Annotated in this window: 47 protein-coding genes, 1 tRNA gene and 1 pseudogene (1 of these 49 running past the window's edge); 27 read left to right on the top strand and 22 right to left on the bottom strand. The window is 64.4% G+C overall.

The features are described from left to right. Both BUA26_RS09820 and BUA26_RS09815 read left to right on the top strand, forming a co-directional pair. Window positions 1-1,161 carry the final stretch of a WD40/YVTN/BNR-like repeat-containing protein gene (locus BUA26_RS09820; protein WP_072760345.1) on the top strand. The gene continues 2,067 nt to the left of window position 1, outside the view, so 1,161 of the gene's 3,228 nt are visible here — the last part of the coding sequence; its start codon lies off the left edge, out of view; the stop codon is at window positions 1,159-1,161. Between the two features lie 155 nt (window positions 1,162-1,316). Further along, window positions 1,317-4,445 (top strand): WD40/YVTN/BNR-like repeat-containing protein, encoded by a 3,129-nt coding sequence (locus BUA26_RS09815; RefSeq protein WP_072760343.1) that lies wholly within the window; start codon window positions 1,317-1,319, stop codon window positions 4,443-4,445. Between the two features lie 68 nt (window positions 4,446-4,513). Here the strand turns inward: BUA26_RS09815 and BUA26_RS09810 are convergent, their stop codons facing one another. Further along, window positions 4,514-5,866 (bottom strand): sensor histidine kinase, encoded by a 1,353-nt coding sequence (locus tag BUA26_RS09810; protein WP_255368253.1) that lies wholly within the window; start codon window positions 5,864-5,866, stop codon window positions 4,514-4,516. A gap of 35 nt (window positions 5,867-5,901) precedes the next feature. Beyond that, the gene (locus tag BUA26_RS09805; protein WP_072760339.1) at window positions 5,902-6,561 is read right to left on the bottom strand and encodes a response regulator transcription factor; all 660 of its coding nucleotides are present in this window, start codon (window positions 6,559-6,561) and stop codon (window positions 5,902-5,904) included. Between the two features lie 351 nt (window positions 6,562-6,912). On the opposite strand from BUA26_RS09805, the gene BUA26_RS19700 reads away from it, so the two are divergent. The 3 genes from BUA26_RS19700 (at window position 6,913) to BUA26_RS09790 (ending at window position 13,366) form a co-directional block, all read left to right on the top strand. Then, window positions 6,913-8,754 (top strand): YncE family protein, encoded by a 1,842-nt coding sequence (locus BUA26_RS19700; protein ID WP_083572968.1) that lies wholly within the window; start codon window positions 6,913-6,915, stop codon window positions 8,752-8,754. Window positions 8,755-8,863: 109 nt separating this feature from the next. Beyond that, window positions 8,864-11,869: a TonB-dependent receptor plug domain-containing protein gene (locus BUA26_RS09795; RefSeq protein WP_072760337.1), complete on the top strand. Its 3,006-nt coding sequence runs from the start codon at window positions 8,864-8,866 to the stop codon at window positions 11,867-11,869. A 96-nt stretch (window positions 11,870-11,965) separates the two neighbouring features. Continuing rightward, complete coding sequence (locus BUA26_RS09790) at window positions 11,966-13,366, top strand: MFS transporter (protein WP_072760335.1); 1,401 nt, start codon at window positions 11,966-11,968, stop codon at window positions 13,364-13,366. 101 nt (window positions 13,367-13,467) lie between these two features. On the opposite strand, the gene BUA26_RS09785 is transcribed toward BUA26_RS09790, so the two are convergent. Further along, window positions 13,468-16,389, bottom strand: a complete 2,922-nt coding sequence (locus tag BUA26_RS09785; RefSeq protein ID WP_083572967.1) for a TonB-dependent receptor domain-containing protein — start codon at window positions 16,387-16,389, stop codon at window positions 13,468-13,470. 339 nt (window positions 16,390-16,728) lie between these two features. Between BUA26_RS09785 and BUA26_RS09780 the strand changes: the two genes are divergently transcribed. Beyond that, window positions 16,729-18,186, top strand: a complete 1,458-nt coding sequence (locus BUA26_RS09780; protein ID WP_072760333.1) for a DUF4139 domain-containing protein — start codon at window positions 16,729-16,731, stop codon at window positions 18,184-18,186. A 22-nt stretch (window positions 18,187-18,208) separates the two neighbouring features. Further along, window positions 18,209-18,967, top strand: coding sequence for an enoyl-CoA hydratase/isomerase family protein (locus BUA26_RS09775; RefSeq protein WP_072760331.1), 759 nt, complete (start codon window positions 18,209-18,211; stop codon window positions 18,965-18,967). A gap of 46 nt (window positions 18,968-19,013) precedes the next feature. On the opposite strand, the gene BUA26_RS09770 is transcribed toward BUA26_RS09775, so the two are convergent. From BUA26_RS09770 to BUA26_RS09760, 3 genes and pseudogenes are all read right to left on the bottom strand, one after another. Next, window positions 19,014-19,865, bottom strand: coding sequence for a sulfurtransferase (locus BUA26_RS09770; protein WP_072760329.1), 852 nt, complete (start codon window positions 19,863-19,865; stop codon window positions 19,014-19,016). After that, window positions 19,862-20,643, bottom strand: a pseudogene (locus tag BUA26_RS09765) (DUF1289 domain-containing protein). The gene BUA26_RS09770 and the pseudogene BUA26_RS09765 overlap by 4 nt, the downstream one beginning before the upstream one ends. A 27-nt stretch (window positions 20,644-20,670) precedes the next feature. Continuing rightward, on the bottom strand, window positions 20,671-21,426 hold the full coding sequence (locus BUA26_RS09760) for a BamJ family beta-barrel-assembly machinery protein (RefSeq protein ID WP_072761518.1): 756 nt from the start codon (window positions 21,424-21,426) through the stop codon (window positions 20,671-20,673). 170 nt (window positions 21,427-21,596) lie between these two features. Here BUA26_RS09760 and BUA26_RS09755 point away from each other — a divergent pair, with 170 nt between their 5' ends. Further along, window positions 21,597-22,379 (top strand): enoyl-CoA hydratase-related protein, encoded by a 783-nt coding sequence (locus tag BUA26_RS09755; RefSeq protein ID WP_072760327.1) that lies wholly within the window; start codon window positions 21,597-21,599, stop codon window positions 22,377-22,379. 38 nt (window positions 22,380-22,417) lie between these two features. Here the strand turns inward: BUA26_RS09755 and BUA26_RS09750 are convergent, their stop codons facing one another. From BUA26_RS09750 to BUA26_RS09730, 5 genes are all read right to left on the bottom strand, one after another. Beyond that, window positions 22,418-23,323, bottom strand: a complete 906-nt coding sequence (locus BUA26_RS09750) for a DUF1684 domain-containing protein (protein ID WP_072760325.1) — start codon at window positions 23,321-23,323, stop codon at window positions 22,418-22,420. A gap of 37 nt (window positions 23,324-23,360) precedes the next feature. Then, on the bottom strand, window positions 23,361-25,172 hold the full coding sequence (mutL, locus tag BUA26_RS09745) for a DNA mismatch repair endonuclease MutL (RefSeq protein WP_072760323.1): 1,812 nt from the start codon (window positions 25,170-25,172) through the stop codon (window positions 23,361-23,363). A gap of 88 nt (window positions 25,173-25,260) precedes the next feature. Next, window positions 25,261-26,844 (bottom strand): N-acetylmuramoyl-L-alanine amidase, encoded by a 1,584-nt coding sequence (locus BUA26_RS09740; RefSeq protein WP_072760321.1) that lies wholly within the window; start codon window positions 26,842-26,844, stop codon window positions 25,261-25,263. Window positions 26,845-27,026: 182 nt separating this feature from the next. Continuing rightward, the gene (gene tsaE / locus BUA26_RS09735) at window positions 27,027-27,500 is read right to left on the bottom strand and encodes a tRNA (adenosine(37)-N6)-threonylcarbamoyltransferase complex ATPase subunit type 1 TsaE (protein ID WP_072760319.1); all 474 of its coding nucleotides are present in this window, start codon (window positions 27,498-27,500) and stop codon (window positions 27,027-27,029) included. Further along, the gene (locus BUA26_RS09730) at window positions 27,497-28,993 is read right to left on the bottom strand and encodes a bifunctional ADP-dependent NAD(P)H-hydrate dehydratase/NAD(P)H-hydrate epimerase (RefSeq protein ID WP_072760317.1); all 1,497 of its coding nucleotides are present in this window, start codon (window positions 28,991-28,993) and stop codon (window positions 27,497-27,499) included. Before BUA26_RS09730 ends, tsaE begins: the two co-directional genes overlap by 4 nt. A gap of 15 nt (window positions 28,994-29,008) precedes the next feature. Here BUA26_RS09730 and queG point away from each other — a divergent pair, with 15 nt between their 5' ends. Beyond that, the gene (gene queG, locus BUA26_RS09725) at window positions 29,009-30,106 is read left to right on the top strand and encodes a tRNA epoxyqueuosine(34) reductase QueG (RefSeq protein ID WP_072760315.1); all 1,098 of its coding nucleotides are present in this window, start codon (window positions 29,009-29,011) and stop codon (window positions 30,104-30,106) included. Window positions 30,107-30,119: 13 nt separating this feature from the next. On the opposite strand, the gene panD is transcribed toward queG, so the two are convergent. The 5 genes from panD to pcnB all read right to left on the bottom strand — a co-directional run bounded on the left by panD (window position 30,120) and on the right by pcnB (window position 34,169). Beyond that, the gene (gene panD, locus BUA26_RS09720; RefSeq protein WP_072760313.1) at window positions 30,120-30,506 is read right to left on the bottom strand and encodes an aspartate 1-decarboxylase; all 387 of its coding nucleotides are present in this window, start codon (window positions 30,504-30,506) and stop codon (window positions 30,120-30,122) included. Between the two features lie 97 nt (window positions 30,507-30,603). Beyond that, window positions 30,604-31,449 carry a pantoate--beta-alanine ligase gene (gene panC / locus BUA26_RS09715; RefSeq protein ID WP_072760311.1) on the bottom strand — a complete coding sequence of 282 codons (846 nt, stop codon included), beginning with the start codon at window positions 31,447-31,449 and terminating at the stop codon, window positions 30,604-30,606. An 18-nt stretch (window positions 31,450-31,467) separates the two neighbouring features. After that, a complete protein-coding gene (gene panB / locus BUA26_RS09710; protein WP_072760302.1) occupies window positions 31,468-32,298 on the bottom strand; it encodes a 3-methyl-2-oxobutanoate hydroxymethyltransferase in 831 nt (276 codons plus the stop codon). 30 nt (window positions 32,299-32,328) lie between these two features. After that, complete coding sequence (gene folK / locus BUA26_RS09705; RefSeq protein ID WP_072760300.1) at window positions 32,329-32,814, bottom strand: 2-amino-4-hydroxy-6-hydroxymethyldihydropteridine diphosphokinase; 486 nt, start codon at window positions 32,812-32,814, stop codon at window positions 32,329-32,331. Continuing rightward, window positions 32,811-34,169 carry a polynucleotide adenylyltransferase PcnB gene (pcnB, locus tag BUA26_RS09700; RefSeq protein WP_072760298.1) on the bottom strand — a complete coding sequence of 453 codons (1,359 nt, stop codon included), beginning with the start codon at window positions 34,167-34,169 and terminating at the stop codon, window positions 32,811-32,813. Before pcnB ends, folK begins: the two co-directional genes overlap by 4 nt. 178 nt (window positions 34,170-34,347) lie before the next feature. Here pcnB and BUA26_RS09695 point away from each other — a divergent pair. Both BUA26_RS09695 and fdxA read left to right on the top strand, forming a co-directional pair. Next, window positions 34,348-34,423, top strand: a tRNA-Glu gene (locus tag BUA26_RS09695). 151 nt (window positions 34,424-34,574) lie between these two features. Beyond that, complete coding sequence (gene fdxA, locus BUA26_RS09690; protein WP_072760296.1) at window positions 34,575-34,898, top strand: ferredoxin FdxA; 324 nt, start codon at window positions 34,575-34,577, stop codon at window positions 34,896-34,898. A gap of 68 nt (window positions 34,899-34,966) precedes the next feature. On the opposite strand, the gene BUA26_RS09685 is transcribed toward fdxA, so the two are convergent. Both BUA26_RS09685 and dapA read right to left on the bottom strand, forming a co-directional pair. Further along, window positions 34,967-35,560 carry a hypothetical protein gene (locus BUA26_RS09685; RefSeq protein WP_072760294.1) on the bottom strand — a complete coding sequence of 198 codons (594 nt, stop codon included), beginning with the start codon at window positions 35,558-35,560 and terminating at the stop codon, window positions 34,967-34,969. A 33-nt stretch (window positions 35,561-35,593) separates the two neighbouring features. Further along, window positions 35,594-36,490 (bottom strand): 4-hydroxy-tetrahydrodipicolinate synthase, encoded by an 897-nt coding sequence (gene dapA, locus BUA26_RS09680; protein WP_072760292.1) that lies wholly within the window; start codon window positions 36,488-36,490, stop codon window positions 35,594-35,596. A gap of 188 nt (window positions 36,491-36,678) precedes the next feature. Here dapA and BUA26_RS09675 point away from each other — a divergent pair, with 188 nt between their 5' ends. The 9 genes from BUA26_RS09675 (at window position 36,679) to BUA26_RS09635 (ending at window position 44,952) form a co-directional block, all read left to right on the top strand. Further along, a complete protein-coding gene (locus BUA26_RS09675; protein WP_072761517.1) occupies window positions 36,679-37,197 on the top strand; it encodes an ACT domain-containing protein in 519 nt (172 codons plus the stop codon). Between the two features lie 219 nt (window positions 37,198-37,416). Further along, entirely contained in the window at window positions 37,417-37,878 is a 462-nt protein-coding gene (locus BUA26_RS09670; RefSeq protein ID WP_072760290.1) for a peroxiredoxin, read from the top strand. A 133-nt stretch (window positions 37,879-38,011) separates the two neighbouring features. Beyond that, window positions 38,012-39,394, top strand: coding sequence for a PhoH family protein (locus tag BUA26_RS09665; RefSeq protein ID WP_072760288.1), 1,383 nt, complete (start codon window positions 38,012-38,014; stop codon window positions 39,392-39,394). A 117-nt stretch (window positions 39,395-39,511) separates the two neighbouring features. Next, entirely contained in the window at window positions 39,512-40,609 is a 1,098-nt protein-coding gene (locus tag BUA26_RS09660; protein ID WP_072760286.1) for a class I SAM-dependent methyltransferase, read from the top strand. Between the two features lie 62 nt (window positions 40,610-40,671). Next, entirely contained in the window at window positions 40,672-41,628 is a 957-nt protein-coding gene (locus tag BUA26_RS09655) for an aspartyl/asparaginyl beta-hydroxylase domain-containing protein (protein WP_072760284.1), read from the top strand. A gap of 72 nt (window positions 41,629-41,700) precedes the next feature. Next, entirely contained in the window at window positions 41,701-42,600 is a 900-nt protein-coding gene (gene sigJ / locus BUA26_RS09650; protein WP_072761516.1) for an RNA polymerase sigma factor SigJ, read from the top strand. Between the two features lie 43 nt (window positions 42,601-42,643). Beyond that, complete coding sequence (locus tag BUA26_RS09645; protein ID WP_072760282.1) at window positions 42,644-43,105, top strand: carboxymuconolactone decarboxylase family protein; 462 nt, start codon at window positions 42,644-42,646, stop codon at window positions 43,103-43,105. 9 nt (window positions 43,106-43,114) lie between these two features. Then, window positions 43,115-43,435, top strand: a complete 321-nt coding sequence (locus tag BUA26_RS20110; RefSeq protein ID WP_143154245.1) for a thiol-disulfide oxidoreductase DCC family protein — start codon at window positions 43,115-43,117, stop codon at window positions 43,433-43,435. 125 nt (window positions 43,436-43,560) lie between these two features. After that, window positions 43,561-44,952 (top strand): serine hydrolase domain-containing protein, encoded by a 1,392-nt coding sequence (locus BUA26_RS09635; RefSeq protein ID WP_072760278.1) that lies wholly within the window; start codon window positions 43,561-43,563, stop codon window positions 44,950-44,952. Here BUA26_RS09635 and BUA26_RS09630 read toward each other — a convergent pair. The 4 genes from BUA26_RS09630 to grxC all read right to left on the bottom strand — a co-directional run bounded on the left by BUA26_RS09630 (window position 44,915) and on the right by grxC (window position 48,118). Further along, the gene (locus BUA26_RS09630; RefSeq protein WP_072760276.1) at window positions 44,915-46,093 is read right to left on the bottom strand and encodes a helix-turn-helix domain-containing protein; all 1,179 of its coding nucleotides are present in this window, start codon (window positions 46,091-46,093) and stop codon (window positions 44,915-44,917) included. The genes BUA26_RS09635 and BUA26_RS09630 overlap by 38 nt on opposite strands. Before the next feature lie 126 nt (window positions 46,094-46,219). Beyond that, window positions 46,220-47,233 (bottom strand): isocitrate dehydrogenase, encoded by a 1,014-nt coding sequence (locus BUA26_RS09625; RefSeq protein WP_072760274.1) that lies wholly within the window; start codon window positions 47,231-47,233, stop codon window positions 46,220-46,222. A 229-nt stretch (window positions 47,234-47,462) separates the two neighbouring features. After that, on the bottom strand, window positions 47,463-47,858 hold the full coding sequence (locus tag BUA26_RS09620) for a carboxymuconolactone decarboxylase family protein (protein WP_072760272.1): 396 nt from the start codon (window positions 47,856-47,858) through the stop codon (window positions 47,463-47,465). Further along, window positions 47,855-48,118: a glutaredoxin 3 gene (gene grxC, locus BUA26_RS09615; RefSeq protein ID WP_072760270.1), complete on the bottom strand. Its 264-nt coding sequence runs from the start codon at window positions 48,116-48,118 to the stop codon at window positions 47,855-47,857. Before grxC ends, BUA26_RS09620 begins: the two co-directional genes overlap by 4 nt. Window positions 48,119-48,244: 126 nt before the next feature. Here grxC and BUA26_RS09610 point away from each other — a divergent pair, with 126 nt between their 5' ends. The 7 genes from BUA26_RS09610 (at window position 48,245) to BUA26_RS09580 (ending at window position 57,371) form a co-directional block, all read left to right on the top strand. Then, window positions 48,245-49,969 (top strand): M48 family metalloprotease, encoded by a 1,725-nt coding sequence (locus tag BUA26_RS09610; protein ID WP_083572966.1) that lies wholly within the window; start codon window positions 48,245-48,247, stop codon window positions 49,967-49,969. A 90-nt stretch (window positions 49,970-50,059) separates the two neighbouring features. Further along, window positions 50,060-50,749 (top strand): phosphate regulon transcriptional regulator PhoB, encoded by a 690-nt coding sequence (gene phoB / locus BUA26_RS09605; RefSeq protein ID WP_072761515.1) that lies wholly within the window; start codon window positions 50,060-50,062, stop codon window positions 50,747-50,749. A gap of 255 nt (window positions 50,750-51,004) precedes the next feature. Continuing rightward, window positions 51,005-52,099: a phosphate regulon sensor histidine kinase PhoR gene (phoR, locus tag BUA26_RS09600; protein WP_255368371.1), complete on the top strand. Its 1,095-nt coding sequence runs from the start codon at window positions 51,005-51,007 to the stop codon at window positions 52,097-52,099. Between the two features lie 48 nt (window positions 52,100-52,147). After that, window positions 52,148-54,241: a polyphosphate kinase 1 gene (gene ppk1, locus BUA26_RS09595; protein WP_072760266.1), complete on the top strand. Its 2,094-nt coding sequence runs from the start codon at window positions 52,148-52,150 to the stop codon at window positions 54,239-54,241. 67 nt (window positions 54,242-54,308) lie between these two features. Then, complete coding sequence (locus tag BUA26_RS09590; protein ID WP_072760265.1) at window positions 54,309-55,826, top strand: Ppx/GppA phosphatase family protein; 1,518 nt, start codon at window positions 54,309-54,311, stop codon at window positions 55,824-55,826. Between the two features lie 85 nt (window positions 55,827-55,911). Further along, window positions 55,912-56,634 carry a peptidylprolyl isomerase gene (locus BUA26_RS09585; RefSeq protein WP_072760263.1) on the top strand — a complete coding sequence of 241 codons (723 nt, stop codon included), beginning with the start codon at window positions 55,912-55,914 and terminating at the stop codon, window positions 56,632-56,634. An 8-nt stretch (window positions 56,635-56,642) separates the two neighbouring features. Next, entirely contained in the window at window positions 56,643-57,371 is a 729-nt protein-coding gene (locus tag BUA26_RS09580) for a UDP-2,3-diacylglucosamine diphosphatase (RefSeq protein ID WP_072760261.1), read from the top strand. Window positions 57,372-57,671 lie beyond the last annotated feature (300 nt).

The raw sequence follows: 57,671 nt of genomic DNA, 5'->3' as shown, positions 1-57,671 counted from the left end.
GTCAAGCCGGACCTGCTGTTCGCCGGCACCGAATTCGGCCTGTGGATCTCGATCGACGGCGGCGCGAACTGGGCCCAGTTCAAGGGCGGCGACTTCCCCGCCGTGGCGGTGCGCGATATCGCGTTCCAGCCGCGCGATGCGGATCTGGTGCTGGCCACCCACGGCCGCGGCATCTGGATCATCGATGACATCACTCCGTTGCGCTCGCTCGATCCTGCGGTATTGAACAGCGAGGCGGGCTTCCTGCCGTCACGTCCGATCCAGCAGCGTATCGACGGGTTTGGCGGCTGGCCCGGTGGCGATGCCGAGTTCGTGGGCCAGAATCCGTCGGACGGTGCGGTCATCACTTATTACCAGCGCAGCCGCCATCTGTTCGGCAAGCTCAAGATCGACGTGCTGGACAGCAAGGGCGAGCTGGTCGACACGATTCCGGCCAGCGTGCGCCGTGGCATCAATCGGGTGGAATGGTCGATGCGGACCAAGGCGCCGCACGTGCCGCCGGCTGCGCAGATCGCGGGCAACTCGATCCAGGGGCCGCGCGTCGTGCCGGGCACCTACACGGTGCGCATGACCAAGGGCAAAGACGTGTTCGAGACCAAGCTCGCGGTCGGCCTGGATCGCCGCGACAAATTCAGCGTGGCCGATCGCGAGGCGCAATTCGATGCCGCGAAGCGGGTCAAGCAGCTGTTCGGCGACATGAGCGACCTGGTCGCCCGTATCAATGCCGTGCGTACCGCGGCCGACGCCGAAGCCGCAGCGCTTCCGGCGCAGGACGCCACGCGCAAGCAACTCGCCGACCTCGGCGACAAGGCCAACGACATCCGCAAGAAGATCGTGGCGACCACCGAGGGCGGCGCCATCACCGGCGAGCTGCGCCTGCGCGAGCACACCGATGAACTCTACGGCGCGATCATGTCGTACGAAGGCCGCCCGTCGGATTATCAGATGACTTATATCGACACGCTTGCCCGCGAGCTTGGCGACGTGCAGAAATCCTTCGCGGATTTCCAGGCCGGCGACCTGGCCAGGACCAACGCCGCATTGAAGGCGAAGAACCTCAAGGAGATCACCATCCCCGCGTCGATGCCCGAGCAGGATGGCGATGCGGGCGGCAGCAAGGAAGGATTGGAAGCCGCCATGCAGGGACTGGAGCGTGATTGAATATCGGCTGTTCGCTGCCGGCTGATGACGCAGGATGGCAGGGTGAGTCGGGGGCACCACGGCGCCTCCGATTCGTATGCGGTATTTTTCATACATGATCTCGGCACCACTTGTAGCGCACTACTTTCAACCCTGACTGCCCCCGGGAATCACCTATGCGTCCATCTTGCTGCCTCGCCGTGCTTGCTCTCGGAATTTCCACGGCACTGACGGCGCATGCCGCGGTCGATCCATCGCTGTATCAAGGCCTGCATTGGCGCCTGATCGGGCCATTCCGCGGCGGTCGCGTGCTGACCGTGACGGGCATCGCCGGCGACAGCCGGCATTTCTACTTCGGTGCGGTGAACGGCGGCGTCTGGGCCACACAGGATGCCGGACGTACCTGGCAACCGATCTTCGACGATCAGCCGATGGGCTCGATCGGTGCGCTGGCACTGGCGCCGTCCGATCCGAAGACGATCTATGTGGGCACGGGCGAGGCCGACATGCGTTCGGACATCGCCCATGGCGACGGCATGTACAAGTCGATCGACGCCGGCAAGCACTGGACCCATATCGGCCTCGAGGACACCCGGCAGATCGCCGGCGTGCTGGTGGATCCGCGCAATCCCGACGTGGTGTTCACCGCGGCGCTCGGCCATGCGTATGGCGCCAACGCGGAGCGTGGCGTGTTCCGTTCCACCGACGGCGGCAAGCACTGGAGCAAGGTGCTGTTCAAGGACGCCGACACCGGCGCGATCGACCTCGCCTTCAAGCCCGGCGATCCGGACACGATCTACGCGGCGCTATGGCAGACCCGACGTCCACCATGGAGCGTGTATCCGCCATCGAACGGACCGGGCAGCGGCTTGTACGTATCGCATGACGGCGGCAGCCACTGGAGTCAGCTGCAGGGCAACGGCTTCCCTGTGCATCCCGGCCGCATCGGTATTGCGCTGGCGCCGAACCAGCCGAATCGCGTGTATGCGCTGGTGGATGCAGCCGGCGGTGAAGGCGGTCTGTATCGCTCCGACGACGGCGGCACGCACTGGAAGCACGTTACCGGCGACCAGCGTATCTGGCAGCGCGGCTGGTATTTCAATCGGCTCACCGTGGATCCGAAGAATGCCGACCGCGTATACGTGATGAACACCATCGTGTTGCGCTCGGACGACGGCGGCAAGCAGTTCATCGCGCTGAAGGGCGACCCCACCGGCGACGACTTCCACCAGATGTGGATCGACCCGACCGACTCCGATCGGCAGATCCTCGGTGTCGATCAGGGCACGCTGATCACGCTCAACGGCGGCCGCACGTGGAGCAGCTGGCTCAACCAGCCGACGGCGCAGATCTACCACGTCAGCACCGACAACCGCTTCCCGTACTGGGTCTACGGCGCGCAGCAGGATTCCGGCGCGGTCGCACTGCCCAGCCGTAGCGGCAGCGGCGATGGCATCACGATGGAGCAGTTCCACGAAATTACCCCGGGCGGCGAAAGCGGCATGATCGCTCCCGATCCCGATGACCACGACATCGTTTATGGCGGCACCGTCGACAAGCTCGATGCGCGCACCGGACAGGTTCGCGATATCGATCCCACCCTCGCCTACCCGACCGCTCACTATCGCGCCGCGTGGACGTTGCCGCTGACCTTCTCCAAACGCGACACGAAGGTGCTGTACTTCGCCAACCAGCGGCTGTTCCGCACCGCCGACGGCGGCGATCACTGGACGCCGATCAGTCCCGACCTCACCCGCGAGGATGCGGGTACGCCGTCGAGTCTCGACGCCACTACGGCCGCCGACGACAATCACGCGGACAAGCAGCGCGGTGTGATCTACACCATCGCGCCATCGCCGCTCTCCGCGCAGGCGCTATGGGTGGGCACCGACGACGGCCTGGTGTGGCGCAGCAACGACGACGGCACGCACTGGCAACAGGTGACGCCGAAGGCGCTCACGCCGTGGTCGAAGGTGACCGGCATCGAGTCCTCGCACTTCGACGCGAACATCGCGTATCTCGCGGTGGATCGCCATCGCCTCGACGACGACACGCCGTACCTCTATCGCACCTCCGATGGCGGCATCAATTGGACGCGCATCGACAACGGCATTCCGCGCGACAGCTTCGTCAATGTGGTGCGCGAGGATCCGCTGCGCCGCGGCCTGCTCTACGCCGGCACCGAGAAAGGCGTGTATGCGTCATTTGACGACGGCGCGCACTGGCAGCCGCTGCAGCAGAATTTGCCGATGACGTCGGTGCGCGACATCGACGTGCACGGCGACGACCTCGTGATCGCCACCCACGGCCGCGGGTTCTGGATCATGGACAACGTCAGCGCACTGCGGCAACTGGGCGGCATGCGCGCGGACATGGTCACCTTGTTCAAACCCGCCGATGCGATCCGCGTGCGCCCTGCGGGCTTCACCGGCACACCGTTCCCGAAAGACGAGCCGATGGCGGCGAACCCGCCCGACGGCGCGGTCATCGACTACGCGCTGCCGAAAGCGGTGAAGGCTGCGGTAACGCTGACGGTATTCGACGCGCAGGACCACAAGGTACGCAGCTTCAGCAGTGCCGACCCGATCACGGCAACGGACCCGACCAAGCTGGAAATAGCGCCCGAATGGGTACCCACACCGATGCGACTCTCGACGGCACCTGGCATGCATCGATTTGTCTGGGATCTGCGCTATCCGAAACCGGCCGCGGCCGCATCTTCCCGCGAAGCATCGGAACGTGGAGGCATATGGTCACCGCCGGGTCAATACACCGTCGAGCTCAACGTCGATGGCCACAGCTACAGGCAACCCTTGCTGGTGAAGCCCGACCCGCGCGTGCACGTTTCACAGGACGCTTTCCAGCGCGAGTTCGAGTTGGCGCGCAAGGTGGAAGAGGCTTCGACGCGCACCTCCGCAGCGAGTGCCGAAGCCGGCAAGCTGCTCAAGACGCTGGACGCGCGGGAGGCTCATGCCGATAGCAGCCTGCGAGCATCGATGGCTGCGCTGATGGACAAGATATCGGATCTGTCCGGCGTCGAGGCGCATCCCCATGCGGGCAATTCGATGCCCTCGCCACCGCACCGCATCGACAGCTTGCGCGCCTTGTCGATGAACCTGGCAAAACTCGAACAGGCGGTCGATGGCGCCGATGCCGACCCCAGCACCGATGCCCAGGCGTCGTATGCCGCGCTTTCGCAGACACTGGGCGGCACGCTCGACGCATGGCAGCAACTGAAACGCGTCGACGTGGCTGCACTCAATGCACAACTGAAGGCTGCCGGAGAGAGACCTGTCGACTTGTGACGACGGCACGCCACGCAGGCATCGCGTCTTGGTGCGGTGCCTGCGCCGTGCACGAATCCAGCAGGTAATCAGAAGGCTGTATGTACCTTGTCGACAGCATCGCGCCGGCTTGCCGGAATCTCGAACACCACCCGCAAACCGACACCGCCGGTACCGCATTCGGCGTGAATTCGCCCGTCGTGAAGCTGGATGATGCTGCGGCATATGGCGAGACCCAGGCCACTGCCGCGGTCTTCGGTGTTCACCTGGTTGAAGCGGACAAAACGCTCAAAGGCACGTTCGTATTGATCGTCCGAGAGTCCCGGCCCCTCGTCCTCGATGCTCACCCGCCAGATATTGCCCTCAAGTTCCGAGCGCAGCATGATCAGGCCTCCGGAGGGCGACATCCTTAGCGCATTGGTAAGGATATTCAGGACGACTTGACGCAACCAGCGCTCTTCGAAAGCGACCAGTCCCTCGCCGTGATGGGTGCAGTCGAAACGGCAGCCCTGGTGCTCGGTCAATGCCTGAACGTCCTGCTCGAAATTCCGCAAGAACCGGTGGGGATCCTGTATCACGAGATCCATGCGGATCCCCCGCGCTTCGGCACGCGAGAGGAACAGCAGCTCATCGACCATCTGGTTCACGCGAGCCAGTTCGTCCAGCTGGACGAGGACCGCCTCCTCGTGCGCCTGGCTCAGATTCCCTTCGACCAGCAATTTCTCGGCATGCAGCCTCACCAGCGAAAGCGGTGTCTTCAGCTCGTGCGATACCTCGGCCGTGAACTGGCGCACCTGGTTGAATGACGATTCCAGGCGATCGAACATCTGATTGAGCAAGGTAGCCAGATCCGAGATCTCGTCTTCGACACCGGTGACGGCGATGCGCTCGGTCAGGTTGTCGGAGCGGATGCGGTTGGCCGTTTCGCCGATCAGGCGAACCGGGCGCAGCATCACGCGGGACAATCCCAATCCGATCGCAATGCTGGCCAGCAGCATGCCGATGAGCAGGGCAAGGCACACCTCGGCGTAGGCGACCATGGTTCGCCGCACCTGGCCCATGGGCGTGCCGATGCTGACGTCGAACGGAGGCAATACGAACTCCGCGATTCGCAGCTCGCCGACACCCGGCATGGTCCCCTCGAAAACATGTTTTTTCGGTACATCCGGCAAGGGATTGCCGGTCAGGTTCTTCGAGCGAAACAGATTCCCGCGACTAGGTGAATCGATGCTTATGTAGAACAGTACCGACGCATATTCCGTGGTCTGGCGTATGCGCTCTTCGATAATTTCGCGATTAAGCGATGGATAGTCCGAGCCAAGACGTGCCCTGATCTGCTGGAACTCGGTGGCGTTCAGAAGATCCAGGTCGTGGACGATGTAGTTCTGCAGAAGCAGGTAGCCGGCGATGAACAGGCCGGCGACCGTCAGCGTGGCGCTCAATGCATACCAGAACGTGATGCGCGCACCGATCGACTTCATACCAGCTGATAACCGATCCCACGCAGTGTCTTGAACAGCGGCTCGGCCGGATTGGAGTCGAGTTTCATGCGCAGCCGGCTCATATAGACGTCCAGAAGGTTGTTGTCCGCCAGCCCTGGCCAGATCCTTTCGGAGATATACGAGCGGGTAAGCGTGCGTCCCACGTTCTGCATGAAGATTTCGAGCAGCGCGAATTCCCGGCTGGTGAGATCGACGTTTTGTTCCTTCAGCTTGACCGTGTGGCCGAGCAGATCCAGTCGCACGCAGCGATGCGTGATCACCGTTTGCTTGATCGCCGACTGGCGGCGCAGCAGCGAACGGACGTGAGCACGCAGCTCCTCGAAGCTGAAGGGTTTCGGCAGATAATCATCGGCACCGAGATCGAGCCCCTTGATGCGGTCCTCCACGCTGTCGCGTGCACTGAGGATCAGCACGGGTTCGTTGAAACCGGCCCGGCGCCATTCGGAAAGCAGATGCAGCCCGTCACCGTCCGGCAGGCTCAGATCGAGAATGATGACGTCGTAGTTGGTTTCCGCGAGTGCATCGCGCGCCTCACGGCAAGTGCCCACCCAGGTCACGGTGTAAGCACATTCGCTCAGTCCCTGTTTGAGAAACGCCCCCAGACGCCGTTGGTCTTCAACTATCAATACTTTCATGCTGCCCCCAGCCTCTTGGACACTGGCGCAACGAGTCTAGGATAGCGGCGCGAGGAACCGGTGACGCGCTGCACAATCCTCTTTTGCCATCGAGTCATCACACATGGTGGCCGCACAGATCGGCTGCGCATGGCGTTGTGCTGGCGTCAACGACACGAACCGAACCCTGAATTTTTTTTAAGAATGGCTACAGGTACCCGCAAGGTGACAAGTCTAGGGTGCAGCCATGCTTCAGATCGTCGAGGCGCGTTTCGATCAACCGGCTTTCTGCTTCATCCACGGGTGACGCCGATCGCCAGCAGCTGCGGCATAACCTCTCTACCCACCATCCAACCGTTGAGGAAAGCTTCCATGGTCCGTTCCGCATTGTTTCTGGCGACTGCCTTGCTGACCCCGTCGCTGTTTGCACAGGTTGCACCGAAGAGCTACGCACAGGAACTGGTGGACAGCACGCTCGCGGCACATCCCGACATCGCCATCATGGCCTTGCACGTAACGCCGCCGAAGCAGTCGGACAACATCATCATCGCTTCCAACATCGGCCGCATCGGCAAGAAAGCCGATGACGACGACATGAATGTCGTCAACAACGGCAAGACGAATCTTGAGGTCAACAAGGCTGGCGACCACTTCGAGGTCGAGCTGCCGCTGAAGGACGTCACCGGCGACCGCGTCGGCGCGCTCAGCATCGTGTATCCGTACAAGACAGGCGACGACAAGGCGGCACTGGAGAAGCGCGCCGAAGAAGTGCGTGACCAGCTGGGCCGGAAAATTTCCAACGTCGCCAATCTGACCCAGCCCTATCAATTCAATCCGGCCGTACCGACCAACACCTATGCACAGCAGTTGGTCGAACAGACCATGGCCGCGCATCCCAGGCTGCTGATCCTGATGCTGCATATCGTGCCGCCTGGCATGTCGACCAACGTGGTGGTGGGATCGAGCATCGGACGCTTCGGCAAGGCGGCCGACGAAGACGACATGCGTGCGATCAACACCGGCATTCCCAATCTCGAGGTCAACGGCAATCGCTTCGAGGTCGAGACGCGCCTGCTCGACGCCAAGGGCCAGACGCTCGGTGCGGCGGGCATCGTACTGCCGTACAAGCCGGGAGACGACAAAGCGGCGCTGCAGCGCGAGGGGTTTGCGATTCGCGACGAGCTGCGCGCGAAGATTCCCTCGCTGGCGAAACTGATGGAGTCCGCTCCGCCGGCACCGGCCGTTGCCGACGCCAATGCACCGGCAACGCTGATCGGGCGCAGCATCAGCTGGAAGCCTGAATACTCCGGTGACTTCGATCACTTCGGTGTCGACCTCAAGGGCAATCGCCTGTTTCTGGCGGCGGAAGATCATGGCACGCTCGAACTCTTCGACCTGCACACCGGCCAGCATGAGCGCACGCTCACCGGTTTCCAGACGCCGCACGCGATCATCTACCTGCCCGGGCACAACCGCCTGATCGTCACCGACAGCGGCAAGGGCATGACCAAGGTGCTCGATGCCACCACCTACAAGATCGTGGGCCACATCGCGCTGGAACCCGGCGCCGACACGGCCGAATACGACACCTCGACCGGTCATCTGTACATCGTTACCGGCGGCAAGGACGTGGACATGAAGGACTGCTTCCTCAACGAAGTGGATCCGCTTACCGGCCACCTGTACGCCAAGCTGCGGTTCGACTCGGACCACACCGAGGCAGTCAAGGACGAGCAGCATGGCGGCCGTCTGTTCGTGAACGTGGCCGACCACAACTACGTAGCCGTCGTCGACAAGAAGACGCTCAGGGTGATCGCCCGCTGGCCGCTCAGCGGCGCCCAGACCAATCTGACCATGGCGCTGGACGAAACCAACCATCGCCTGTTCGTCGGCACCCGCAACCCCGGCAAACTGCTCGTGCTCAACACCGACACCGGCGCCACCGTCGCCACTCTCGATACGCCGGCGACTTCGGACGGGCTTTTCTTCGATAGCGCCAGGAGGCGCGTGTATGTGCCCGGCGGCGACGGCTACCTGGGCGTATTCCAGCAGGTCACCCCCGATCTCTACGCAGCGCGGCCGCGCATCCCCAGCGCGGCCGGCGCCAAGTCGGGCATCGTGGTGCCTCAGCTGGACCGCCTTTACCTGGCGGCTTCGCCTGGGGAGCACGCCAAGGGTGGCGAAGTTTTGTGGTTCTCACTGGGAAAGAACTGAAGCAGGAAACCGAATACATCCTCTGCGCGCTGCCTTGGGAGATTGATGAATGAGGGAGGGCACGTTGCGCAGATTGTCCGAAACCTGACGTGATTCCTGGGGAGATACCATGCAGAACTATCCACGCAATGCGCTGTTCAGCGCGCTGGTCCTGAGCTTGGGCCTGGTTGGCCATGCCACGGCGGCAACTGTCGTCAGCGCCGACACGGGCACGTCGGTCAAGCAAAAGGAGGGGACCGCTGCGACGTCCTCAGCCAGCAAACCGCCGTCAGTCCCCAAGACCACCAATCTGCAGCAGGTCGTGGTCACGGGAACACTGTTGCCGATCGACCCCAACGCCGCAGCCGTTCCCGTCACGACCCTCGATGCGGACCAGCTCGGCCACACCGGTGTCTCGAGCAACATGCTAGAGACGTTGCGCAAGGTCGTTCCGGCCTTCGCCGGCCGCAGCAATGCCGGTGCGAGCAACGCGCAGAACCGTAACCAATTCACGGCCGGCGGCTCGCAGGTCGAGCTGCGCAACCTGCCGACGCTGGTGCTGGTCAACGGCCAGCGCATGGCGCTGGATGCGGTCGCAGGCCTGAGCGGCAGCAAGAATTTCGTCGACATCAGCCAGATTCCAGCCGCCGCGCTCGAGCGGGTCGACGTGCTCACCGACGGCGCTTCCTCGCTCTACGGCGCCGACGCCGTCGGCGGCGTGGTGAACTTCATCCTCAAGCGGGATTACCACGGCGTGACATTCGGCGCGCATTACGGCGTGGCGGATGGCGGCTACAAGGATCGTTCGGCGTTTGCGACGCTCGGCGGCGACATCGGTCCGGTGAACATCACGGCCACCGTCAGCGACGCCAAGACCAGCCCCCTTCTCCAGAGCGAGCGTTCGTTCACAAGCCCGATGTACGGTGCCGTTCCGGGCACGGGCCTGCCGGGCGTCGTCGCCGGGGGCAATTACGTACTGGCGCCGGGGCTGCTCACGCCGCCCGTCCCGACCGGCACCGCCGCGACCGCTGCCAGCTACGCGGCCCTGTCGCCGGGCGTCTACAACGCCACCAGCGCTTCACAGCTGTCCAAAGGATTCGACTATTCGAAATATGCAATGCTCCTGCAGCGGCAGGAGCACAAGAACCTTGTCGTGAACATGACCTCGCAGCCTTTCACCGACGACCAGATCGAGGCCTTCGGCGATGTGCTGATCTCGCAGAACAAGGTCCAATCCACCGCCTGGGCTGCTGCGGGCCAACCCTTCGCCCATGCCACGCTGACCGTTCCGGCCGGTGCCCCCTACAATCCGCTGACCACCGCAGCGACGGGCGTGACCTTCGCCGACAGGTCGCGGCCCAAACAGGTATTCGACACCACCGACGCTTATCGCTTCTCCTTCGGACTCGAGGGCAACCTGCCCTTCTCGTGGACCTGGCATACCAGCGTCGATTACAGCGAGAGCAAGCTGAGCGAGCGCGATACCAACCTGATTTTCACGCCTAATCTGGCACGGGCCGTCGCCGGCGGATACGACTCCAGCGGCAACGCGGTCGTCGGCGGCGCCTTCAGCAAGGTGTACGGCGGTTATTCGGTCAACAACCCGCTGGTACTGCAGCCGGCGCTCAATCCGTTTGCCGTGACCGGTAACCCAGCGGCCGCGCTGACCAACGTGCTCGGCACCGAGGTGCTGAATGGCGACAGCAAGCTCTACTCCTGGGATGCGCACGCCGTCGGCAAACTGTTCGAGCTGCCCGCGGGGCGTGTGAACCTCGCGATCGGAGTCAGCTGGCGGCGTGAAGAGGTTTCCGGCCATGCCGATCCGAATGGCCGCGTCACCGACCCGGTCACTGGCTCTACCGCCGGCAACGACCAGAACTGGAGCGGCGGCATGTTCACCGATCCGTTCAATCACGGGCGCAACGTAAGCGCGGTGTACGCCGAGACGCTGATCCCGATCACCTCGAGCAGCATGAATATCCCCGGCCTGCACGAGTTCGATCTCACCGCCGCCAGCCGCTTCGAGCACTACAGCGACGCCGGTAGCAGCAATTCGCCGAAGCTGGGGTTCCGTTGGGAGCCCATCGACAACCAGCTCGTGCTTCATGGCACCTACACGAAGTCGTTCGCCGCGCCACCGCTGTATCAGGCCTACGGGCCGTTCGACACCCGTCCGGTGACCGACCGTCTCATCGGCATTGTGTTCGGCAGCCAGTACGGCGTCGGGAACACCTTCAACGGCGAAGACGGCGTCAACCCGTCGCTCAAGCCGTCGACCTCGACGTCGCGTTCCATCGGCTTCGAATTCCGTCCGAAGTTCATCAAGGGCCTCATGCTCACCGCGGACTACTCCTCGATCACCGTGCGCGGTTTCCCGGGTGGCGCGGACTTCACCACCATCCTGCAATCGGTCAACGCTTCGGGTTCCGCCTCGAAGTACTTCGACAGCGTCAGCACGGGCAACTTCACCAACCTCGGCGGTACCGATCCGTTCGGAACCCCCGGATCACTGAAGGCTTTCCTGACCAATCCGGCCACCGGCCTGCCCGATCCGAGCAAATACTCGCAACTCTACGTCATCGACCGGTTCCGCAACCAGAGCGTCCTGATCGAGCACTCCTGGATGCTGGGATTGGACTACGCCGTTCCCACGAACCATTACGGAACCTGGACCTTTTCCAGCAAGGGGATGTTGTTCAATTCGTACAAGTTCCAGCGCTTCGCGGGCGGTTCGTACCAGCAGTACGCGGGCAACGCCAGCAACATCGGCGTGTTCGCCGGGACGCTGCCGAAGGCGAGTTTCTACTCGACGCTCGACTGGTCCTACGGAAACCTGGACCTCACGCTGGCGAACAACTACACCTCCTATGTCAATGACACGGGCGCCGCCGGTACTCTCCCGGGTATTCGGGTGCCTAGCTACAGCGTGTGGGATCTGCGCGGCTCGTACACATGGACCCTCGGCGGGGACGACAGCGACCGGAGCATCGGGCTCGCCCTTGGCGTGAACAACATAGCCAACAAGATGCCACCCATCTTCCCGCGTGCGTTCACGAACCAGTTCACCACCAGCGATATCGGCACATATTCCCCCATCGGCCGGATGGTATATGCGGAAGTGAAAGTATCCCTCTGAGTTTGAGACCTGCCGCGGATGATGCCCTCGCCCGCGCCTTGAGTCCCGTCGCCGATCGCGCCGGGGATCACTCCCATCACCGACAGGTAAAACAACGTGTCCGAAATTGCCTCTGCCAGGATCGCGGCCCGCCTCGACAGACTGCCGCCATCGCGAGCGGTATGGACCATCGTCATCCTGATTTCGTTGGGCGGCGTCTTTGAATTCTACGACCTGTTTTTCACCGGCTATGTGGCGCCGGGGATGATCAAGTCGGGCCTCTTCACACCGCAGTCGCTGGGATTTTTTGCCGCACTCGACAGCATCAAGATCGCAGGCTTCGGCACGTTCGTCTTCAGCACGTTCGCCGGCCTGTGGTTCGGCGTGGTGCTGCTGGGCCATCTGCCGGACCGCTTTGGCCGACGGCCGGTATTCACTTGGTCGCTGATCTGGTACGTCGCCTGCACCGCCATCATGGCGTTTCAAAGAACCGGCGAGATGCTGAACATCTGGCGTTTCATCGCGGGCATCGGCTTCGCCGTGCAACTGGTCACTATCGACACGTATATCTCGGAACTGATTCCGGGCGCCGAACGTGGCCGGGCTTTTTCGATCAACCAGTTCATCACCTTCTGCGTGGTCCCCGTCGTCGCCCTGCTGGCGTGGCTGCTGGTGCCACTCAGGCCATTCGACTTCGACGGCTGGCGGTGGGTCGTGCTGATCGGTTCCATCGGCGCGGGGGTGGTGTGGCTGCTTGTCCGCAGGATACCGGAGAGCCCGCGCTGGCTTGCCTTGAAAGGGCGTGTCGACGAAGCGGAAGCGGTGATCTCGACGATCGAAAGAAAGGTCCGCGCGGAAACAGGTCTTGACTTGCCGCAGCCCCGGCAGGAGTCGACCGAAGAGAAAAGCGGCGGGAGATTTCTGGAAATATTCTCGGCGACTTATCGAAAGCGCACGCTGATGCTGTCGGTATTCAACATGGCGCAGGTAATCGGTTTCTACGGCTTTGCCGCGTGGGTGCCCACTCTGCTGATCGCCCGCGGCATCACCTTGACGCACAGCCTCGAATACTCGTTCGTCATCGCGATAGCCAATCCCTTCGGGCCGCTGCTGGGCACGCTGTTTGCCGATCGTGTCGAGCGGAAGCTGCAGATCATCCTGGGACTGGTCGTCATGGGGCTCGCGATGCTGGCCTTCTCGCAAGTCAGCAGTGCTCCCCTCCTGATTGCCCTCGGCGTGCTGTTCACGCTGGCCGCCAACGTGATGTCGTACGCGTACCACAGCTATCAGGCGGAGCTCTATCCCACCCGCATCCGAGCCCGCGCCATCGGCTTTGTCTATTCATGGAGCCGGCTGGCCGCCGCCTTTGCAGGCCTCGCCGTCGGCTATTTCCTGAATGCCGGTGGCGTACTTGCCGTAGCCGTATTCATCGCCATCGCGATGGTCACCGGCATCGCCGTCATCGGCGTGTTCGGCCCAACCACCAAGGGCATGGCCCTCGAAAGAATCAATCATTGATTCCAGCGATCGGGAACAAGCGATCACGGATATTGCCGACACAAAAAAAACGGGACCGGTGAGGGCCGGCCCCGCTGGGGATCAATCGAGCCCGCTGGGGATCAATCGAGTTTGTAGTCGAATGTCACCGACACTTCACGGCCGACGTAACTGGCATTGTTCAACGTCGGGATGAATTCGAAGCCACCTGCGTAATACGGAATCTTGCCGATGTTGTTGAAGATGTTGGAGACGTTGAGGCTGACCTTCATGCGGTCATCGAAGCGATAGCCGACGTTGGTGCTCCAAGTGATCCACGCAGGCACGTGTCCGAAATACATGGTGCAATCGGGATCGCCGACACTCGGACGAATACCGTTGGGCAGGGAGTTGCAGCTACCGAAGTTGGGCGCACGGACACGGCCGGTACGGTCTCCATACAAGGTCGCATCCCATGCACCCCGCCGCCAGTTGACGGTGCCGCGCACCTTGCTTGCCGCATGCTGGTAGCGGGTGTTGAGAAGCGGGTCCGAGGCCAGCGTGCGTTCCTTGTACGAGAGGTTGTCGGTGTAGTCGATGCTGAGGTTGAAATTACCCAGGTTGGTGGTTCTCAGCGCGTAGGCCAGAGATGCATCGATACCCGTGACGGTCAGCAGGCTCTCGTTGATGGCGCCGCTGTACACCGCGGTGATGTTGCCGTTGGCGTCGCGCTTGACGTTGGCGATCACATTTTGGCAATAGGATGACCCCTGCGGATGGGCAATATAGTTTCCAATATAGTTGCCGCTGCTGTCGAAGGTGTGGCCAGTGCGGCAACCCGCCTCATCCGTCAGCACGTCGCTCTGGCCCACGTTCACGATGCCGTTGTTGATGCCGATACGCCAGTAGTCGGCCGACAGCGACAAGCCGTCCACGCCCGGGATTTGCCACACGAAACCGTAGGTCCAGGACTTGCCGGTTTCGTTGTTCAGGCTTGGGCCACCGGACAGGTACGAGCTGAAATAGGTGTTGTGCTGGAACGGCTGACAAGTCGTAGCGCCAGCAGTCACGCACTGATAGGGGTCGGCGTAGATGCCGACCTGCGACACCGACGGATTCTTGTAGATGTACTGCATGTCGGGCGCATGGAAGTTGGTGCCATAGGATCCGCGCAGCAGCAGTCCCTCATAAGGGCGATACTCGAGCGAACTGCCCCAGGTACGCGCCACGTCCGCGGCGCTGGCGTCACGATACTTGTCCAGTCGTCCGGACAGAGTCCATGTCAGGTTGGACAGCAACGGAATGCGCAGCTCCGAACCGAGCGATACGCGATTGCGCGTGCCGCCGCCGGTGATGTAATCCTGGAACGGGTCGCCGAAAGTGGTGGTATTGCCGCGTGGATCCGGCGACAACTTGAATCCCTGGTGCACCGCTTCCAGCACCGTGGCAAAACCCACCGAACCAGCCCAGGTCTTGAACAGCTCGTCGGTATTGACGTTCAGCGACGCCTGATCCATCCAGCTCACGGCGGTGTTTTCGCCCACGACGCCGAACGAGTGGTATTGCGCCGGTGTGATCGGATTCCAGAAACGTCCCGAATTGAGTGCGTAAACCGGCAACGTGTTGCCGCCCACGCTGGTGGTTCCGAGCTGCGGGCCAAAAAAGAAGTCGAACATGCCTTGTTCGTTGAGGCCCGTATAGCGTTCGTGCACGATGTACTTGTTGGTACCCAGATTGAAGTCCCAGTTGAAGCGACCGTCCAGGAACGTGCCGCGCAACCCGGCATGGATGTCCCAGTTCTGCTCTTTGTCGTGCGTGTTGCCGTAGCTGCCCAATTCCTTCGGCGTGAGCTGGCGAAAGTAGTTGCTGATCACCTGACCGCTGGTCTGATCGTAGAAATTGTTCGGCAGGCCGCCCATCGCGTAGAGGAACGGCAACTCGGTATTGGACGTGCCCAGGGTGTCCCATAGCCCTATCGAGCCATAGGCCTGCAGGCCGTTTCCGAAATCGTAGTCGCCAGCCACATAGGCATCTTTGTTGTCGCTGCCCGGGGTCAACACCCAGTTGCTGAACAGCGCCGGCTGCGTGCAGTAAGTACCATGGTCAGTGACATTGGTCGGGTCGACCGTATGGCCGTTGGTGGCGACCGTCTTGTAGTCGTGCAGCGCGAAGTTGTTGCCGAACTGGTTGCAGGCGCCGGCCGGCGGTGCAATGTAGTTGCCGTTGGCGTCGTAGAGAGACAGGCCGTCATAAGTCTTATAGCCGAACAACCTCGCGTTCTGGTCGTAGGCACCGTAGCCCGCATCGGCTTCCGAGTCGGAATACGGGCGGTCGCGTCCGAACAACCCGCTGCGATGGGAGCGCTCCAGGTTGTAGACCACATGCCAGTGGTCGCCGGACTTGCCGCCAACGAGATTGAAATCGCCGTAGTCGCGCCCGCCGCGGGTGGCCCCACCCAGCGTCATTTGCACGTCGTCGCCCTGGTATTGCTTCTTCAGGATGATGTTGACCACGCCGGCGACAGCATCCGAGCCGTACAGCGACGACGCGCCCGTGGCCAGGATTTCGATGCGATCGATCATCCCGGTCGGGATGTTGTTGAAGTTCTGGAAGTTGGTGCTGGCGTGGGCCGACTGCGGGTAGTCGCTGACCCGATGGCCGTCGATCAGCAACAAGCTGCGCCCCGAACCCAGGTTGCGCAGGTTGAGCTGCCGCGCGTTGACCGAACTGCTGCCCCACGATGGCGGTGTTTCGGCGACACCGGTCTGGGTGATGGAATTCATCAACTCGTAGACCGTGGTGAAGCCTTCCTGCTTGAGCTGCGCGCCGCTGATGGTGATGACCGGGGTCGCGCCTTCGACCTCTACACGCGGAATCAGCGAACCGGTGACCACGACCTTCTGCAGCGTGGTCGTGTCTTTCTTTTTCGCCGCATCTTGCTGCGTGGTTGGCTGCTGACTGCCGTCTGGTGGTGTTGCCGTTTGCGCCGCCACTGACAGAGGCGCAAAGAATACCAATGCCAGTGCACTCGCAAGCACACTGCGCCTGAAACCGATGTTGCTCATGGTCGACTCTCCCCGAGGAAACCCAGATTGCGAAAAATCCAGCGCCCTCCCGCCAGACCTGCTGTCTAAAAAACCGGCTCCGATCCGAAGAACAGCCGACTGACGGCCCCCGAACCACGGCATTTAGATCGATCTATATTTATCGCGTCTCCCTTTTCTCCGCAACCCTGCAATGCAGCATAAGCGTCGCCGTGGCGGCGATTTCCAGCCGCCGCTTCGAAGGATTTTCCCGCCAATTCAAGGAGTCCCCCGCCAATTCGAGGTTTCGCACCCCACATGGATGTCAGAGCTTCATCGGCAGCCCGTAAGATGCGCACAACCCACTGAAAGGAGTTCGCCGTGCGCCATCCTCCTCTGACTGCCCTCGTCATCGCCTGCGTCACGGCGCTATCCGCCACCGCGACCGCTGCCGATCGCACGACCGAACTCACGCTCTATCGCAACGACAACGCTGCGCTGTACGCGTCCACTACCGACGGCAGCGTGGGTGAAGGCTACGCGGTGGTGCGCGAACGCCGCAGCCTGGACCTGAAGCGCGGCATGCAGGACGTGGTGATCGGCGATCTGCCGATCTACCTCGATGCGGAGGCGATGGCGCTGGCATTCACCGATGGCTCCAGCAAGGTGGTGTCGCAACGCCTGTTGCTCGGTCAGGGCAGCAACGCCGCACTCACCGGACTCATCGGCCGGAATGTGGACGTGGTGGGCAGCACTGGACAGCTGCTGGCCAGTGGCACCCTGCTGCGCGTGGGCGATGGCCTGCTGGTGCGCGGCGGCGACAACCTGACCACGCTGATTCGCGACTTTGCCGCCGTCCGCGTGCAGGACGGCCACTTCCCCACCGGGTCCAGCCTCAGTCTGCGGGTGGATGCGGCGCGCGCTGGCCAGGCTCCTGCCGTGCTCAGCTATCCCACCGCTGGCCTCGGCTGGCGCGCTGCCTATGTGGCGACATTGCAACCCGGCGCGGCCTGCCGCTTGCAGTTCGAATCGCATGCCAGCATCGCCAACCGCAGCGGCCGCGACTGGCACGACACCCAGCTCACCTTGATCGCCGGCGAGCCGAACATGGCCAAGGCCTCAACCCCGCGTCCCATGATGGCAGCGGCCCGCGGCTTCAGCGCTAAGGCCGAAGCCTTGCCCCAGCAGGACAGCATCGGCGACTACCGCAGCTACACCTTGCCCGCCGCGGTCGAGCTGCCCGACGGCAGTGTCAGCCAGGTGCCGCTGTACACAGACCGCACGCTGGATTGCGTGCGCACCGCGCTGTACGAGAATGGCAACAGCTTCCAGCCGCAACAGCCGATCCTCAACCGGGATTTCAATCAGGGCGGCGGCAGCGCCATCGTCAGCACGCTGAAGCTGAAGGCATTCGACAGCCTGCCGGCCGGCTACCTGCGCGTGCTCACCGCCGATCGCAACGGCACGCCGCAGTTCATCGGCGAAGGCCGTATCGACGACACCCCGAAAGGCAGCGACGCCACGATCACGCTGGGTACCGCGTTTGATCTGCGCGCCGAACGCACGCGCACCAGCTTCAGCGCGGACAAGGCCGGCCGCACCATGAGCGAAACATTCCGTATCGACCTCAGCAACGCAGGCGACAGCGCGCGCACGGTGACCGTGCGTGAACATCCTTCGCGCTGGCGGCAATGGACGCTGATTTCATCCAGCAGCAAACCTAGCGAGCAGACACCGGACACTCTTGAGTTCCGCGTCGAGGTACCGGCCAACGGCAAGGCCACGCTGGACTATGCCGTGCGCTACAGCTGGACCGACGCCGACAACCCCCAACCGTAAATCCATCGAGCCGGAGTTCCTCATGCTCAACATAACTAACCACCCCAACGACATCCGTGAGGTCCAGCTGGCCCGCCCGCCGGTCAATGCGTTGAACCTGGATCTGTTGCGCGTGCTACATGCCGCCATCGACGACAGCGTGCGCGATGGCGTGCGCGGCATCGTGCTGTCCGGTGCGCAAGGCCTGTTCTCCGCCGGCGTCGACGTACCGGCGCTGCTGTCGCGCGACCGCGCTGGCGTACTCGAATACTGGCGCGAATTTTTTTCGCTGTGCGGCGCGCTGGCCCGCGCACCGATTCCGCTGGTCGCGGCGATCACCGGCCACAGCCCGGCCGGCGGCGCGGTGCTGGCACTGTTCTGCGATTACCGCGTGATGGCCGAAGGCCCGTACCGCATCGGCCTGAACGAAGTGCAGGTGGGGTTGATCGTGCCCGAGGCGATCCAGCTGGCGTTGCGCCGCGTGGTCGGCACCTACCGCGCCGAACGGTTGCTGGTTTCCGGTGCCATGATCGAGGCGGCCGAAGCGCTGGCCTGCGGCTTCGTCGATGAACTCACCGGCGTCGACCAGGTCGCCACGCGTGCGCTGCATTGGCTGGGCGAATTGCTGGCATTGCCGCCGCACGCGATGCTCGCCACCCGCACGCTGGCGCGAGCCGACCTCGCTGCGGCTTACGCCGACCTGGGTGCGCTGCCGCTGGAAGACTTCACCGATGCGTTCTTCCACCCGCAGACGCGGGCCGTGCTGCAACAACTGGTGGCACGGCTGAAAGAAAAGAAATGAGCGTGATGTTGTAGGAGCCCGCTAGCGGGCTCCTGCGGCAAATAGATCAGCCCTTGGCGATCGGCCGTGCTGGATCACTGACCCAGCCGCTCCACGACGGTGCGTAGAGCCGTGAACCGTGCAACCCGGCATGTTCCATCGCCAGCAGGTTGTGGCACGCGGTCACGCCGGAACCGCACATGTGCACCACGTCCGACGGCGCGGTCGAACCCAGTACCGCAAGAAACTCTTCATGCAATTGTGCGGGCGATTTGAAGCGGCCGTCGCTGCCGAGGTTGTCGGCAAACGGGCGGTTCAGCGCGCCGGGCACATGGCCACCGACCCGGTCCAGCGGCTCGACATCACCGCGATAACGCGGTGCCGCCCGCGCATCCAGCAACTGCCCGGACGCGCCGCCCAGCAGTGCCGCATGGTCGACCAGTACCTGGTTGGCATCGTAATGCAGCGACACTTGGCTGACCGGCCGTGCAACCGGCTCTCCCGACTCCGTCGGCAAGCGCGCAGCCAGCCATGCGGCGTAACCCCCATTCAGCACGGCGGCCTGTTGCACGCCGACCAGCCGCAGCAGCCACCACAACCGCGCCGCGGCCAGCGCGCCGTTGCCCGCGTCATAACTCACCACCTGCATCCCCGCATGCCAGCCCCAGCGCGACAGCAGCGCGTTGAACGCCGGCTCCAGCGGCAGCGGATGCCGTCCCAGACCTTCCGGCTGCCGTGACAGGTCGGACAAGTCATGATCGAGGCTGGCGAACACGGCGCCTGGAATGTGGCTGTCCAGATAATCGCGATGGCCCTTGTCCGGATCGGCCAGATCGAAACGGCAATCGACGACGAGCACATCCTGCGATGGCAACGCGGCAAGTTCGGCCGCATCGATCAAGGTGGTTTTCAGCGTCATGTCCGTCCCATCCTCTGCAGCAGATTGAATAACATGGCGGCGGTGGCGCCCCAGATGCGATGACCGCCATGGACGAACTCCACCATCGGCCGCTGATGGCCACGGAACTCCATCGTATAGCGGCGCAGGTTGGCCGGCTCCAGCAGGAATGCCAGAGGCACTTCGAATACTTCGGCCACCTCGTCCGGCGCCGGATACAGCTGTGCCTCGGCAGCGATCTTCGCCACCACTGGCGTGATGCAGAAACCGCTGATGGTCTCGAAGCAATCCAGATAACCCAGCGGCGTCACCAGTGCTCGATCGAGGCCGATCTCCTCCTCGCTCTCGCGCAGGGCGGTAGTCAGCGCATCGCCATCGGCCGGCTCGCTGCGGCCACCGGGAAAGGCTACCTGGCCGGCATGCGACTGCAGATGGTCGGTGCGCACGGTGAGCACCAGCCGAGGCTGCACACCGTCGCGCAGGCCCACCAGCACGGCTGCCGGCTGGCGCTGCGTATTGCCCAGCAGCTCGGCCATGTCCGTGTGATTCCAGCCCGGCCCCGTCGGTGGCGCCGACAGCGGCAGCAGCGCGTTGATCAGCGCCTCCATCACGGCCTTTCGCGGCCCGGCAGGATCACCTGCATGACGTACAGCCGTTCCGCATCGCTCATCGCACGCCAGCGGCCGATCTCTTCACCGGTGCGCTGACAGCCCACGCAATAGCCACGCTCGTCCAGCCGGCAGATGCCGGTACAAGGGCTCAACGGGAGCGTTTCGGCGGGGTTCGGGGCGTTCGACATACCCCGTCATGTTACCACCGGCATAAATCAGGGCTTGTCGGTAGCCGACTTGATGTCGAGCAGTTCGATCTCGAACACCAATGCCTCGTTCGGACCAATCCGCGGCAACATGCCGTCTCCGCCATAAGCCAGCTGTGGCGGAATCACTACTTTCCAGCGGTCGCCGATATGCATGCGCGGGATCACGTCCTGCCAGCCGCGAATGACACCGTTCACCGGAAAACTCACCGGTGCGCCGTGTGCCCAGGTGCTGTCGAATTCGGTGCCGTCGATCAGCATGCCGCGGTAGTTCACGGTAACAAGGCTGGTCACGGTTGGACTGACCGTGCCGGAACCTTGGCTCAGCACGGCGTACTGGATGCCAGACGGCAACTGCACCACACCGGGCCGCTGCCGGTTGCGCTCCATGTAAGTAGCACTCTTGCGCGCATTGACGGCGGCGATGCGCTTGAACTCGGCCAGCGCATCGGCGTGCATCTGCTGATCGAGGCGCTGCAGCTGCAGGTGCATGTCCTGCATGGACACGCTCGGATGGCGCTTGGCGTAAGCATCCTGGATCGCACGCAACAGCACGGGAATATCCACATCCGGCTTGCCGTCCGCGAACTGGCTGCCGATCTGGTAACCGATGGCATACGACAACTTCGCCTTGTCGGGCTTCGCCTGGACGGCTGGGGCGGCTGGCACCGCCGGCGCGGTTGTCGCCGACGGCTGACTCTGCGCATGCGCCACGCCACCCAACAACAGCAGCATGCCGAGCAACCCGCCACGCAGATGTGTCATGCCTTTCTCCACCGGGCCTTCCCTATCGTATCGCGACAGTCGATTCTGACGGATCATCCTAAGCGGTTCGCCGGATTCGTGCAGCGCTGGCGCTTGTGGCTTGAGAAACCCCGCGGCGACAAAGGTTCCCGCTGCTACCATCGCGCCTTTGCATCCATCGGGAGTCGTTCATGGCCTATCGCAACCTGGAAATCGGCAACCGCGGCGCGGTGCGCACGATCACCGTCAACCGCCCCGACAAGCTCAACGCGCTGAACCGCGACACACTCAACGAGTTGACCATCGCATTTGCACAGGCCGCGCAGGACGATGCCGTGCGCGTGGTGGTACTGACCGGCGCCGGCGAAAAAGCCTTCGTCGCCGGCGCCGATATCGCCGAGATGAATGGCTATACGCCGGTGCAGGCGCAAGGCTTTTCGCGCGCCGGCCAGCGCCTGATGAGTTCGATCGAGCGGCTAGGCAAGCCGGTGATCGCGCGCGTCCAGGGCTTCGCACTCGGCGGCGGCATGGAGCTGGCGATGGCCTGCCATCTGCGCGTGGCCAGCGAGAAGGCCAAGTTCGGCCAGCCGGAAATCAACCTCGGCCTGATCCCCGGTTTCGGCGGCACCCAGCGCCTGTTGCGTCTGGCCGGTCGCGGTGCTGCGCTGGAGTTGTGCCTCACTGGCGCGCCGATCAACGCGCAACGCGCGTACGAGCTGGGCATCGTCTCCCGTGTGGTCGCACCCGAGGCGTTGGATGAAACGGTGAACGCGCTGGCCGACCAGCTCGCCGCCGCCGCGCCGCTGGCTGCCGCCGGCATTCTCGACGCCGTACTGCAAGGCGGCGAAACCGCGATCGATCAGGGCCTGGAATTCGAGACGCAAGGCTTCGCGCTGGCATTCTCCACCGAAGACATGCGTGAGGGCACCACGGCGTTTCTGGAAAAGCGCAAGCCGCAGTTCACCGGGCGTTGAGCCCAACCGACGCATTGCGGCGGCATGCAGCACACCGCTCAGTGATTCGAGCCTCGGTAGTTCTTCTCGCCCGCTGTCACGCGCAGGTCCAACCGGTTTTCCGGCGGTGCCAGCGGGCAGGTGGCAAACGGGGTGAACGCGCACGGCGGGTTGTACGCCTTGTTGAAATCCAGCACGACCTTGCCGTCCTTCGGTGGATCGATATACAGGAAGCGCGCGGCGCCGTAGGTTTCCTTGCCGCTGGTGCGATCGGCAAACACGATGAAATACTGCTTGTCGCCCGGCACCTCGATCACCGGCAGGATTTCGAACTGCTTGCCGTCGCGACTGAATTCCAGCTTGCCCGGCACCGGGTATTTGTCGATGGTGCCGATGACCGTACCCATTTCCAGCGTCTCGCCCGGCGCTGCAGGGACCCAGGTCGCCTCGATCCGCCATGACGGATCGATCGGGAACGAATCGATGCCGAGGAAATGCTTGCGGCTTGGCGCGTCGCTGTTCTTGACGCGCAACCCTTTGCGGCCGTCGCGGTCGATCAGGTAGAAGCTCGCGGTGCCGAAGCTCACCGTGGTCGGCGTGGCGTCGCCGGCTTTCACGTCATCGATCAGCGTGGCCTCGTACACCGGCTTGCCGTCGATCAGCGCGCCACTGTCGTGCTCGAGCACGAGATGCACTTCGCCGTTGCTGGCCAGGTCCGCCACACCAAGATGTGCGGGACCCACAGTCAGCACAATGTCATTGTCCGCCGCGCTGCCGATGCGATTGGGACCATCCTTCAGCCATTCCAGACCGGCCAGGCTCGGCCACCCGCCCGGTGCGGTCAGTCGCTCGAGCCGACCGGCGCGCCATTGCTCGATGCTTTGCTTGTAACTGTCGGTATCGGTGGCATGCACGGTGGCGACTCCCAGAATGGCGGCGGCAACAAAGAGGCTGGTACGGATCATCGGTCTCTCCAGCGGAACAACTATCGAATGGCGCGCGTCAACGGCCGCGCATGAACAACTTGTCGAGCTCGCCCAGACTGAGTTGGACCCAGGTCGGACGGCCATGATTGCACTGTCCCGAGCGCTCGGTCGCTTCCATCTCGCGCAGCAGCGCGTTCATTTCGGGGATCGTCAGCCGCCGCCCCGCACGCACCGAGCCATGGCAGGCCATGGTGGAGAGCAACTCGTTCTCCAGCTCCTGCAGACGGCGCGAACTGCCGTGCTGGGCCAGTTCGGACAGCACGTCGCGGCTGAGCTGACCGACGTCCGCGCCCTCCAGGAGCGCGGGAATACGCCGCACCACGATCGTCGCCGGACCGCTGCGCGACAACTCCAGACCCCACTCGGCCAGCGCCTCGGCATGCTCTTCCGCCGCTGCGGCTTCCTTCGCGCTGACTGCAATGCCGAGCGGAACCAGCAGCATCTGCGAACGCAGATTGCTGGCGACACGACCGGACTTCAGTTTCTCGTAGGTGATGCGTTCGTGTGCCGCGTGCATGTCCACCAGCACCATGCCATGCGCATTCTCGGCCAGCACGAAGATGTTCTTCAGCTGGGCTATCGCGAAACCCAGCGGCGGCGCCTCGCCCTCTTCCGTCGCCGGCATCGGCGCGGAGGACAGATTCGATGCGGGCACCGATTCACCGAGCAAGGCGGCGTAACCGGCTAGCGGCTCATCGCGCACACCCAGATTCAAACGGTTCTGGCTGAACTGTCCAGGCCACGCGGTAGCGTTGGAATACATGGGTGCGGCATGTGGTCCGACGACCATCGGCACCGATTCCGCCGACGGCAGCGTATTTGCTCCCGCCCGTGTCTGCGCCAACGCCTCGTGCAGGGTACGGAACAGGAAGTCGTGCACCAGCCGTTGCTCGCGGAACCGCACTTCATGCTTGGCCGGATGCACATTGACGTCCACCCCGGCCGGATCGAGTTCCAGATACAACACGAACGCCGCATGACGACCGTGAAACAGCACGTCGGCGTATGCCTGGCGCACCGCATGGGCGACGATACGGTCGCGTACCAGCCGGCCATTGACGTAGAAATATTGCGAATCGGCCTGCGCGCGCGACGCGGTGGGCAGGCCGACCCAGCCAGACAGGTGCAACCCGGCCATGGCGTGATCGATGCGCAGGCTCTGTGCCGGAAATTCCTCGCCAAGCACCTCGGCCACACGTTGCAACTCGGCCTGCTCGTTGCGCGCAGCCTTCCAGATGCGCACCGGTTTGCCGTTGTGGCTGAGCCGGAATTCCACCGAACTGCGCGCCAGTGCCAGCGATTTCAGCAAGTCGTCGATATGGGCGAATTCGGTGCGTTCGGCACGCATGAATTTCCGCCGCGCCGGCACGTTGTAGAACAGGTCGCGCACTTCGGCGCTGGTGCCTTGCGGATGCTGCGCAGGGCGCGCCGCCTGTAGCTTGCCGCCGTCGACTTCGATGCGGAACGCGGCGTCCTGATCGCGCGCACGCGAGGTCAGCGCGAAACGCGATACCGACGATACCGAAGCCAGCGCCTCGCCGCGGAAACCCATGCTGGCGACATGTTCCAGATCGTCGAAGCTGCCGATCTTGCTGGTTGCGTGCGAAGCCACCGCCAGCGGAAGCTCGTCGACATGGATGCCGCCGCCGTCGTCACGTACGCGGATCAGGCGGGCGCCGCCTGCCTCGATGTCCACCTCGATACGGGTGGCTCCGGCGTCGAGGCTGTTCTCGACCAACTCCTTGACCACCGAGGAAGGTCGTTCGATAACCTCGCCGGCGGCGATCTGATTGATGAGCTCGGGGGGAAGCAGGCGGATCACAGTCATCCGCGAACTTTAGCAGCGAACGACGGTGAAGCTGTCGACGATGCGATGCTGGCCTGTTCAGATCAGCCAGCCAGATCGACCAGCCAGATCAGCCGGTGGGAATGGCCAACATGGTGCCGGCATGCACCGTATCGGTATTCAGTTGATTGGCCGTCTTCAAGGCGCCCACGCTGATGCCGTATTGGCGGGCAATGCTGCGCAGGCTTTCGCCACGGCCGACCCTGTGCAGGTCACGTACGCCGGCGTCCGCCGGAGGCGCAGGCGGGGGACTGCTGGCCAGCGTGACGCGGCGGGCGCTGGCCGACTTTGTCGCAGGCTTCTTGTCGACATTTGCGGGCTTGCTCGATGCCAGCTCGACACCATTGCCATTGTGGCGGGCGGCCTGCGCCGCGAACCAGGTGCCCGGCGGCGGCGTCGATTCGAAATAATTCTTCACTCCGCTCATCACCGCTTCGGCGAGCTCTTTCTGATGGTCGGGGTCACGCAACTTGCGTTCCTCGGCCGGATTGCTGATGAAGGCGGTCTCGACCAGGATCGACGGCACATCCGGCGAACGCAACACCACGAAGTTCGCCCGTTCGACATAGCCGCGATGGGTCGGTCCGAGCAAGCCCAGCGCCTTGAGCACGTTGCCGGCGACCATGTCGCTGGCCTGCATCGCCCAGCCCTGCTGCAGATCGAGCAGCACCTTGGCCAGGCCGTCGTCCTTGTCATCCAGCGTGATGCCGCCGATAAGATCGGAGCGGTTCTCGCTATCGGCGAGCCAGCGCGCAGCCGTGCTGGTTTTGCCGCGCGGCGACAGCACCCATACCGACGAGCCCTTGGCGTCGTCGCTGGTAAAGGCATCGGCGTGGATCGACACGAATAGATCCGCATTGTTTTCGCGGGCGATGCGATAGCGCTGCGTCAGCGGAATGAAAAAGTCGCTGTCGCGCGTCAGCACGGCTTTCATGCCCGGCTGACGATTGATTTCCGCCGCGAGATTGCGCGCCACCGCCAGCGTGACATTCTTCTCCAGCGTGCCGCCGGGTCCGTGCGAACCGGGATCCTTGCCGCCATGGCCGGCATCGATCGCCACCACCACCGCGCGCTGACCGTTGAGCATGGCCGCAGCCTGCTCGGTGGCGACGCGGCTGCTGCGGCTGGAATTGCCGCTGTACTTGGGAGCCTCGATCGGCGCAGAAACCTCTGGCGCGGGGGCGGCCGGAGTGGTTTCGGCTACGCTGGTGCGATCGCTATCATCGTCTTTGCCATTACCTTGCGTGCCATTGCCGTCTTTGCCGGGATAGATATCCAGCACCAGCCGATAATCCGTGCCGCTGGTCGGCTTGAGCACGAAGCTTTTCAGGCGACTGCCCGGATCGATTTTGGCGGTCAATTGCAGGTGATCGCCGATGCGGGCATGACTCATGCCCCTCAGCAGGCCTCGTGCGACCGGATCGGAAAAATCGTGGTTTACCCCGCTGCCGGGCAGATCGACCACGATCTGGCCATCTTTCTGGCTGACCGTGTATTGCAGCGGGCCGGAAGCATCGAGAACCACACGGGTGTAATCCGGGCCAGCCCAGACCCGCGCATCCTTCAAATCGGCCGCCCGGGTCGCGCACAGCGGCACGGCTGCCAAGATGACGACGGCGACAAATCCACCCAAATTGTTCAGGTAACCCCTCATAAGCCGCATTGAAACGCGTTCACTCATCGAAAGCAAGCAGGTTTTTCCTTGAATATCCATAACCTGCGAACCATTCATCAGGCTGTATCAAGTTATCGGCCGCAAGTCGCGCATTCCGAACATATCCTTACCGGAATGCCGGATCGCCAATTTCTCAAGAGAAATTCAGTACTTAGCCGTGCTCAATCCAGCCGCGCGAGCAGTTCTTCGCCACGCGGGGTGAAGGCGCGCAGCAACGCGTGGCGGCCCTGCTCGGCATAGCCCAGGCGTAGCTCGAGATCCGCTGCCGGCAAGGCGCCGGCGCCACGCTCGGGCCACTCCACCAGCACCAGCGCGGCAGGATCGGCCAGCGCGTCCAGGCCCAGCCATTCGAGCTCGCCGGGATCGGCGATGCGGTACAGATCCAGATGCCAGGCTGGTCGACCCCGCGCCATATAGCCCTCGACCAGACTGTAGGTCGGGCTCTTGACCCGTTCGCCCACACCCAGCGCAGTCAGCAAAGCGCGCGCGAAACTGGTCTTGCCGGCGCCAAGCGAACCATGCAGGTAGAGCACCAACCCATCATCCAGCACGTCCGCCACCTGCGCACCCAGTGCAGCGGTAGCCGCCTCATCAGGCAACGACCATTCCCGCCCGGGTTCGATATGCCCCGTCATCCGTCACGCTCGCAGCTCGACAGGCCATTGCCAAGTTCACGCAGTGGCGCCAGAAGGTCACTGGCCAGCAGTCCGCGTTCGCCCTGTTGCGCGGCACGATCACCGGCACGCGCATGCAGGCCCACGCCGAGGCAGGCGGCCCGCCATGCGCTGCAACCCTGCGCCAACAGCGCGGCGACGATACCGGTAAGCAAGTCGCCCATGCCACCGGAAGCCATGCCCGGATTGCCCCACGGACAGACGTCCAGACGTCCATCCGGATCGGCGATAAGAGTGCCGGAACCTTTCAGTACGACGACGGCGGCGTACCGCTTGGCGAGCTCGCGCGCAGCGGCAAAACGATCACGCTCGATCTCCCGGGTGGCAACGCCAAGCAACCGCGCTGCCTCGCCCGGGTGCGGCGTCATGACGGTCGGCACGGTGAACCGGCGCTGCTCGCGCGCCAGCAGATTCAGGCCGTCCGCGTCCAGTACCAGCGGCTTGTTCGCATCCAGCGCGGTCAGCCACAACGCATGGCCCCAGGCGGCCTGCCCCAGGCCTGGCCCCAGCGCCAGCACGCCGGCGCGTTCGAGCAGCGGTGCCAGTGCCTGCGGACCATCGACACCATGTGCCATCAATTCCGGCCGCGCGGCATTCAGCGCGAAGACGTGCTCGGCGCGTGTCGCCACGCTGACCAGGCCGGCACCGGCGCGCAACGCCGACTCACCAGCCAGGTGCACTGCACCGGCCATGCCGTGCTCGCCGCCGATCACCAATACGTGGCCGTTGTCGCCTTTGTTGGCGTAACGCAGGCGCGGCGGCAGCGCGTCGGCGATAAGCAGCTGGGCATCGGGCGACATCGCCGCATACACGCTATCGGGTACGCCCAGGGTGGCCAGCTCGAGCACGCCGACCTGATCGGCGGCACGGCCGGTGTGCAGCCCGCGTTTGCCGGCGATGAAGGTGACCGTGACACAGGCGCGTATCGCCACGCCGGGGCAAGCGCCAGTGTCGGTGTTCAAGCCGCTGGGCACATCCAGCGCCAACACTGGCCGCCCGCTGTGATTGATCTGCTCGATCAGTTGCGCCACCGCCGGCTCGGGCGCGCGATTGAGGCCGATGCCGTACAGCGCGTCCACATGAAGTTCGGCCGCAGGCAGCACGCCATCGATGTCCCACAACTGCACCTTGCCACCGTCGGCCTCCCATGCCGCGCGCGCCAGCGCCGCGTCACCATGTGCCGTCGCACTCAGCGCCACCAGCTCGACCTGCAGCCCGGCTTCACGCGCCAGCACGCCCAGCAGAAAGCCGTCCCCGCCATTGTTGCCCGGGCCGCAATGAATGCAGATATGTTGCAGCTGCGGCCAGTGCCGGCGCAGGCTGTTCAGCGCGGCACTGGCCGCGCGGCGCATCAACTCATGACCGGAAATTCCCAAGGCCGCGAGCGAGGCACGCTCCATGGCTCGCAGCTGTTCGACGGTATGGAGGTCACGGCTGTACGGGTGGACGGGCATGCGTGAATTATAGGCATGTGCCGCATCTACAATAGACGAATGTCCAGCACCGGCGTCCGCAGCACACCCGATTACGCATCCCTCGCCCGCGACATCAAACGTTGGGCGATCGAACTGGGCTTTGCCGAAGCCGGCATCAGCGGCACCGATCTGGGTGAGGACGAGCGACATCTCGAACGCTGGCTCGAAGATGGCCATCATGGCGAGATGGAATACATGGCCCGGCATGGCAGCAGGCGCGCGCGGCCGGCCGAACTCGAGCCCGGTACGCAACGGGTCATCTCGGTACGCATGGATTACATCCCGCCCGGTACCGCCAATGCCTGGGACGTGCTGGAAGATGCCGAGGCCGGTTACGTGTCGCGCTACGCGCTGGGGCGCGACTATCACAAGCTGATGCGCAACCGTCTGCAGAAACTGGCCGAGCGCATCCATGCGGTGATCGGCGACTTCGGCTATCGCGCTTACGTGGACTCCGCGCCCGTGCTGGAAAAAGCCTTGGCGCGCAACGCAGGGCTGGGCTGGATCGGCAAGCACACCGTGCTGATCAACCGCCGTGCCGGCTCGTATTTCTTTCTCGGCGAGCTGTACACCGATCTGCCGCTGCCGATCGACCCACCGGCCAGCGCGCACTGCGGCAGCTGCAGCCGCTGCATCGAGATCTGCCCGACCCAGGCCATCCTCGGACCGTACCGGCTGGATGCGAAACGCTGCATCTCCTATCTCACGATCGAGCTCGAGGGCAGCATCCCGGAAGAGTTGCGCACGCCGATGGGCAACCGCATCTTCGGCTGCGACGACTGCCAGTTGGTGTGTCCGTGGAACAAATTCGCGCAGGAGACCGCCGAGCCGGATTTCGCTCCGCGGCACAGCCTCGACGGCGCGAAGCTGGTCGAACTGTTTGCATGGAGCGAGGCTGAATTCCTCAAGCGCACCGAAGGCATGGCCATCCGCCGCACCGGCTACGAAGGCTGGCTGCGCAATATCGCGGTGGCGCTGGGCAATGCGCCGCCGTCAGCGGGCGTACGCGAAGCGCTGAATGCTCGCGCCGATCACCCTTCGCCGATCGTGCGCGAGCATGTGGCGTGGGCGTTGGCGAAACAGCAACGCTGAATGCAGCAGCAGCTCAGGCAGCAGCCATCTGCTTGGGAATCGAGCGATTGGTGTGGCTGATGCGGTTGCCTGCGCCAATGTAGACGCAGACCGGCTGATACTGCTCCAGCTCGGCTTCGTTCAACTGCACGAACGCGGCAATGATGATGAGGTCGCCGGCCTGGGCGCTGCGCGCGGCACTGCCGTTGACCGAGATGATGCCGGAGCCTTCCTCGGCACGCAGGGCATAGGTGACGAAGCGCTGGCCGCTGTTGACGTTCCAGGCGTGGATCTGCTCGTACTCGCGGATACCCGAGGCATCCAGCAGCAGACCGTCGATCGCGATCGAGCCTTCGTAGTGCAGCTCCGCATGGGTCACGGTGGCGCGGTGGATCTTGGCCTTGAGCATATTCAGGTGCATGACGTTCTTTCCCGCAGGACTCTGCTAAGTCGGCAATTATCGAGCCGATGACGTTGCACCGCAACATCATCGGCTTCGACCGAGATATGCGGGCGCCTCAGTCGAACAGCAAGTTATCGATCAGGCGGGTATCGCCAAGGCGTGCCGCGATCAGTGCGATCAAGCCCTCGCGCTGACCCTCGGCCGGCTCGGCCAGATCCTCGGCGCGCCGGATCACCGCGTAATCGGGCACAAATCCGGCACGGATCAGGCGTGCGGCAGCGGTCTGCTCCAACGCCTGCCAGGGATGCCCCTTGCCCATCAGCTCACGCATCTTCAGCAAGGTATCGTGGATCAACGGCGCCCGCGCACGCTCGGTGGCGGACAGATACTGGTTGCGCGAACTCAGTGCCAGGCCGTCGTCGGCGCGCAAGGTGGGTGCCGCCATCACCATCACCGGCAACGACAGATCACGCACCATCCGCTCGATCACCTTCAGCTGCTGGAAATCCTTCTGTCCGAATACCGCCAGATCCGGCTGCACCAGATTGAACAGCTTGCACACCACGGTGGCCACGCCATCGAAGTGTCCGGGCCGATGCGCACCTTCCAGCATGTCGGTGATCTGCGGCACGCGCAGGCTGACGCTGTGCTCGGCGCCGAACGGATAGATCGTCGCCACGTCAGGCGCGAACAGCAGATCGCACTCCTGCTCGGTCAGCGCCGCCTGATCCTGCAGCAAGGTACGCGGATAGCGTTCGAAATCCTCATTCGGGCCGAACTGGGTCGGGTTGACGAACACGCTGGCGACCACCCGGTCGGTACGCGCCCGCGCCAGCTTGATCAGCGACTGATGTCCGGCGTGCAGGTTGCCCATGGTCGGCACGAAGCCCACCGTCTGCCCCTTGGCGCGCCAGCCGCGAATCGCGGCGCGCAAGGAGGGGGCGTCTTGTACGGTCTGCATGGGGCGTTGACTCGCTGCTTAGTTGAAACAATGCTCGGGCGCCGGGAACGCACCGCTGCGCACGTCCGCGGCATACGCCGCAATGGCCGCAGCGACAGAGTCGCGTCCGGCCAGAAAATCCTTGCTGAACTTGGGTCGTTTGCCCGGCGTGATGCCGAGCATGTCATGGATCACCAACACCTGTCCGTCGCAATGCGGACCGGCACCGATGCCGATTACCGGTATCGTCAGCGCCGCAGTCACCCGCCGGCCCAGTTCGACCGGCACGCCCTCCAGCACCAGTAGATCCGCACCGGCCGCCTGCACGGCCAGGGCCTCCGCCAGCACCCGATCGGCAGCGGCTTGTTCACGACCCTGGATGCGAAAACCGCCAAACTTGTGCACCGATTGCGGCGTCAGTCCCAGATGGGCGCAGACCGGAATCGCTCGCGCGGTCAGCGCCGCGATCGCTTCGAGAATGTGCGGCGCGGCGCCTTCGATCTTCACCATCGCCGCACCGGCTTCGCCAACCAGGCGCGCGCCGGCTTCCAGCACGTGCGCGACATCGCGATCAGCCATGAACGGCAGATCCGCCACCAGCAACGTGGCCGACAAGCCACGCGCCACGGCAGCGGTGTGATAGACCATGTGATCGAGCGTCACCGGCAGCGTGCTGCGGTGTCCCTGCACCACCATGCCGAGCGAGTCGCCGACCAGCGCGATGTCGATCCCGGCCGTCTCCAGCTGCCAGGCAAAACTGGCGTCATAGGCGGTAAGCATCACGATGCGCTGTCCCTGCGTTTTCATCGCAAGCAGGCCCGGCACGGTGACCGGCTTGCGTTCGGGGGCATTCGCGTTCTGCACGTACACGGCAATTCCTGATGGGATGGCGGGCGCCGATTATGGCTCAAGCAGCCTTGCACAACCGGCAAGGTCGAGTTGCGCCAGCCGTTCCGCCACGGTGCCGTGTCCGGACAGCGGCAACGTGGGCGCGACGTCATGCAGGGGCAGCAGCACGAACGCACGTTCGGCCATGCGCGGGTGCGGCAAGGTCAGCCGCGGATCGTCGAGCTGCACACCTTCGACGTACAGCAGATCCAGATCCAGCGTACGCGGACCGTTGCGCTCGGCACGCACGCGACCTGCCTGCTGTTCGATCGCCAGCAGCGCATCCAGCAGGGCATGCGGCGACAACGACGTGTCGAGCTGCACCGCGGCGTTGACGAACGGCGGCTGCTCCAGCACACCCCATGGCGGCGTGCGATACAGGTGCGAGCGCCGCAACAGGCGCGTATCGGGCAGGTTGGCCAACGCGTCCATCGCGTCGAGCAACTGTTGCCGTGGGTTGCCGAGGTTGCTGCCCAGCGCGACGTAAGCCAGCGTCACACGGAACTCGATTTTCCGCCGGGCCTGCGACGGCGGCGGCGCGGGCGTGGCGGCTTGCCGGCTGCCGGCGGCGCCACGAAGTCGCTGGCGCTGCTGCCGCCACCGGCCGGCAGCGCCGCCGCCAGTACGTCCTGCGGCAATTGCTGTGCGTGCGCCCACCACAGACCCAATTCGCGCATCGCCGGCGATTCGTCGGCACGCAGCAACAGGAAGTCGAACGCGGCGCGAAAGCGCGGATGCGTCATCAGGCGAAATACCCGCTTGCGCTGGATCTGCTCGAAGCGCGGCTGCAGCGACCAGATCTCTTCCATGGTGAAGGTGAACCGGCGCGGGATCGCCACCCGCTGGCACTGCTCGCCGACTACCTGGGCCGACGCGCGCGCCCATGCCTCGGTGCTCTCCTGGCCGCGGGCGATCCAGTGATGCGCCACGTCGCGCACCTCACCCCACAGCAACACCGCGAACAGGAATGCCGGCGTGACCGACTTGCCTTCGGCAATGCGTGCATCGGTATTCGCCAGCCCCTGCTCGACCAGCGAACGCAACGCCTCGTCGCCGCGCTTGAGTGCCCGCGCAGTCGCCGGAAACAGGAATTTCAGCAAGCCACACTGTTCCAGCATGCGGAAACTCTTCAGTCCGTTGCCGCTGAGGAACATCTTCAGCGATTCGTCGAACAGGCGCGCCGGCGCGGCATCGGCCAGCAACGGGCCTAGCGTCTCGAACGGCGCCATCGCCGCCGCATCGATACGCATGTCGAGCTTGGCCGCCAGCCGCGCGGCACGCAGCATGCGCACCGGATCCTCGCGATAGCGGGTGTCCGGATCGCCGATCAGCCGCAGCGCGCGATCCTCGAGATCCTGCATGCCACCGACATAGTCGCGCACCGAGAAATCGCTGATGTCGTAATACATCGCGTTGACGCGGAAGTCGCGGCGGATCGCATCTTCCTCGATCGTGCCCCAGATGTTGTCGCGCACGATGCGGCCATCGACGATGTGCCGATCACCCTCGCCGCCTTCCTCGCCGAGGCCGCGGAACGTCGCCACCTCGATGATCTCTGGACCGAACACCACATGCGCCAGACGAAAGCGCCGGCCGATCAGGCGGCAGTTGCGGAACAGCTTCTTCACCTCGTCCGGCGTCGCGCTGGTGGCAACGTCGAAATCCTTCGGTTGCAGGCCCAGCAGCAGATCGCGCACGGCGCCACCGACCAGATAAGCCGTGTAACCGGCCTCGTTCAGGCGGTACAGCACCCGCAACGCCGACTTGCTGATGTTTTTGCGGGAGATGACGTGCTGGTCGCGCGGAATGATCCGCAGCGCTGGCGCGAGGCCGGTCCTTGATTCGAGATTCAAGCGGTCGAAATCCTTGCGGGCGAAGCCGCCCTTGGGTTGCCATAAGTCGCGGCGCGCAGCAGCACCGCGGATCGTCCCGCAGGGCGGTGAGCAGCACCGGCGGGGCATGCTTCGAACGGCATGTCGAGCATTGCCGCGCGAAACAATTCCGTTATACTAGCGCGCCTCGCAAGATAACGCTCCCTTCGTCTAGTGGCCCAGGACACTGCCCTCTCAAGGCGGGAACACGAGTTCGAACCTCGTAGGGAGCACCATTTACTTGTGCAATCTTCCATGATTGCCGTTGTCAGGAAAGGTCCCGACAACTCACGCACCTTGGCTATTGGCCAGATCAGAAGCGGCCATCCATGGCCGCACTCTTCACAAGAGCCTCTCGACCACTTCTCTTAAAGCCGAAACGCCTCCATGACTTTCGTCGTCATCGACAACTGCATCAAGTGCAAATACACCGATTGCGTTGAGGTCTGCCCGGTCGACGCCTTCCATGAAGGCCCCAATTTTCTCGCGATCGATCCGGACGAGTGCATCGACTGCACCTTGTGCGAGCCGGAGTGCCCGATCAACGCGATCTATCCGGAAGACGATGTTCCTGCAGGCCAGGAAGCCTTCGTGGCGCTCAACGCCGAACTGGCCAAGAGCTGGCCGGTGATCACCGAGCGCAAGGACAGCCCGGCCGACGCCAAGGACTGGGAAGGCAAACCGGACAAGCTCAAGCTGCTGCAGCGCTGAGTTCCCGCCATCCATAAACGGAAACGCCGCCCTGGAGGCGGCGTTTCCGTTTATGGTGCTTGACCGACTTAGCCGCCGAGACTGGACTTCAACGTGTCGATCACCTTCGCCACCGCGGCCGCGTTGCCTTCGGCACGGATTTCACTGGCATTGGTGCCGCTGGTGTTGACGCTGACCTTTACCTGATGCGATCCGGCGCCGCCTGCGGTGCTGGCGGAATCGCTCTTGTCATGCCCGAACAGCCGACCGAAGAAGCCTTTCTTCTTCTGCTTCGCGACAGCATCGGAAACGCTCAGCGTATAGCTGTGCGCGCTGTCGTCGTGACCGACCAGCTGCCCCAAACTGCCGCCTTGCAGCACCTGGCCCACCCGGCGATACGCATTGTCCACGCTGTCAGCCAGCACGAAGCCGTCGGCAATCTGGCCCGTGGCAGCACCGACGCTGGCCGTCGCGCCATTGGCGGTCGGGCGATTCGCGCCCGGCGGCGGAATGACCAGCGCATCGCTGGTCGAAGGACGGTCCAGGCTCGGCGGAATCTCCAGCGGCGACTGCTGCTGGGCAGTGTCCCACGCCTTGTGCGAGCGGAACATGCCGCAGCCGGAAAGCAGCAGGCCACTGAGGGCCACAGCCGGCAGGGCCACGAGGAGCGAGGTTTTCTTCATGTAGTCAGATTCCGTGAGTAAGTCAGGCAACCGTCAACCGGCCGCAGTCGCCAAGGATGCCAGACTGGACAGCGCTTGGTGCAATCGGGCGCGATCCGGACCGTCGTTCAGTTCCACCAGCGGCAACCTCGGCAGCGCCAGACCCAGCCCCAGAACGGGCAGGCCAGCCTTGACCGCGATCGGGTTGGGCGCGCAGTTCAGCGCCTGCACCAGCGGATCGAGCGCCGCGTGACACCGTTCGGTAGCGACTTGATCGCCATCGGTGGCCGCATCACACAACGCGCGAAATGCCTGCGGCACCAGGTTGGCCACCACCGAGATGGTACCAGCGGCACCGGCCAGCATCGCCACGCCAGCGCTGCCATCGTCGCCGGACAGATAGACGAAATCCGCGCGCACAAGTTCCGCCAGCGCCGAAATCCGTTTGCTGTCGCCAAGCGCCTCCTTGATGCCGATGATCGCCGGATGCTCGCGCAGCCCCGCCACCGTCTCGGGCGCCAGATCGCAGCCGGTACGGCTGGGCACGTTGTACAGCACCACGGGCAGGCCGCCGTGTTCGGCCACTTCGAGGAAATGCCGGCGCAGGCCTTCCTGGGTCGGGCGCACGTAGTACGGCGTCACCACCAGCGCTGCGTCGGCGCCCAGCGCCTTGGCGCGACGGGTCATGGCGACGGTCTTGGCGGTACCCGCCTCGCCGGTACCGGCGAGCACCGGCACCTGCCCGGCCACACGCTCGACGGCAAATGCCAGCAGGCGATCGAACTCGTCGTGCTCCAGCATATGCGCTTCGCCCGTGGAGCCGGCCACCACCAGCGCCTGCGTGCCGCCGGCGAGCTGATAGTCGAGCAACCGGCCAAACGCCCGCAGGTCGAGTGCGCCATCGGCCGCAAACGGGGTGACCAGCGCGCAGATACTTCCACGAATGTTCAAGTCTCGATTCCGCTACAAGGCAAGCCGTGCATGTTACTTGCCGCCTCGCGAGGCGGGCAAGTAAGCTCGATCGGAGTACCCTCACCAGCTACCAACGCGCCGATGACGTCACAGGCAGGCCACTTTTGAAACCCTCTTCCGCCTCTTCTTCCACTCCCTCGGCCGCGCGTGCTGGCAACGACAACCAGTTGCTGATCCAGGCGCTCACGTCATCGAACAAATCGCCTCTGCTGGCGCTGGCCAAGCGTATTGCCGACGCCGGCTGCAACCTCTCCGAATCGCGGGTGTCGACGATCGGCACGGAAGTCTCGCTGATGCTTCTGGCCAGCGGCGCATGGGATGCGCTCGCCAAGCTGGAAACCGCGCTGACCAAACTGGCCCGCGACGAGAGCCTGCGGCTGGTGCACTACCGCACTGGGCCGCGTGAAAACAGCTCGCACCTGCTGCCGTACCTGGTGGAAGTGGTGGCCGCCGATCGGCCCGGCATCGTGGCGCGGATCGTGGAGTTCTTCACCCAGCACGAGATCAGCGTGGAGCAGCTGAACTCCACCCGTTACCAGGCCATGCAGACCGGGGCGGATATGTTCCAGGCCCAGTTCACCATCGGCATCCCGGCGGAAATCCACATTGCCGCACTGCGCGACGATTTTCTCGAACTCTGCGACGGCCTGAACCTGGATGCGATCATGGATCCGGTGAAGTTCTGAGGATCGCGCGATCCGGCGCATCTGACAAGGACTGTTATCGGTGGGTGCGCACGCGCTAGTCTTGCGCCCGGGACTACCGAGGAACGCTGCATTGCCGTCAGTGGGTCGATCCAATCCGAGCGATATCTGCGTACCACCCGCAATGTTTGCCGTCAGCCGGTTCCCGAATTCTCTTTCTCACACGCATGCGCAGCGGCCACTCGCTGTGCAGGAGTAGTCATGCCCGAAGTTGGCAAGAAAGTCCCTGCACTCCACGGTGTCATCGGCGATGGCAGCACACTGAAGCTCGCCAGCCTCAAGGGTCAATGGATCGTGCTGTATTTCTACCCCAAGGACAGCACGCCCGGCTGCACCAGCGAGGCGAAGGATTTCCGCGACCTGTATCCGGCGTTCCGCCGACGCAATGCGCAGGTCATCGGCGTGTCGCGCGATTCGCCGAAATCGCACGCCAATTTCGCCGCCAAGCAGGAGCTGCCGTTTGCGCTGGTTTCCGACCCCGATGAAACCTGGTGCCAGGCGTTCGACGTGATCCACGAAAAGGTGCTGTACGGAAAACGCCACCTGGGCATCGTACGCAGCACCTTCCTGATCGACCCCGACGGAAAACTGGCCCAGGCGTGGCGTGGCGTGAAAGTACCCGGCCACGCCCAGGCCGTGCTCGACACCATCCCCGCCAAGTGACCATCCCGGCATTCATGGTTTCCGCCGGATTCGATCGCCGGCACCTTGCCTGCGATCCGTGCCGGCGTCACCTCTCTGCGGCTCGCCGTACGCCGCAGCTCTTTCATCCATCCACCAGCGAGGACACTTCCGCATGACCGGAAGCAAGCGCATCTACGCTCTCGACACTAACGTCCTGCTGCATGACCCGACCTCGCTGTTCCGCTTCGAGGAACACGACGTCTTCATTCCGATGACCGTGCTGGAGGAACTGGACGAAAAAAAGAAAGGCGCCTCGGAAGTTTCGCGCAACGCCCGCCAGGTCAGCCGTTTTCTCAACGAGCTGATCGAACTGGGCAAGCAGCATGATCTGGGCGACGGGCTGGAACTGAGCAATCCGCAAGGCATCAAGCTCAAGCGCGGCGCCTCCGTTGGCCGGCTGTATTTCCAGCACCGCACCAGCAGCAATGGCCACACCAAGGCGGACAACCAGATCCTGCTGGCGGTGATCGAACTGCGTGACCAGAATCCCGATCGGGCAGTCATCCTTGTCACCAAGGACATCAACCTGCGGATCAAGGCGAGCATCAATGGCATCGTCGCCGAAGATTATGAGAACGACCGCGCGCTGGACGACTTTTCCCTGCTTTACACCGGCTCCGCCGAGCTGCCGGAAACCTTCTGGGACCAGCACCCGGAAGTGCAGTCGTGGACCGAGCGGGGGCGCACGTTCTACAAGGTGGATAGACGCGAGGAGGACATCTGGTATCCGAACGAGTGCCTGTTCCTGCCCGGTGAAAACGCGGTCGAACTGCGCGTGCTGCAAATCGACGACACCAGCGCCACGCTGGTGCTGCTGGATGACCACTCCCATGCGAACCATCACGTATGGGGCATCGGCGCACGCAACCGCGAGCAGAACTTCGCACTCAACGCGCTGATGGACCCGGACGTCGACTTCGTCACCCTGCTCGGCAATGCCGGCACCGGCAAGACCTTGCTGGCGCTGGCCGCGGGCCTGGCGCAGGTGATGGACCAGCAGCGTTACCGCGAAATCATCATGACCCGCGCCACCGTCTCGGTGGGCGAGGACATCGGCTTCTTGCCCGGCACCGAGGAAGAGAAGATGACGCCGTGGATGGGCGCGCTGACCGACAACCTGGAAGTGCTCGCCAACCCCGAGGACGGCGGCAGCTGGGGCCGCCAGGCCACCAACGACCTGCTTGCCTCGCGCATCAAGATCCGCTCGCTCAACTTCATGCGCGGGCGCACCTTCCTGTCGCGTTACCTGATCATCGACGAGGCACAGAACCTCACGCCGAAACAGATGAAGACCCTGATCACCCGCGCCGGCCCCGGCACCAAGATCGTCTGCCTCGGCAACGTCGAGCAGATCGATACGCCCTATCTCACCGAAACCACTTCCGGCCTCACCTACGCAGTCGATCGCTTCAAGAACTGGGAGCACTCGGCGCACATCACCTTGCGTCGCGGCGAACGTTCACGGCTGGCGGATTTCGCGGCGGAGGCGCTGTGACATCAAGAAGCAGGAAACTATGGGGCCTGTCGCAAGACGACAGGCCCTCCCGCTTCCGCACCGCACTCCTCGCTTCCCGGTGCCATCGCCCTGACATGCCCGACTGATGCCGTCTCCATGTCGTTGAAGAGTTTCGCCTACCGCCATCGGCTACCGGCCAAGCGTGCCATTGCCTTGCTGGCACGCTCGCTACCAGCGTCAGCTCGCCGCCGATTGCTGGCCATGGCCGAGCGCGTCGCGTTCAGCGTCACCCCGCAATATCAGAGCGAAACGCTGCCGCCGATCTTCGACTACTGGTCCGGCCGGTTCCTGGCCCCCGACGCGCAGCGGCTGGGCATCGATTCGCCGGAAAGCTTCTTCTTCGATCAGATCCGGCGCAGCTCGACCGATGGAAACGCACCGGTGCGTGTGCTCAGCGTCGGCACCGGCTCCTGCGGCATGGAGATCGAGCTGGCCGCCCGGCTGCACGCGGACGGTATCGCGGCGCAAATCACCTGCGCCGATTTCAATCCCGCGCTGATGCGCCATGCGGCAGCCGCGGCCAAAGAACGCGGCGTCGCTGCGGTGATGACGTTCGTGACGCGCGACTGCAACCTGCCGTTCGAGCTGCCCGGGCAGGACGTCATCATCGTCAACCAGTTCTTCCACCACGTCACCGCGCTGGAGACATTCTGCGGATCGCTGCGACGCTCGCTGGCCCCGCAAGGCGTCCTGCTCGGTTCCGACATCATCGGCCGCAACGGCCATCGGCTGTGGCCGGACGTGGAAACCGTGGTCCAGGAAGCGTGGGCGACCCTGCAGTCCGGCAAACGCCACGATCGCCATTTCAACACGGCATCGGAACGTTACCGGCCGATCGACCATGCCGCGTATTCCAACGAAGGCGTGCGTGCGCAGGACATCGTGGGCTGTCTGCTGGCCGAGTTCGATTTCGAGCTGTTCTTCAGTTTCGGCGGCGCCATCATGCCATTCGTCGAACGACGGATCGGCTTCAACTTCGACCCGCAGTTGGCTGAAGACCGCGCCTGGATCGATCGCATGCATGCGATCGACGCGGCCGCCCTCGCCGCCGGGCGCTACCCCGCCGCCAACATGATCGCCGCCCTGCGCCACAAGGGCAGTGCCGCGCGGGCCGTGTTCGAGCCGATCAGCCCGCAACAACACGTCGATCTCACCCGGGAACAGCAGGTGAAGGCCTGCATCGACACGCGATAGCGACGGCGATCAAGCGAGTAGAATGCCTGGTTGACAGTCATCCCATGGTTGCAAGCGTCGACATGACCCTCACCCCCCGTCTCGTCCTGCTGGCCCTGCTCGCCTTTTTCGTGCTGTGCGTGCTGCTGGTGCACCTGCGCGGACGCGTGCGGCTGCGCTTCGATCGCCAGTTGGTCGATCACTCGGCGATCTTCGCGCCTTACAACCTGTTGATGTATGCGTTTTCGGCGGTGCCGGCTCGGCCGATTCTCGATCGCCGCGGATTCCCGCAACTGGACCTGCTGCAGGCGAACTGGAAGCTCATTCGCGACGAGGCGACGCACCTCTTCGACGAGGGATACATCCGTGCCGCCGCGAAGAACAACGACGCCAGCTTCAACAGCTTCTTCAAACAGGGCTGGAAGCGTTTCTATCTGAAATGGTACGGCGAGCCGCTGGCCTCGGCCGAGGCGTTGTGCCCGCAGACGGTAGCCTTGCTGAAATCGATTCCCAGCGTGAAGGCCGCGATGTTCGCGCTGCTGCCGCCGGGCAGCAAGCTCAATCCGCACCGCGATCCGTTCGCCGGTTCGCTGCGCTACCACCTGGGCCTGATCACGCCCAATGCGAGGAGCTGCCGCATCTTCGTCGATGGCGAGGAGCACGCCTGGGGCGATGGCAAGGACGTAGTGTTCGACGAAACCTACGTGCACTGGGCCGAGAACACCAGCGGGCAGACGCGGGTGATCCTGTTTGCCGACGTCGAGCGGCCGCTGCGCACACGCTGGATGAACGCGATCAACCACCGTGTCGGCGCGTTCATGGGCAAGATCACCGCCTCGCCGAACACCGAGGGCGAGACGGAGAAAACCGGTTTCATCAACCACCTGTTTGCGCTCAGCCAGCGTCGCAAGGGTGCCGGCCACCGCTTCAAGGTGGCATTCAAGAGCCGTTACAGGAAGCTGTACAAGGCCTGCAAGTATGTCGGCATCCTGCTGCTGATCTGGCTGATCTTCCTCGCACCGTGGCCGCTGTTTCGATAAGTGACGCTCCGCTGAGCGGTCACGTTGTGTGATCCCCGCGCGTCCTGTCTGGACGCCGCAATGGAGAACGCCATGGATCCCAGCACCGCACTGTTCCAGCAACACCGTCCGCGCCTGTTCGGCCTGGCCTACCGCATGCTGGGCACGCCCAGCGATGCCGAAGACGTGCTGCACGATGCCTGGCTGCGCTGGCACGAGCAGGACACCGACGCACTGGACGATCCGGAGGCGTGGCTGGTCACCGTGACCACGCGCATCGCACTGGATCGCCTGCGTCGTGCCAAGACCGAACGCGCACACTACCCCGGCCCCTGGCTGCCCGAGCCGCTGGCGCCGGACGCCGAACAGCCCGAGGTCGAACTCGAGCGTGGCGAGACGATCACCCTCTCCTTCCTGCTGCTGCTCGAACGCCTGAGCCCGGAGGAGCGCGCCGCGTTTCTCCTGCACGAAGTGTTCGATTACAGCCACGCCGAGGCGGCGGCGATCCTGGGCATTGCCGAGGATGCCTGCCGCCAGCGCGTGCACAGGGCCAAGGCGCGCCTGCGCGAAGGACGGCCGCGCTTCAGCGTGGACGCCATGGCGCAGCGGCGCATGCTGGAGCGCTTCGTAGCCGCCATGGCCCAGCCCAACATGGAGGCGCTGCGCGCGCTGTTCGCCGAGGACGCGATCCAGATCAGCGATGGCGGCGGCGTGGTCCGTGCCACCCTGCGGCCGCTCTACGGCGCCGAACGGCTGGCCCGCCTCTATCTGCAGATCGCCCGCAACCTCGGTCGCTACCCTGCACGCTATGAAATGGCGACCCTTAACGGCGCACCGGCATTGCTGATGTGGGTGGGTGGTGCGTTGAGCTCCGTCATATGGGTCGAATGCGACGGCGAGCGCATCACGGCGATGCACGGGCTGCGCCATCCCGGCAAGCTGGCGCGCCTGCTGGCTGTCACGAAATCGGCAGGACCGGCGTCCTTGCATTGAAACGGCCAATCCCGGCCGTCCTCAAAGCTTAAGGAACCTTCCCATGTCGCGTTTCGCTCTCGAACCCCACTATCAAGCCATGATGCCGCTGGTCACCCTCGGCAAGAACATCCGCACCGCTGGCCGCCTGGAACCGGCCCTGATGGAGCTGGTGTTGATGCGTGCCTCGCAGATCAACGGCTGTGCTTACTGCCTGGACATGCACAGCAAGGATGCCCGCGCCGCTGGCGAAACCGAGCAGCGCCTGTACGTACTGCCTGCCTGGCGCGAGACCGCGCTGTTCAGCGAGCGCGAACGCATCGCCTTGGCCTGGACCGAGGAATTGACTGAGCTGACCTCACACGAGGCGGTCTCCGATGCGCTTTACGAACAGGCCCGCCAGCACTTCGACGAAGATGCACTGGTCGACCTGACCTTGCTGGTCGGCGTGATCAACAGCTTCAACCGGCTCAACATCGCTGCGCGCACCATCGGTGGCAGCTACAAGGTCGGCAAGCACGGCTGAGGGGCGGCCATGGCAACCGTCCGTCTGTACCGCCACCCCCGCTGCGCCCGATGTGCCCGCTTCGCGCGGTGGCATCGCCGGCTGGACTGGCTGCACCGCTTCGAGGATTCCACGGGCGTTTCGCCCGTGGGTCCGATGCGTCTTGGCGAAGTCGTGGTGCAGGACCTGCGCCGCGGCACGACGCTGCGCGGCGCCGCGGGGTTCACCTTGCTGTGCCGGCAGATCCCTGCCTACTGGCCGCTATTGCCGTTATTGCGAGTTCCCGCGCTGCGGCGCCGCGTCGAACGCGAGTTCTGCGGCTGCGCCGGTGCCGCTTGCGCACTGGACTGACGTCCGAACCGGCTGGATCGCACTCGTATGGCCTTCGGCACCGTACGATTCCGCCGGTTCGGACGATCGCCGATGCCCGCGTTCCCCATGCTGGCCGCCCCGACAACCCGACCCGGCAGACCACCATGGCCTTGCGCTTGCTGAAAACCACCCTCGTCATCCTGTTCGTCTTCCTGCTTGCCGCCGCCATCTGGATCGGCACCGTCGGCAAGAATCTGTTCCACACTGCTACCGGCTCGATCAGCCACTCGCTGTGCGCCACCGCATTCCTGTCAAAGCTCGACCCCGGACGCACGTTCGCCGAGGAGCAACTGCCGCTGATGCGCAGCATCGGCGGGGCGATCCACTACGAGGTGGACCACGCCAGGCGCGAAGTGCGCACCTCGGTATTCGGCGACTTCACCGCGCGGGCGGTGTATCGCGAAGGACTCGGCTGCCTGCTTGTACACGGCGACAACGCGGTACCCGAAGCGGCCGGCTTCAAGCCTGCCCCGATCGCCGGCAGCTACCCGGCGAACATCGTCGAACCGGCCGACCCGGCGATCCGCCGCGCGCTCGATCGCGCCTTCGCCGAACCCGACCCGGCCCATCCGCGGTTGACCAAGGCTGTGGTGGTGGTGCACGACGGCCAGCTGATCGCCGAGCGCTACGCTCCGGGCTACGGAACGGATACGCCGATCTGGGGACACTCCCTATCGAAGTCGGTCACCAGCGCGCTGATCGGCATCCTGGTGCGCCAGGGCAAGCTGCAGCTGGGCCAGCCGGCCCCGATCGCCGCTTGGCGCTCGCCGGCCGACCCGCATCACACCATCACCATCGACCAGCTGCTGCGCATGGACAGCGGCCTGCCGTTCGACGAAACCGACGACGGGATCAGCCCGATGACCCGCATGCAGTTCCTCGAGCGCGACATGGCCGGGTATGCGGCGCGGATGCCGCTGGCACACCGGCCCGGCACCGCCTGGGGCTACAGCAATCTCGGCTACGTGCTGGCCTCGCGCATCGTCCGCGATGCGGCCGGCGGCAGCGCTGTCGACGCCGAACGCTTCGTGCGGCGCGAACTGTTTGCACCGCTGGGCATGCGCAGCGCAGTGATCGAGACCGACGCCACCGGCACGCCGATCGGTTCGGGCAGCGTCTATGCTTCGGCCCGCGACTTCGCCCGGTTCGGCCAGCTCTATCTCGACGACGGCGTCGTCGACGGTCGGCGCATCCTGCCCGAAGGCTGGGTCGACTACAGCCGCTCGCAGACGTTGGACACCGGCTACGGCGCCGGCTTCTGGACCAATCTGGTGAACAGCAGCCGCGTGCCGGTGTGGAACGCGCCATGGGGCATGCCGCAGTTGCCGAAAGACATGTACTACGCACGCGGTGCGCTGGGGCAATACGTGGTGATCGTGCCGTCAGAGCACCTGGTGGTGGTGCGCATGGGCATCTCGCTCGACTACGGTACCGGCATCGAGGACCTGGTCGCCGCGGTCATCGACGCCCTGCATCATCGGCCGGCGCGGGCATGACCGCCGGCTGCCGCGATGCGCCCAGCTTGCGGTAGCTGCTGGGCGTCTCGCCCACCTGCCGCTTGAACGCGGCATTGAAAGTGGACTTCGAGGTGAAGCCGCAGTCGTAGGCGATGTCGAGGATAGTGCGCGTATCGCCGCGATCGGCCAGGCGCGCGCGCACTGCCTCGACCCGGAGGCGGTTGATGTAATCCCAGAACGTACCGCCGAAGCGCCGGTTGATCACCGCCGACACCAGGTATTCGGGGTAACCGCTGCGCTTCGCCACCTGCCCGATGGTGAGCGCCGGTTCGCGATAGAGCGCATCGCCGCCCAGCATCAGCTGCGCCAGCCGCGTCTCCACCGCGGGGAAACGCGCGTCGTCAGGATCCGTCGTCTCAGGCCGCTCCGCTTCCTCGACCAGTGCGACCGGTTCGCTCGCCACTGGCGCCTGGTTCAGGCTGAGCCACCCCATCACGCACACCCACGCGGCTATCGCGCCGAACAGCAGGCGGTAGTCGATGCCCGGCAGCGTTGCCAGCCACTGCGTGATGGCGATGATCCAGATGACGACCTGGCAAGCTGCCATCACGTCGATCCAGCGCAGCGACATGCGGTCGGCATCCGAGCGGCGCTCGCGCAGCCGGCGGCGATAGCGGTGCACACGCATCAGCGCGGCCGCCACGTACGACAAGCTGTAGGCGAACAGAGGAACGTCGAACCACGAGCCTATGGTTTTTTCGCCCGCCACCCAGCGCGCCGACAGCGCCTGCATCTGCTGGTCGCTCATCAGCAGCACATGCGCATTCAGTGCCAGCATCACGCCGAAGCCGAGCAGGTGAACGCCATCGCGCAGGCGAAACGCCCGGGCCTCGATCAGCGCACGCACATAGACGTAGAACAAGCTGCCGTAGAGGAACGGAAACAGTGCAACAAAGCGGTACGCCCTGAACCACTCCGGCGACAACGAGTTCCAGTACACCGCCTTGACCAGCAGATCCACGCCGGTCAGCGCGACCCACACCGACAGCACCCGGTTCGCCTCGGTGTTGACCGGCCGCCGCCACAACGCCAGCGCCAGCAGCACGGCTTGCACCGCAGCGGCGATGTAGACGAATACCCAGAACACGTAGGCCTGGTTGGGGATCACCTGTGATGGCATCGACGAATTCCGGCGGTCGCTTGGTTATGGCCGGAAGCCTAGCCGCTTGATCCGTGTCGATCCAACAAAAAAAGCCGCGAAGCGACCGCGGCTTTCAGGACATCGGAGGGCAGCCCGTGTCCCCGGTCAGGCCGCGAGGCGCTTCACGATCGCGTCGGCAAAGCTGCTCGTGCTGCCCTTGCCACCCAGGTCCGGCGTCACGCTGTCGCGATCGTTCGTCATGGTGTCGCGGATCGCCTGACGCAAGCGGTCACCCTTGGCCACCATGTCCAGATAGTCGAGCATGTCGGCAGCAGCCAGCAGCAGCGCGCATGGATTGGCGATGCCCTTGCCCGCAATATCCGGCGCCGAACCGTGCACCGCTTCGAAGATGGCCGCCGTGGTGCCGATGTTGTCGCCCGGCGCCAGACCCAGGCCGCCGACCAGGCCGGCGCACAGGTCGGACAGGATGTCGCCGAACAGATTGGTGGTGACGATCACGTCGAACTGCTGCGGGTTCATCACCAGCTGCATGCAGGTGTTGTCCACGATCATCTCGTTGAACTCGATCTGCGGGTATTCCTTCGCAATCTCGCGCGCCACATTGAGGAACAGCCCGGAGCTGGTCTTGAGGATGTTCGCCTTGTGCACCGCGGTGACTTTCCTGCGTCCCTTCTTCACTGCCAGCTCGAACGCGTAGCGCACGATGCGGGTGCCGCCCGTGCGGGTATTGCGGATCATCGAGATGGCGGTCTCGCCATCCTCGGACAGCGTCTGCCCTTCGGAAAGGTACGCACCTTCGGTGTTCTCGCGCACCGTGATGATGTCGATGTTTTCGTAACGCGACTTGGTGCCGGGAAAACTCACCGCTGGGCGTACATTCGCGTACAGATCGAAATGCCGGCGCAAGGTCACATTGATCGAGGTGAAGCCTTCGCCGATCGGGGTGGTCAACGGACCTTTCAGTGCCACCTTGTGTTCGGCAATCTTGTCCAACGTCGCCTGCGGGAGCAGCTCGCCGTGTTTTTCCAGCGCGGCCATGCCGGCATCGACAAAGTCGTAGCTCAGACCGCAATCCAGCGCGTCGAGCACGCGCAGCGTGGCAGTCATGATCTCCGGGCCGATGCCGTCGCCGGGGATCACGGCAATTGTCTTGCTCATGGGGGAACTCCTGATAACTGAAACTGACAAGCGGCAAGTGCAGAGGGGGAGCGCCAAATAAAACCGGGCACGTGCCGAAACTTGTCAATTATCCCCGATGCTACGCCATGCGAACAGGGCGAAGGCCTCGCCAGCCGTTGCAAATACTCGTACGCAGCATTGCAAAAAACCGCAGACGTTCGCGCCAGAGGGACGCTCGTCTGCGGCTATTTCGTCGACGTGGCCAGCTTCAAATTGGATCGATGCCGACGTGATCGGCGCAGGCGGCCGTATCGTTGCCGGCACCCGATTCGAGCTGGTCGAGCAGATCCACCGCCCGGCGCAGATGCGGGATCACGATCGACCCGCCCACCACCAGACCCACACTGAATACCTCGAAGAACGCATCGCGCTCGACACCGGCGTCCTTGCACTGCGCGACGTGATAGCTGATGCAGTCATCGCAGCGCAGCACCAGCGAGGCGACCAGGCCGAGCATCTCCTTGGTCTTCACGTCCAGCGCGCCGGCCTTGTAGGTCTGCGTGTCCAGCGCGAAGAAGCGCCGCACCACCTGATTGTCTTCGGCCAGAATGCGTTCGTTCATGCGCTGGCGGAACGCGGTGAATTCGGCGAGCTTGTCGCTCATGCAGTCTGCCCCAGCAACTGCGTCAACTTGCCGCTGCGGTCGGCCGCGACCAGATCGTCGTAGCCCCCCAAGAACTGGTCGTTGATGAAGATCTGCGGCACGGTGCGGTGTCCGCCGCTGCGCGCCAGCATCGCGTCGCGCTGGGCCGGATCGGTATCCACGCGTACCTCGCTCCACTCCAGTCCCTTCGATTTGAGCAGGTTCTTGGCCGCCACGCAGTAAGGGCACACCGCCGTGGAATAGACCTCGATCTTGGACATCACAACACTCCGCACTTTAGGGAAAGGACCGCCATCAAATGGGGCCGGACCGACACCAGCTCAAGCGGCCCGGCCAGACTGAACCGAAGCGGCGAACCACGGTCACAGTGCTATTGTCTCCCACCGATGACCATGACACCACGACGACCCGCTCCGCGTCTGCTGACGGCCCTGATCTGCGCCGCACTGGCCTGCACCGCCGGCGCCCAGCAGGACGTGCGGCTGCCGGACCTTGGAAGCTCCGCGAACGCGCTGATCTCGCCGCAGGAAGCGCAGGATTACGGCGCCTCGATGCTGCGCCAGATGCGCGCGCTCGACATGGTGGTAGACGATCCGTTGCTGGACGACTACATCAACGATCTCGGCTTTCGCCTGGTCGCCCATTGCGACAAGCCGAAAGACCACTACGCGTTCATCGTGGTCAAGGATCCGGAGATCAACGCATTCGCGGCACCCGGCGGATATATCGCGGTGAATTCCGGGCTGCTCACGATCACCCAGGACGAAAGCGAGCTGGCCGGCGTGATGGCGCACGAGATCGGCCACATTACGCAAAACCACTTGCAGCGTGCGTTCGAGGACTCGAAGAAGGATGCGCCGTTGATGGCGCTGGTCCTGCTGGGCGCCATTGCCGCCGGTGCCGGCGGCCACAGCGGCGATGCGCCGATGGCGGTGCTCGCTGGCGGTCAGGGCCTGATCGCGCAGAAGTCGATCAATTTCACCCGCAAGGACGAGGTCGAAGCCGACCGCGTCGGCATCCAGACGCTGGCCAATGCCGGTTTCGACCCGAACGCGATGGCCAATTTTTTCGAGCGCATGGAAGACGCCATGAGCGCCGGCGCCGGTGGCGAGGACGTGCCGGCCCTGCTGCAGACCCACCCGGTGACGACCATGCGCATCAGCGACGCCAAGGCGCGCGCTGGCGCGCTGATCGCTGCGCAGAAGCTGCGCCCGTCCGGCTCTACCATGGACAAACTGCAGTGGGAAAAGAGCACGGCGCCGATGTTGTTCGTGAAAGACCCCAGCGCACTGATACCGGCAGCAAAAGACGGCAAGCTGGATACCTATGCGCTGATGCGCGAACGTGTGCGCGTGCTGGCCGGCGATGCCCCCAAGCTGGCCATCTACTACAGCTCCAGCCTGCAGCACCAGCGTGGCTTCGACACACCGGCGAACCGCTATGGCTATGCGCTGGCGCTCACCCGCAGCGGCCGCGGCGCGCAGGCGATCGACCAGCTGCAGCCCTTGCTGCAGTCCGCGCCGGACACCCTGATCCTGAAGCTGGCGCTGGCCGATGCCCGCCTGCAGGCCGGCCAGCGGGGTGCCGCGCTGGCCCTCTACAACACGCTCAATACACAGTCGCCGCGCAACCGCGCGGTAGCGCTTGCTTACGCCAAGGCACTGACCGTCGAGGGCGACAAGGAGCAGGCGCGCCAAGCCGCCAATCTGCTGCGGCCGCTGCTGGACAATGCCAGCGAGCCGGAAATCTACAGCACCTATGCCCGCGCTAGCGACAAGGCCGGTGACAGCGTGCGCGCCGGCGAGGCCTTTGCGGATGCCAGCTACTACTCCGGCCGCCCGTTCGACGCGATGGAGCAGCTCAAGCGCCTGCTCAAGCGAGACGACCTGGATTACTACGCCCGTGTGCGCATCCAGGCGCGCATCGCCGAACTGACTCCGCTGGTGCTGGAGCTGCACAAGCGCAAGATCCAGACCGACGACAACCCCGACGGCAAGCAACAACTGCAGCCGCACGACCATTGCAGCGGGCGGCTGTGCTTCGGCGTCAGCGCCGGCCCGGCCGGCACGGACTCCGGCGCAACGCCATTCGACGCCTACCCGCATCAGTGAGCATCGAACCGGTCACACTGACCCGTGTCATCGACGCGTAACATTCATCCGTTGCAATATCCCCGTCATAAGCCATTGGCAGACCACGGCGTGCACAAACGCATTCTGATCGTTGAAGACGAGACCTCGATTCGCGAAATGATCGCCTTTGCCCTGCGCAAGGCCGGCATGGACGCGATGCAGGCGGCAGATGCCCGTGCAGCCCAGTTGGCGATCGCCGAGCAAGTGCCCGACCTGATTCTGCTGGACTGGATGCTTCCCGGCACCAGCGGGTTGGAACTGGCCCGGCGCCTGCGCAAGGAAGAGCTCAGCCGCGAGATCCCGATCATCATGCTGACCGCGCGTGGCGAGGAAATGGATCGCGTCAATGGACTGGAAGCCGGTGTCGACGATTACGTGGTCAAGCCGTTTTCGACCCGCGAGCTGATCGCACGGATCAAGGCCGTGCTGCGGCGCAGTCACGGCGACGATGGCTCCGGCATGGTCGAGGCCGGCACCTTGCGCATCGACGGCCCGGCGCACCGCGTGTTTGCCGGCGATGAACCGGTGCCGATCGGGCCGACCGAATACCGCCTGCTGTATTTCTTCATGACCCATGCCGAGCGCGTCTATTCGCGCACGCAACTGCTCGACCATGTCTGGGGCGGCAGCGTGTACGTGGAGGAGCGCACCGTCGACGTGCACATTCGGCGCCTGCGCAAGACGCTGGAACCGTGGAAGCTCGACGATCTGGTGCAGACCGTGCGCGGCACCGGCTACCGCTTCTCGACCAGCGTCTGATCCGGCCGGTGTGCTTGCGGTGGCGCCGGCTTTTACCGATGCTGGCGCCTTGCCCTCCAAGCGCTGCGGCGCCACACCCGAATGACCCAGCCTGCAACGTCTTCCTGGAAATTGCCTGCTGCCCTCGCGGCCGCCGTGTTCGTCGGCGCCGTATTGGGCTGGTTCGCCGGGGGGCATGTCGCCACAGGCGTTGCGCTGGTCGCACTGGCCGAAGTCGTCTTGCTGCTGACTCGGATCCGTCATCAAACGCTGCCCATGATGCCCGCACCGGCTGCCGTCAGCCCTCTCCAGCATGACCGTTTCATGACGCGTTCCCGACGCCTTGCCGCCAATCTGCGCGATCTGCGCAACGCCGCCAGCCAGTTGCCGGATGCGGTGGTGCTGATCGACCAGCAACAACAGATACGCTGGTTCAACCACGCCGCCGAAAGCCTGTTGGGGCTGCGCCGGCCACAGGACCGCGGCGTGTTGCTGCAGCAGCGGATGGCCGACTCCGAATTGGCCGGCTGGTTGCGCGATGGTGCGCTGGAGCCGCTCAACGACGCGACCGCACCTGGGCAGGCGGACAGCCAGCTCAATGTCAGCATGCTGCCGTTCGGCGACCACGAACAATTGCTGCTGGCGCGCGACATCAGCCATCTGAACCGGCTCGAACAGATCCGCCGCGACTTCGTGGCGAATGTCTCGCACGAATTGCGCACGCCGCTGACGGTGATCCACGGCTATCTCGAACTGATCGATCCCGAAGACGTACCCGAACTGGCGCCGGTGCTGGGCGAGATGCGCGCGCAGTCAAAACGCATGGGCCAGATCGTCGAGGACCTGCTGACCTTGTCGCGGCTGGAAACCCAGCATCAGATCGCCGATGAACGGGTGCCGATGGCGTCGCTGCTGGCGACGGTGCGCAAGGAAGCCGATGCGCTCAGTCAGGGGCGTCACCGTATCCTGCTCGAATCCAGCGCCGAGGCGGACCTGCTCGGTTCGCCGAAGGACTTGCACAGCGCGCTGTCCAACCTGGTCAGCAACGCGGTGCGCTACACGCCGGCCGGCGGCACTATCACGATCCGCTGGCAGCGCGAACCCGGCGGCGCGGTGTATTCGGTCAGCGATACCGGCTTCGGCATCCCGGCCACGCATCTGGCCCGGCTTACCGAACGTTTCTACCGGATATCTTCCAGCCGATCGCGCGACAGTGGCGGCACCGGGCTGGGGCTGTCGATCGTCAAGCATGTGCTCAACCTGCATCAGGCGCAGTTGCAGATCGAGAGTGCGCCGGGTGTCGGCTCCACCTTCGCCTGCCATTTCGGTCATGCACGCTTGCTGACTCCCGGTGGCAGTGACGACGGCTAAGACCCGCGACGGCGTTTCCTTGGCGGGCGCCATGGGCCAGAATGAGGCATGCATCATCCATCGCCTGCCCTGCCCAGCGAACCCGACCTGAGTGCCCCGGGCCTCTACCTCAGCCGCGAGCTGGCCGCGCTGGAATTCAACTTCCGCGTACTGGCGATGGCGCGCGACCCCGCCGTACCGCTGCTGGAACGGTTGCGCTACCTCAGCATCGTGGCCAACAACCTCGATGAATTCTTCGAGGTGCGGGTGGCGATGCTCAAACACCATCATGCCTACGGCTCGGCCGCACCGGGACCGGACGGCATTCCCTCCGGCGAATTGCTGGCGCGGATACGCACCCGGGTGCTGGACCTGGTCGCCGAGCAATATGCCGCCTGGCAGGAACAGATCAGCCCGCAGCTCGATGCCGAGCAGATTCACATCCTCACCCGCAAGCGCTGGACGCCGCGCCAGCGCCGCTGGCTGCAGGGTTACTTCGAACACGAAGTGCTGCCTGTGCTCTCGCCGCTGGGACTGGATCCGGCGCATCCGTTTCCGCGCATCCTCAACAAGACGCTGAATATCGCGGTGGTGCTGAAGGGCCGCGACGCGTTCGGGCACGAAGGCCATATGGCGCTGGTACGCGCGCCGCGTTCGCTGCCGCGCATCATCCGCGTGCCGGCCGAAGTCAGCGGCCCGGGCGAGCATTTCGTGTTCCTGGCCGAACTGCTGCAGGCGTTCGTCGACCTGATGTTTCCCGGCCTCAAGGTGGTCGGTTCGTACCAGTTCCGGGTCACCCGCAACAGCGAGCTGATCGTCGAGGAAGCCGAGGTGGAGAACCTCGCGCTTGCGCTCAGCGAAGAATTGATCGGTCGCGGCTACGCGAGGCCGGTGCGGCTGGAAATCGCCAACGATTGCCCGAAGGCGATCACCGCCATGCTGATCGAGAACTTCCAACTGGAAGAAACCGACGTGTATCGCTGCGACGGACCGGTCAACATCATCCGTGCCGGGCTGATCTACGACTGGCTGGATCGGCCGGAGCTGAAGTTCCCCCGTTTCAATTCGCAGCTGCCTCCGGCGCTGGAAAGCAACCGCAACAAGTTCGACCTGATCGGCCAGCGCGACGTGCTGCTGCACCATCCCTACCAGAGCTTCGCCGCGGTGATCGATCTGCTGCGCCAGGCCACCGCCGATCCGCAGGTGCTGGCGATCAAGCAGACCTTGTATCGCGCTGGCGAGGACACCCCGCTGGTCGGGCTGCTGGTGGAGGCGGCCCGCAACGGCAAGGACGTCACCGTGGTGATCGAGCTGCGCGCGCGTTTCGACGAAGAGGCCAATATCCGCCTCGCCACCCGGCTGCAGGAGGCCGGCGTGCAAGTGGTCTACGGCGTGGTCGGCTACAAGACCCACGCCAAGATGATGCTGATCGTGCGACGGGAGGGCGAGACGCTGCGCCGCTACGTGCATCTGTCCACCGGCAATTACCACCAGGCCAACAGTCGCATGTATACCGACATCGGCCTGATGACGGCGAACCCCGAGATCGGCGAGGACCTGCACAAAGTCTTCCAGCAGTTGTCCGGGCTCGGGCCGATGATCGAGCTGAAGCGGCTGCTGCATTCGCCGTTTACGCTGTACCCGAGCGTGCTCGCCAAGATCGAGCGCGAGATCGCGCACGCCAAGGCCGGGCGGCCCGCGCGCATCGTGGCCAAGCTCAATGCGCTGAACGAGGCCCACGTGATCGAGGCGTTGTACCGCGCCTCGCAGACAGGCGTGGAGATCGACCTGATCGTGCGCGGCGCATGTACGTTGCGCCCCGGTCTGCCTGGCATCTCCGAGCGCATCCGCGTGCGCTCGATCGTCGGCCGTTTTCTCGAACACAGCCGCGTGTACTGGTTTGCCAACGACGGTGACGCGGAACTGTATTGCGCCAGCGCCGACTGGATGGAGCGCAACCTGATGCGACGGATCGAGGTGGCCTTCCCCATCCTCGATCCCGAGCTGGCCGCACGGGTATTCGAGGAAACCCTGGCCAACGGGCTGGCCGACAACACCCAGGCCTGGCTGCTCGGCAGCGACGGCCGCTACGTGCACGCGGAGCCTGGCGAGAATCCACCGTACAACGCCCAGCAAGGCCTGCTCGACAGGTTCTGCCAGTGAGCCGGCTTCGCATCCGCCTCACGCACCCATGCGAGAATTCGCGCTTCGTCGTTGCGGGAGCGTGGGAGTGAGTCCAGCCGAACAGACACCGATCCGCGATGGCGAGCTGATCGCCGCCGTGGACATGGGCTCGAACAGCTTCCACATGGTGGTGGCGCGCATGGAACACGGCGAACCGCGGGTGATCGACCGCCTGCGCGACACCGTGCGTCTGGCCGCCGGCCTGCGCGCCGACGGCACGCTGGACGCCGAACGGCGCGCCCGTGCCATGGCCTGCCTCGCCCGTTTCGGCCAGCGCATCGCCGGGCTGCCCTCGATCCGGGTGCGCGCGGTGGCCACCAATACCGTGCGCCGGCTGGCCTCGCCGCACGTGTTTCTGACCGCCGCGGAGGCCGCGCTGGGGCATCCGGTCGAGGTGGTATCCGGCCGCGAGGAAGGCCGCCTGATCTTTCTTGGCGCCGCCCACGACCTGCCCGCCTCGCGCGAACCGCGGCTGGTGATCGACGTCGGCGGCGGCAGCACCGAATTCATCATCGGCCGCGGCGTAGCCCCACTCCACACCGAAAGCGTTCAAGCCGGCTGCATCGCCTCGACCTTGCGTTTCTTCCCGGGCGGCAAGCTCACCCGCAAACGCTGGCAGCGCGCGCGCAGTGAAATCGGTGTGTTGCTGCAGCAGTTTGCCGAGGACTACCGCGAATCCGGCTGGCAGGATGCGTACGGCTCCTCCGGCACCGCCAAGTCGATCGGCGCGGTCGTGCAGGCGATGAATTTTTCCGACGACGGCATCACCCCTGCATCGCTCGCTGCGCTGCGCGACGCGCTGATCGAGCAGGGTTCGATCAGTACGCTCAAGCTGCCTGGCCTGATCGAGGATCGCGCGCCGGTGATCGCCGGTGGCGTGGTGATCTTTGAAGCGGCCTTCGCCGCACTGGGCATCGAGCGGCTGCGCGTGTGCGAAAGCTCGATGCGCGAAGGCCTGCTGTGGGATCTGCTCGGCCGCGCCGGCGGCAGCGATCCGCGCACCGCCAGCATCGACGCCTTGGCCACCCGCTACGGCGTGGACCGTGCCCAGGCGCGCCGGGTGGAATCGACGGCTCTGATGCTGTTCGACCAGGTCGCGCGCGCGTGGAAGCTGGACGCCGACGCCCGCGAGTGGTTGTCGTGGGCTTCGCGTGTGCATGAAATCGGCCTCGCCATCGCGCACAGCCAGCATCACCATCACGGCGCCTACATCCTGCGCCATGCCGACCTGGCCGGCTTCTCGCGACAGGAACAGGAGCTGCTGGCCGCGGTAGTCGAAATGCACCGACGCAAACCGGACAAGACGAGGGTAGCCACACTGCCGCAGCGCTACCGCCAGCTGGTCCGCTATACCACCGCGCTGCTGCGCCTGGCTGTGCTGTTCCGGCGTGCCCGTCGGGCCGAGTCGCTGCCGCAGATGCGGCTCGCCGCCAGCAGCAAATCGTTGCGCCTGACCCTGCCGCTGGCCTGGCTGGAGCAGCATCCACTCACCGAGGCCGACCTGCAGCAGGAGCAGGCGCCGATGACCGAGCTGGGCCTGAAGCTGGATATCAGCAGCAGCTGATGGCACCGCTGATCGCGCCAAGCCGGCAAACCAGGCCACGTCGCGGCCGCGTATCATGCGCGGACGCCCAAACTGTTTGACGCCCATGTTGAAATCCCTACTCGCCACGCTGCTCCTGATCCTGCCGCTGACGCTGACGGCACAAACCGCCAAGCCGGCGCCGCCAGCCGCCGCTGCCGCCACACCGCCGCCGCAGGTGCTGCTACGCACCTCGCAGGGCGAGATCACGCTGGAGCTGTACCCGGACAAGGCGCCGAAAAGCGTGGCGAATTTCCTGCAATACGTGCGCGACGGCTTTTACGACGGCACCTTGTTGCACCGGGCTATTCCCGGCTATCTGGTGCAGGGCGGCCTGTATACGCGCGACCTGCAGCCAAGGCGTACGCGACCGGCCGTGTCCAGCGAGGCGGACAACGGCTTGTCCAATCTGCGCGGCACTGTAGCGGTCGCCCGCGGTGCCGACCCGAATTCCGGCACTGCGCAATTCTTCTTCAACCTGGTCGACAATCGCCGGCTCGATTTCGTCGGCAACCAGAGCGGCCTGACCTGGGGCTATGCCGTGTTCGGCAAAGTGATCAAGGGCATGGACGTGGTCGACAAGATCGCTGCTCTGCCTACCCGCGCGCTGGGTCCATTCGCTGGTGACGTACCCGATCCACTGGTGCTGATCGAAAGTGCCCACGTCGTCGGCGAGGAAACTCCGACCCCGGCCAGCAGCACGGCAACACCTCCCAAGGCCGCACCGGCGCCCGCCAAACCGGCGACCAAAAAGGTCAGAAAAGCGGCCAAACCCGCCGGCAACGGTTGATCGTCCCTATGTCCACCCTGTTCATCTCCGACCTGCACCTGGATCCCAGCCGGCCGCGTATCACCGAGCTGTTCGAGAACTATCTGGCCAGCAACGAGGTTCGTCACGCCGACGCGCTATACATCCTGGGCGATCTGGTCGAGGCATGGCTAGGTGATGACGACGACGCCGAACTGCCGCAACGCATTGCGGCCGCCACTCGCGCCGTGCGCGACGCCGGCGTGCCGGTGTATTTCATGGTCGGCAATCGCGACTTCCTGCTGGGTCAGGCGTTCGCCGAACGTGCCGGCATGACCCTGCTCGACGACGGCACCGTGCACGAGATCCAGGGGCGCCCGACCCTGCTCATGCATGGCGACGTGCTGTGCACCGATGACGTCGCCTACCAGGCCGTGCGCCGGCAGGTACGCAACCCCGAATGGCAGAAGCAGATCCTGTCGATGCCGCTGGAAGCGCGCCGCACGTTCGCCGCGAAGGCGCGTGAAGACAGCAAAGCGCATACCGGCAGCACCATGGAAAGCATCATGGACGTGAACGGGGATGCAGTGGCCCAGGCCATGCGCAAGGCCGGCGTGACGCGGCTGATTCATGGCCATACGCACCGGCCGGCGGTACATGCGTTCATGCTGGATGGAAAAGCAGCCGAGCGGATCGTACTGGGAGACTGGTATGAGCAGGGATCGGTGTTGCGGGTAGGCGACGACGGCGCTGAATTGCGCGGACTGGCGGTCGGATAGCGCACATCGCGCCATGCTCCAGGGTTGACCGCTACGCCTAGCAAGGTTGGCATGACGCACCTGCTCTGGCTGTGGCGCTCCGTTCGAACTGCGCTCACCGCCCATACACGTATCAGGCTGTAAGACGTGTCGCGTCCGTGATCGACGGCTACGAGCCAGTCGGGCGCACTGGTGCATGTGCGTATCGATGAAACGCGTTTCCGCGACCCGGATCGACCTGCTGAACTATCTGCGCCGCAAGGTGAACTAAGCGGAGGGCCCGGCGGCGTGGCCCGCCGGTTCACGCCACGAAAGTTTGCC

Origin of the sequence: Rhodanobacter sp. OK091, from assembly GCF_900142825.1 — a bacterium.
In the GTDB taxonomy this organism is placed as follows: Bacteria; Pseudomonadota; Gammaproteobacteria; order Xanthomonadales; family Rhodanobacteraceae; genus Rhodanobacter.
Note: the sequence above shows the minus strand (reverse complement) of the source record. Positions and strands in the feature narration are given on the sequence as shown.

Coding starts and splice junctions, on each gene's coding strand:
- fdxA (WP_072760296.1), top strand. CDS start 34,575: ATGACTTTCGTCGTCATCGACAACTGCATCAAGTGCAAATACACCGAT.
- BUA26_RS09635 (WP_072760278.1), top strand. CDS start 43,561: ATGGCCTTGCGCTTGCTGAAAACCACCCTCGTCATCCTGTTCGTCTTC.
- BUA26_RS09815 (WP_072760343.1), top strand. CDS start 1,317: ATGCGTCCATCTTGCTGCCTCGCCGTGCTTGCTCTCGGAATTTCCACG.
- BUA26_RS09805 (WP_072760339.1), bottom strand. CDS start 6,561: ATGAAAGTATTGATAGTTGAAGACCAACGGCGTCTGGGGGCGTTTCTC.
- BUA26_RS09580 (WP_072760261.1), top strand. CDS start 56,643: ATGTCCACCCTGTTCATCTCCGACCTGCACCTGGATCCCAGCCGGCCG.
- BUA26_RS09610 (WP_083572966.1), top strand. CDS start 48,245: ATGACCATGACACCACGACGACCCGCTCCGCGTCTGCTGACGGCCCTG.
- BUA26_RS09645 (WP_072760282.1), top strand. CDS start 42,644: ATGTCGCGTTTCGCTCTCGAACCCCACTATCAAGCCATGATGCCGCTG.
- BUA26_RS09730 (WP_072760317.1), bottom strand. CDS start 28,993: ATGCCCGTCCACCCGTACAGCCGTGACCTCCATACCGTCGAACAGCTG.
- BUA26_RS09795 (WP_072760337.1), top strand. CDS start 8,864: ATGCAGAACTATCCACGCAATGCGCTGTTCAGCGCGCTGGTCCTGAGC.
- grxC (WP_072760270.1), bottom strand. CDS start 48,118: ATGTCCAAGATCGAGGTCTATTCCACGGCGGTGTGCCCTTACTGCGTG.
- BUA26_RS09625 (WP_072760274.1), bottom strand. CDS start 47,233: ATGAGCAAGACAATTGCCGTGATCCCCGGCGACGGCATCGGCCCGGAG.
- BUA26_RS09665 (WP_072760288.1), top strand. CDS start 38,012: ATGACCGGAAGCAAGCGCATCTACGCTCTCGACACTAACGTCCTGCTG.
- BUA26_RS09750 (WP_072760325.1), bottom strand. CDS start 23,323: ATGATCCGTACCAGCCTCTTTGTTGCCGCCGCCATTCTGGGAGTCGCC.
- tsaE (WP_072760319.1), bottom strand. CDS start 27,500: ATGACGGGGCATATCGAACCCGGGCGGGAATGGTCGTTGCCTGATGAG.
- BUA26_RS09620 (WP_072760272.1), bottom strand. CDS start 47,858: ATGAGCGACAAGCTCGCCGAATTCACCGCGTTCCGCCAGCGCATGAAC.
- BUA26_RS09630 (WP_072760276.1), bottom strand. CDS start 46,093: ATGCCATCACAGGTGATCCCCAACCAGGCCTACGTGTTCTGGGTATTC.
- BUA26_RS09670 (WP_072760290.1), top strand. CDS start 37,417: ATGCCCGAAGTTGGCAAGAAAGTCCCTGCACTCCACGGTGTCATCGGC.
- panD (WP_072760313.1), bottom strand. CDS start 30,506: ATGCACCTGAATATGCTCAAGGCCAAGATCCACCGCGCCACCGTGACC.
- sigJ (WP_072761516.1), top strand. CDS start 41,701: ATGGATCCCAGCACCGCACTGTTCCAGCAACACCGTCCGCGCCTGTTC.
- panC (WP_072760311.1), bottom strand. CDS start 31,449: ATGCAGACCGTACAAGACGCCCCCTCCTTGCGCGCCGCGATTCGCGGC.
- mutL (WP_072760323.1), bottom strand. CDS start 25,172: ATGACTGTGATCCGCCTGCTTCCCCCCGAGCTCATCAATCAGATCGCC.
- BUA26_RS09655 (WP_072760284.1), top strand. CDS start 40,672: ATGACCCTCACCCCCCGTCTCGTCCTGCTGGCCCTGCTCGCCTTTTTC.
- BUA26_RS09660 (WP_072760286.1), top strand. CDS start 39,512: ATGTCGTTGAAGAGTTTCGCCTACCGCCATCGGCTACCGGCCAAGCGT.
- BUA26_RS09770 (WP_072760329.1), bottom strand. CDS start 19,865: ATGACGCTGAAAACCACCTTGATCGATGCGGCCGAACTTGCCGCGTTG.
- BUA26_RS09685 (WP_072760294.1), bottom strand. CDS start 35,560: ATGAAGAAAACCTCGCTCCTCGTGGCCCTGCCGGCTGTGGCCCTCAGT.
- BUA26_RS09785 (WP_083572967.1), bottom strand. CDS start 16,389: ATGAGCAACATCGGTTTCAGGCGCAGTGTGCTTGCGAGTGCACTGGCA.
- BUA26_RS09585 (WP_072760263.1), top strand. CDS start 55,912: ATGTTGAAATCCCTACTCGCCACGCTGCTCCTGATCCTGCCGCTGACG.
- BUA26_RS09760 (WP_072761518.1), bottom strand. CDS start 21,426: ATGACACATCTGCGTGGCGGGTTGCTCGGCATGCTGCTGTTGTTGGGT.
- BUA26_RS09755 (WP_072760327.1), top strand. CDS start 21,597: ATGGCCTATCGCAACCTGGAAATCGGCAACCGCGGCGCGGTGCGCACG.
- queG (WP_072760315.1), top strand. CDS start 29,009: ATGTGCCGCATCTACAATAGACGAATGTCCAGCACCGGCGTCCGCAGC.
- BUA26_RS19700 (WP_083572968.1), top strand. CDS start 6,913: ATGGTCCGTTCCGCATTGTTTCTGGCGACTGCCTTGCTGACCCCGTCG.
- phoR (WP_255368371.1), top strand. CDS start 51,005: ATGATGCCCGCACCGGCTGCCGTCAGCCCTCTCCAGCATGACCGTTTC.
- BUA26_RS09775 (WP_072760331.1), top strand. CDS start 18,209: ATGCTCAACATAACTAACCACCCCAACGACATCCGTGAGGTCCAGCTG.
- BUA26_RS20110 (WP_143154245.1), top strand. CDS start 43,115: ATGGCAACCGTCCGTCTGTACCGCCACCCCCGCTGCGCCCGATGTGCC.
- BUA26_RS09740 (WP_072760321.1), bottom strand. CDS start 26,844: ATGAGGGGTTACCTGAACAATTTGGGTGGATTTGTCGCCGTCGTCATC.
- ppk1 (WP_072760266.1), top strand. CDS start 52,148: ATGCATCATCCATCGCCTGCCCTGCCCAGCGAACCCGACCTGAGTGCC.